The 50786-nt window shown below is 59.8% G+C and carries 78 protein-coding genes (1 of these 78 running past the window's edge); 32 read left to right on the forward strand and 46 right to left on the reverse strand.

The genetic code is table 11. The features are described from left to right. The first annotated feature begins 169 nt into the window (after nt 1–169). On the forward strand, nt 170–835 hold the full coding sequence (locus tag IWW33_RS00005) for a hypothetical protein (protein ID WP_196914117.1): 666 nt from the start codon (nt 170–172) through the stop codon (nt 833–835). Nucleotides 836–885: 50 nt separating this feature from the next. Here the strand turns inward: IWW33_RS00005 and IWW33_RS00010 are convergent, their stop codons facing one another. The 44 genes from IWW33_RS00010 to IWW33_RS00215 form a co-directional block, all read right to left on the reverse strand. Beyond that, nucleotides 886–1986: an acyltransferase gene (locus IWW33_RS00010; RefSeq protein ID WP_196914118.1), complete on the reverse strand. Its 1101-nt coding sequence runs from the start codon at nt 1984–1986 to the stop codon at nt 886–888. Between the two features lie 49 nt (nt 1987–2035). After that, entirely contained in the window at nt 2036–4513 is a 2478-nt protein-coding gene (locus IWW33_RS00015; RefSeq protein ID WP_196914119.1) for a hypothetical protein, read from the reverse strand. Nucleotides 4514–4577: 64 nt separating this feature from the next. Continuing rightward, complete coding sequence (locus IWW33_RS00020; protein ID WP_196914120.1) at nt 4578–7289, reverse strand: host specificity factor TipJ family phage tail protein; 2712 nt, start codon at nt 7287–7289, stop codon at nt 4578–4580. 401 nt (nt 7290–7690) lie between these two features. Further along, the gene (locus IWW33_RS00025; protein WP_196914121.1) at nt 7691–8197 is read right to left on the reverse strand and encodes a DUF1833 family protein; all 507 of its coding nucleotides are present in this window, start codon (nt 8195–8197) and stop codon (nt 7691–7693) included. After that, complete coding sequence (locus IWW33_RS00030; protein ID WP_196914122.1) at nt 8194–8709, reverse strand: transposase; 516 nt, start codon at nt 8707–8709, stop codon at nt 8194–8196. Before IWW33_RS00030 ends, IWW33_RS00025 begins: the two co-directional genes overlap by 4 nt. Further along, on the reverse strand, nt 8706–11744 hold the full coding sequence (locus IWW33_RS00035) for a phage tail length tape measure family protein (protein ID WP_196914123.1): 3039 nt from the start codon (nt 11742–11744) through the stop codon (nt 8706–8708). Before IWW33_RS00035 ends, IWW33_RS00030 begins: the two co-directional genes overlap by 4 nt. Nucleotides 11745–11801: 57 nt before the next feature. After that, complete coding sequence (locus tag IWW33_RS00040) at nt 11802–12101, reverse strand: hypothetical protein (RefSeq protein WP_196914124.1); 300 nt, start codon at nt 12099–12101, stop codon at nt 11802–11804. A 52-nt stretch (nt 12102–12153) separates the two neighbouring features. Beyond that, nucleotides 12154–12432, reverse strand: a complete 279-nt coding sequence (locus tag IWW33_RS00045; protein ID WP_348635149.1) for a hypothetical protein — start codon at nt 12430–12432, stop codon at nt 12154–12156. An 80-nt stretch (nt 12433–12512) separates the two neighbouring features. Continuing rightward, a complete protein-coding gene (locus IWW33_RS00050; RefSeq protein WP_196914125.1) occupies nt 12513–12956 on the reverse strand; it encodes a hypothetical protein in 444 nt (147 codons plus the stop codon). A gap of 57 nt (nt 12957–13013) precedes the next feature. Continuing rightward, nucleotides 13014–14183, reverse strand: coding sequence for a phage tail tube protein (locus IWW33_RS00055; RefSeq protein ID WP_196914126.1), 1170 nt, complete (start codon nt 14181–14183; stop codon nt 13014–13016). A gap of 65 nt (nt 14184–14248) precedes the next feature. Next, a complete protein-coding gene (locus tag IWW33_RS00060; protein WP_029886004.1) occupies nt 14249–14440 on the reverse strand; it encodes a hypothetical protein in 192 nt (63 codons plus the stop codon). After that, on the reverse strand, nt 14440–14847 hold the full coding sequence (locus IWW33_RS00065; protein WP_196914127.1) for a phage tail terminator-like protein: 408 nt from the start codon (nt 14845–14847) through the stop codon (nt 14440–14442). The genes IWW33_RS00060 and IWW33_RS00065 overlap by 1 nt, the downstream gene beginning before the upstream one ends. Continuing rightward, nucleotides 14844–15230 (reverse strand): HK97 gp10 family phage protein, encoded by a 387-nt coding sequence (locus IWW33_RS00070; protein WP_196914128.1) that lies wholly within the window; start codon nt 15228–15230, stop codon nt 14844–14846. Before IWW33_RS00070 ends, IWW33_RS00065 begins: the two co-directional genes overlap by 4 nt. Before the next feature lie 3 nt (nt 15231–15233). After that, entirely contained in the window at nt 15234–15617 is a 384-nt protein-coding gene (locus IWW33_RS00075; RefSeq protein ID WP_196914129.1) for a glutamate 5-kinase, read from the reverse strand. 1 nt (nt 15618) lies between these two features. After that, on the reverse strand, nt 15619–15990 hold the full coding sequence (locus tag IWW33_RS00080) for a hypothetical protein (protein WP_196914130.1): 372 nt from the start codon (nt 15988–15990) through the stop codon (nt 15619–15621). Next, a complete protein-coding gene (locus tag IWW33_RS00085) occupies nt 15990–16307 on the reverse strand; it encodes a hypothetical protein (RefSeq protein WP_196914131.1) in 318 nt (105 codons plus the stop codon). The genes IWW33_RS00080 and IWW33_RS00085 overlap by 1 nt, the downstream gene beginning before the upstream one ends. 42 nt (nt 16308–16349) lie before the next feature. Next, nucleotides 16350–17318 carry a major capsid protein gene (locus IWW33_RS00090; RefSeq protein ID WP_196914132.1) on the reverse strand — a complete coding sequence of 323 codons (969 nt, stop codon included), beginning with the start codon at nt 17316–17318 and terminating at the stop codon, nt 16350–16352. A 9-nt stretch (nt 17319–17327) separates the two neighbouring features. Further along, nucleotides 17328–18074 carry a DUF6651 domain-containing protein gene (locus tag IWW33_RS00095; RefSeq protein ID WP_031688038.1) on the reverse strand — a complete coding sequence of 249 codons (747 nt, stop codon included), beginning with the start codon at nt 18072–18074 and terminating at the stop codon, nt 17328–17330. A gap of 150 nt (nt 18075–18224) precedes the next feature. Beyond that, entirely contained in the window at nt 18225–19301 is a 1077-nt protein-coding gene (locus tag IWW33_RS00100) for a hypothetical protein (protein ID WP_196914133.1), read from the reverse strand. Continuing rightward, complete coding sequence (locus IWW33_RS00105) at nt 19301–20680, reverse strand: DUF4055 domain-containing protein (RefSeq protein ID WP_196914134.1); 1380 nt, start codon at nt 20678–20680, stop codon at nt 19301–19303. Before IWW33_RS00105 ends, IWW33_RS00100 begins: the two co-directional genes overlap by 1 nt. A 2-nt stretch (nt 20681–20682) precedes the next feature. Continuing rightward, complete coding sequence (locus IWW33_RS00110) at nt 20683–22002, reverse strand: terminase (protein ID WP_196914135.1); 1320 nt, start codon at nt 22000–22002, stop codon at nt 20683–20685. After that, nucleotides 21977–22453: a DUF2280 domain-containing protein gene (locus tag IWW33_RS00115; RefSeq protein ID WP_196914136.1), complete on the reverse strand. Its 477-nt coding sequence runs from the start codon at nt 22451–22453 to the stop codon at nt 21977–21979. Before IWW33_RS00115 ends, IWW33_RS00110 begins: the two co-directional genes overlap by 26 nt. A gap of 31 nt (nt 22454–22484) precedes the next feature. Beyond that, a complete protein-coding gene (locus IWW33_RS00120; RefSeq protein ID WP_196914137.1) occupies nt 22485–23093 on the reverse strand; it encodes a putative metallopeptidase in 609 nt (202 codons plus the stop codon). Next, a complete protein-coding gene (locus IWW33_RS00125; protein ID WP_196914138.1) occupies nt 23068–23484 on the reverse strand; it encodes a proteasome subunit beta in 417 nt (138 codons plus the stop codon). Before IWW33_RS00125 ends, IWW33_RS00120 begins: the two co-directional genes overlap by 26 nt. Beyond that, entirely contained in the window at nt 23481–23606 is a 126-nt protein-coding gene (locus tag IWW33_RS26825) for a hypothetical protein (RefSeq protein ID WP_264359317.1), read from the reverse strand. Before IWW33_RS26825 ends, IWW33_RS00125 begins: the two co-directional genes overlap by 4 nt. A gap of 54 nt (nt 23607–23660) precedes the next feature. After that, nucleotides 23661–23930: a hypothetical protein gene (locus IWW33_RS00130; RefSeq protein ID WP_046787142.1), complete on the reverse strand. Its 270-nt coding sequence runs from the start codon at nt 23928–23930 to the stop codon at nt 23661–23663. After that, complete coding sequence (locus tag IWW33_RS00135) at nt 23930–24241, reverse strand: hypothetical protein (protein WP_054881780.1); 312 nt, start codon at nt 24239–24241, stop codon at nt 23930–23932. Before IWW33_RS00135 ends, IWW33_RS00130 begins: the two co-directional genes overlap by 1 nt. Nucleotides 24242–24394: 153 nt before the next feature. Next, nucleotides 24395–24790 carry a GIY-YIG nuclease family protein gene (locus IWW33_RS00140; RefSeq protein WP_170977600.1) on the reverse strand — a complete coding sequence of 132 codons (396 nt, stop codon included), beginning with the start codon at nt 24788–24790 and terminating at the stop codon, nt 24395–24397. Nucleotides 24791–25011: 221 nt separating this feature from the next. Further along, nucleotides 25012–25557, reverse strand: a complete 546-nt coding sequence (locus tag IWW33_RS00145; RefSeq protein WP_196914139.1) for a hypothetical protein — start codon at nt 25555–25557, stop codon at nt 25012–25014. After that, complete coding sequence (locus IWW33_RS26830) at nt 25554–25676, reverse strand: hypothetical protein (protein WP_281072841.1); 123 nt, start codon at nt 25674–25676, stop codon at nt 25554–25556. The genes IWW33_RS00145 and IWW33_RS26830 overlap by 4 nt, the downstream gene beginning before the upstream one ends. Continuing rightward, complete coding sequence (locus IWW33_RS00150; protein ID WP_196914140.1) at nt 25673–25939, reverse strand: hypothetical protein; 267 nt, start codon at nt 25937–25939, stop codon at nt 25673–25675. The genes IWW33_RS26830 and IWW33_RS00150 overlap by 4 nt, the downstream gene beginning before the upstream one ends. Next, nucleotides 25936–26514, reverse strand: coding sequence for a recombination protein NinG (locus IWW33_RS00155; RefSeq protein WP_196914141.1), 579 nt, complete (start codon nt 26512–26514; stop codon nt 25936–25938). The genes IWW33_RS00150 and IWW33_RS00155 overlap by 4 nt, the downstream gene beginning before the upstream one ends. Beyond that, the gene (locus tag IWW33_RS00160; RefSeq protein WP_196914142.1) at nt 26511–26981 is read right to left on the reverse strand and encodes a hypothetical protein; all 471 of its coding nucleotides are present in this window, start codon (nt 26979–26981) and stop codon (nt 26511–26513) included. The genes IWW33_RS00155 and IWW33_RS00160 overlap by 4 nt, the downstream gene beginning before the upstream one ends. Continuing rightward, the gene (locus tag IWW33_RS00165) at nt 26978–27262 is read right to left on the reverse strand and encodes a hypothetical protein (RefSeq protein WP_196914143.1); all 285 of its coding nucleotides are present in this window, start codon (nt 27260–27262) and stop codon (nt 26978–26980) included. The genes IWW33_RS00160 and IWW33_RS00165 overlap by 4 nt, the downstream gene beginning before the upstream one ends. Next, nucleotides 27259–27468, reverse strand: coding sequence for a hypothetical protein (locus IWW33_RS00170; protein WP_196914144.1), 210 nt, complete (start codon nt 27466–27468; stop codon nt 27259–27261). Before IWW33_RS00170 ends, IWW33_RS00165 begins: the two co-directional genes overlap by 4 nt. Beyond that, nucleotides 27468–28229, reverse strand: coding sequence for a replication protein P (locus tag IWW33_RS00175; RefSeq protein WP_196914145.1), 762 nt, complete (start codon nt 28227–28229; stop codon nt 27468–27470). The genes IWW33_RS00170 and IWW33_RS00175 overlap by 1 nt, the downstream gene beginning before the upstream one ends. Beyond that, on the reverse strand, nt 28226–29005 hold the full coding sequence (locus IWW33_RS00180) for a helix-turn-helix domain-containing protein (protein WP_196914146.1): 780 nt from the start codon (nt 29003–29005) through the stop codon (nt 28226–28228). The genes IWW33_RS00175 and IWW33_RS00180 overlap by 4 nt, the downstream gene beginning before the upstream one ends. After that, nucleotides 29002–29478, reverse strand: coding sequence for a hypothetical protein (locus tag IWW33_RS26565; protein WP_231386133.1), 477 nt, complete (start codon nt 29476–29478; stop codon nt 29002–29004). Before IWW33_RS26565 ends, IWW33_RS00180 begins: the two co-directional genes overlap by 4 nt. Next, nucleotides 29475–30266 carry a Rha family transcriptional regulator gene (locus IWW33_RS00190; RefSeq protein WP_231386134.1) on the reverse strand — a complete coding sequence of 264 codons (792 nt, stop codon included), beginning with the start codon at nt 30264–30266 and terminating at the stop codon, nt 29475–29477. Before IWW33_RS00190 ends, IWW33_RS26565 begins: the two co-directional genes overlap by 4 nt. Before the next feature lie 127 nt (nt 30267–30393). Beyond that, entirely contained in the window at nt 30394–30606 is a 213-nt protein-coding gene (locus tag IWW33_RS00195; protein WP_196914148.1) for a hypothetical protein, read from the reverse strand. A gap of 20 nt (nt 30607–30626) precedes the next feature. Continuing rightward, nucleotides 30627–30833 (reverse strand): hypothetical protein, encoded by a 207-nt coding sequence (locus IWW33_RS00200; RefSeq protein ID WP_027907143.1) that lies wholly within the window; start codon nt 30831–30833, stop codon nt 30627–30629. A gap of 62 nt (nt 30834–30895) precedes the next feature. Then, entirely contained in the window at nt 30896–31075 is a 180-nt protein-coding gene (locus IWW33_RS00205; protein WP_196914149.1) for a hypothetical protein, read from the reverse strand. An 18-nt stretch (nt 31076–31093) separates the two neighbouring features. Next, complete coding sequence (locus IWW33_RS00210) at nt 31094–31282, reverse strand: hypothetical protein (RefSeq protein WP_004573832.1); 189 nt, start codon at nt 31280–31282, stop codon at nt 31094–31096. A gap of 30 nt (nt 31283–31312) precedes the next feature. Then, nucleotides 31313–31510 (reverse strand): Cro/CI family transcriptional regulator, encoded by a 198-nt coding sequence (locus IWW33_RS00215; protein ID WP_045195692.1) that lies wholly within the window; start codon nt 31508–31510, stop codon nt 31313–31315. Nucleotides 31511–31626: 116 nt separating this feature from the next. Here IWW33_RS00215 and IWW33_RS00220 point away from each other — a divergent pair, with 116 nt between their 5' ends. Then, nucleotides 31627–32430 carry a LexA family transcriptional regulator gene (locus tag IWW33_RS00220; protein ID WP_196914150.1) on the forward strand — a complete coding sequence of 268 codons (804 nt, stop codon included), beginning with the start codon at nt 31627–31629 and terminating at the stop codon, nt 32428–32430. Between the two features lie 72 nt (nt 32431–32502). Then, nucleotides 32503–32994, forward strand: a complete 492-nt coding sequence (locus IWW33_RS00225; protein WP_196914151.1) for a hypothetical protein — start codon at nt 32503–32505, stop codon at nt 32992–32994. Between the two features lie 53 nt (nt 32995–33047). Here the strand turns inward: IWW33_RS00225 and IWW33_RS00230 are convergent, their stop codons facing one another. Further along, on the reverse strand, nt 33048–33656 hold the full coding sequence (locus tag IWW33_RS00230; RefSeq protein ID WP_196914152.1) for a hypothetical protein: 609 nt from the start codon (nt 33654–33656) through the stop codon (nt 33048–33050). A 519-nt stretch (nt 33657–34175) separates the two neighbouring features. On the opposite strand from IWW33_RS00230, the gene IWW33_RS00235 reads away from it, so the two are divergent. The 29 genes from IWW33_RS00235 to IWW33_RS00375 all read left to right on the forward strand — a co-directional run bounded on the left by IWW33_RS00235 (nt 34176) and on the right by IWW33_RS00375 (nt 49286). Continuing rightward, a complete protein-coding gene (locus IWW33_RS00235; protein WP_196914153.1) occupies nt 34176–34640 on the forward strand; it encodes a hypothetical protein in 465 nt (154 codons plus the stop codon). A gap of 242 nt (nt 34641–34882) precedes the next feature. Continuing rightward, nucleotides 34883–35092 carry a hypothetical protein gene (locus IWW33_RS00240; RefSeq protein ID WP_071984530.1) on the forward strand — a complete coding sequence of 70 codons (210 nt, stop codon included), beginning with the start codon at nt 34883–34885 and terminating at the stop codon, nt 35090–35092. 754 nt (nt 35093–35846) lie between these two features. Then, a complete protein-coding gene (locus IWW33_RS00245) occupies nt 35847–36197 on the forward strand; it encodes a hypothetical protein (protein ID WP_231386135.1) in 351 nt (116 codons plus the stop codon). Further along, nucleotides 36194–36454 carry a hypothetical protein gene (locus IWW33_RS00250; RefSeq protein WP_196914154.1) on the forward strand — a complete coding sequence of 87 codons (261 nt, stop codon included), beginning with the start codon at nt 36194–36196 and terminating at the stop codon, nt 36452–36454. The genes IWW33_RS00245 and IWW33_RS00250 overlap by 4 nt, the downstream gene beginning before the upstream one ends. Nucleotides 36455–36574: 120 nt before the next feature. After that, nucleotides 36575–37102 carry a hypothetical protein gene (locus IWW33_RS00255; protein WP_196914155.1) on the forward strand — a complete coding sequence of 176 codons (528 nt, stop codon included), beginning with the start codon at nt 36575–36577 and terminating at the stop codon, nt 37100–37102. Next, on the forward strand, nt 37099–37347 hold the full coding sequence (locus tag IWW33_RS00260; RefSeq protein ID WP_196914156.1) for a hypothetical protein: 249 nt from the start codon (nt 37099–37101) through the stop codon (nt 37345–37347). Before IWW33_RS00255 ends, IWW33_RS00260 begins: the two co-directional genes overlap by 4 nt. Nucleotides 37348–37359: 12 nt before the next feature. Further along, a complete protein-coding gene (locus tag IWW33_RS00265; protein ID WP_196914157.1) occupies nt 37360–37776 on the forward strand; it encodes a hypothetical protein in 417 nt (138 codons plus the stop codon). Continuing rightward, nucleotides 37773–37964, forward strand: coding sequence for a hypothetical protein (locus IWW33_RS00270; protein WP_186703268.1), 192 nt, complete (start codon nt 37773–37775; stop codon nt 37962–37964). Before IWW33_RS00265 ends, IWW33_RS00270 begins: the two co-directional genes overlap by 4 nt. Then, the gene (locus IWW33_RS00275) at nt 37961–38176 is read left to right on the forward strand and encodes a hypothetical protein (RefSeq protein ID WP_070572859.1); all 216 of its coding nucleotides are present in this window, start codon (nt 37961–37963) and stop codon (nt 38174–38176) included. Before IWW33_RS00270 ends, IWW33_RS00275 begins: the two co-directional genes overlap by 4 nt. Continuing rightward, nucleotides 38173–38394: a hypothetical protein gene (locus IWW33_RS00280; RefSeq protein ID WP_196914158.1), complete on the forward strand. Its 222-nt coding sequence runs from the start codon at nt 38173–38175 to the stop codon at nt 38392–38394. The genes IWW33_RS00275 and IWW33_RS00280 overlap by 4 nt, the downstream gene beginning before the upstream one ends. Nucleotides 38395–38689: 295 nt before the next feature. Then, nucleotides 38690–39817, forward strand: coding sequence for a hypothetical protein (locus IWW33_RS00285; protein WP_196914159.1), 1128 nt, complete (start codon nt 38690–38692; stop codon nt 39815–39817). A gap of 10 nt (nt 39818–39827) precedes the next feature. After that, nucleotides 39828–40589 (forward strand): ERF family protein, encoded by a 762-nt coding sequence (locus IWW33_RS00290; RefSeq protein WP_196914160.1) that lies wholly within the window; start codon nt 39828–39830, stop codon nt 40587–40589. Next, nucleotides 40586–41353, forward strand: a complete 768-nt coding sequence (locus tag IWW33_RS00295) for a lambda exonuclease family protein (RefSeq protein ID WP_196914161.1) — start codon at nt 40586–40588, stop codon at nt 41351–41353. Before IWW33_RS00290 ends, IWW33_RS00295 begins: the two co-directional genes overlap by 4 nt. Beyond that, nucleotides 41350–41886, forward strand: a complete 537-nt coding sequence (gene ssb, locus IWW33_RS00300; RefSeq protein WP_196914162.1) for a single-stranded DNA-binding protein — start codon at nt 41350–41352, stop codon at nt 41884–41886. The genes IWW33_RS00295 and ssb overlap by 4 nt, the downstream gene beginning before the upstream one ends. Before the next feature lie 253 nt (nt 41887–42139). Continuing rightward, complete coding sequence (locus tag IWW33_RS00305) at nt 42140–42487, forward strand: hypothetical protein (protein WP_196914163.1); 348 nt, start codon at nt 42140–42142, stop codon at nt 42485–42487. Continuing rightward, on the forward strand, nt 42462–42797 hold the full coding sequence (locus IWW33_RS00310; protein ID WP_196914164.1) for a hypothetical protein: 336 nt from the start codon (nt 42462–42464) through the stop codon (nt 42795–42797). The genes IWW33_RS00305 and IWW33_RS00310 overlap by 26 nt, the downstream gene beginning before the upstream one ends. A gap of 74 nt (nt 42798–42871) precedes the next feature. Further along, complete coding sequence (locus IWW33_RS00315) at nt 42872–43390, forward strand: NUMOD4 domain-containing protein (protein WP_196914165.1); 519 nt, start codon at nt 42872–42874, stop codon at nt 43388–43390. Nucleotides 43391–43403: 13 nt separating this feature from the next. Then, nucleotides 43404–43955 (forward strand): hypothetical protein, encoded by a 552-nt coding sequence (locus tag IWW33_RS00320; protein WP_196914166.1) that lies wholly within the window; start codon nt 43404–43406, stop codon nt 43953–43955. A gap of 14 nt (nt 43956–43969) precedes the next feature. Further along, nucleotides 43970–44593, forward strand: a complete 624-nt coding sequence (locus IWW33_RS00325) for a hypothetical protein (RefSeq protein ID WP_196914167.1) — start codon at nt 43970–43972, stop codon at nt 44591–44593. 77 nt (nt 44594–44670) lie between these two features. Next, nucleotides 44671–44856 carry a hypothetical protein gene (locus tag IWW33_RS00330; protein WP_196914168.1) on the forward strand — a complete coding sequence of 62 codons (186 nt, stop codon included), beginning with the start codon at nt 44671–44673 and terminating at the stop codon, nt 44854–44856. Between the two features lie 4 nt (nt 44857–44860). Beyond that, the gene (locus tag IWW33_RS00335) at nt 44861–45037 is read left to right on the forward strand and encodes a hypothetical protein (RefSeq protein ID WP_196914169.1); all 177 of its coding nucleotides are present in this window, start codon (nt 44861–44863) and stop codon (nt 45035–45037) included. A gap of 14 nt (nt 45038–45051) precedes the next feature. After that, nucleotides 45052–45954 carry a hypothetical protein gene (locus IWW33_RS00340; RefSeq protein ID WP_196914458.1) on the forward strand — a complete coding sequence of 301 codons (903 nt, stop codon included), beginning with the start codon at nt 45052–45054 and terminating at the stop codon, nt 45952–45954. Nucleotides 45955–46034: 80 nt separating this feature from the next. Beyond that, entirely contained in the window at nt 46035–46475 is a 441-nt protein-coding gene (locus IWW33_RS00345) for a hypothetical protein (RefSeq protein WP_196914170.1), read from the forward strand. Beyond that, nucleotides 46472–46741, forward strand: a complete 270-nt coding sequence (locus tag IWW33_RS00350; RefSeq protein ID WP_196914171.1) for a hypothetical protein — start codon at nt 46472–46474, stop codon at nt 46739–46741. The genes IWW33_RS00345 and IWW33_RS00350 overlap by 4 nt, the downstream gene beginning before the upstream one ends. Then, the gene (locus tag IWW33_RS00355; protein WP_348635150.1) at nt 46738–47118 is read left to right on the forward strand and encodes a DUF4406 domain-containing protein; all 381 of its coding nucleotides are present in this window, start codon (nt 46738–46740) and stop codon (nt 47116–47118) included. The genes IWW33_RS00350 and IWW33_RS00355 overlap by 4 nt, the downstream gene beginning before the upstream one ends. A 46-nt stretch (nt 47119–47164) precedes the next feature. Further along, on the forward strand, nt 47165–47338 hold the full coding sequence (locus IWW33_RS00360) for a hypothetical protein (protein ID WP_196914172.1): 174 nt from the start codon (nt 47165–47167) through the stop codon (nt 47336–47338). 63 nt (nt 47339–47401) lie between these two features. Then, on the forward strand, nt 47402–47716 hold the full coding sequence (locus IWW33_RS00365; RefSeq protein WP_196914173.1) for a hypothetical protein: 315 nt from the start codon (nt 47402–47404) through the stop codon (nt 47714–47716). Between the two features lie 38 nt (nt 47717–47754). Next, nucleotides 47755–47931, forward strand: a complete 177-nt coding sequence (locus IWW33_RS00370) for a hypothetical protein (protein ID WP_196914174.1) — start codon at nt 47755–47757, stop codon at nt 47929–47931. A 170-nt stretch (nt 47932–48101) separates the two neighbouring features. Continuing rightward, nucleotides 48102–49286, forward strand: a complete 1185-nt coding sequence (locus IWW33_RS00375) for a DUF3596 domain-containing protein (RefSeq protein ID WP_196914175.1) — start codon at nt 48102–48104, stop codon at nt 49284–49286. Here the strand turns inward: IWW33_RS00375 and katG are convergent. After that, nucleotides 49281–50786, reverse strand: the 3' portion of a protein-coding gene (gene katG, locus IWW33_RS00380; protein WP_196914176.1) for a catalase/peroxidase HPI. 750 nt of this gene lie beyond the right edge of the window; 1506 of the gene's 2256 nt are visible here — the last part of the coding sequence; its start codon lies off the right edge, out of view; its stop codon occupies nt 49281–49283. The two genes, IWW33_RS00375 and katG, sit on opposite strands and share 6 nt — an antisense overlap.

A 50786-nucleotide genomic window follows, 5' to 3' on the forward strand; every position in this document is an offset into this window, starting at 1 on the left:
GATTGAAGTCGATGTTTCCTGGATTTCTATTGCGCACGCCTCGCGGTAAATGTTGACTCATTATTACCTCCAGAATGAAAATACTGTGATAGCCACTACAGGTGGTGCCTAACAAATAGACTTAATCATTTGAACTTGAACATTACAATCACAGACAAATAGGCAGGTTATGGATATAGATGATTTTCAAAAGTGCCTCTCATACCTGAGCACGAATAAAACAAAAAGCTTAGTGGATGAGCTAATACCATTAATTTATACGCTAGCGGGTGCAGCATTTGCCCACGGCATTTCTCTATATTCAAATGGCAAAAATGAAAAACGAACCATAAAAAACAAAGTAGAGTGTTGCTACGGTGAAGTTAATGAGATCGAAAAAAACATGAAGGAAATACTGTTAAATACAGTAAAGTTAATGCACGTATTACTCACGAAGGACGATAAGCTAGAGATATCACTACCAAGAAAAATTGGCTCCATGTACATCTCTGGGCTTTACAACGACATAGCTCACAAGTTCAGCGCACACCAAAGATCGGCGATACAGTCACTGATAAATAGGTCAAGCTACCTGAACGAATTTCTTACGCGAGGAGGTAATCCAAAAGACAATCAGTCCATGTACCGTTACAGCATTGACTTAGCCAACATGTATTATACCGCATCAGAGTCCATTCTTCTTTGCCAGAGCATAATCTCTGACAAATCTATTTCTGTCAGTATAGACAATGATTACATTAAATCATTAGGAGCAGATGAGGCTCATGCTGGTTCATGGGCACTCATAATGCACAACGCTAGCCACGGGAATAAAACACTCAATCTTCCAACATAGTTCAAATAACTGAAGCCAGCCATAAGCTGGCCTCAATATATCTAAGAAATTTATGCGACCTGTTTGCGTTTAATACGATCATTCAATTCGATTAGAGATATTCTTGAGCCTAGTTTTTGGCTTGGTTTCTCTACGTATCGATGAATAAGGTACGCTACGGCGCAGGTGATTCCAATTTGGATGACCAAAGCAAGGTAATTGTAAACGCCAGCATCTATCATTAATCGCATGGATACATATCCGAAGACGGCGTGCATCGCGTACATCGGGTAGCTGATATTAGCAAAGAAACCAACAAATCGGTTTTCCGTAAACGATTCCCTGGCCAGGTAGCATATTGAGAAAACAAGGAATGCCAGAACATAGCTTTCTCGAACAACAACAGGAGCTGCTAACACAAACAGAATCAAGGACAGCAATGTATATGCAAGCATTGCTTTCATGGAAATAATTTTTTTCATGACAAGATAGAACTGAGTCCCGATTGTCATGAACAAAATAAACTTAGCAGAATAAAGGAAGTTACTAGGCGGCATCCAGCCCTGAGGAAACTTAACTGCATAATACATTCCAGCCAAAGCAGCCGCCCCGGCCACAATAGCAACATAAGGCTTACCCTTCATGGTGAAAGATGCAAGAATAGCTGAGAGAATATAAAACTTAACCTCAACCTCAAGCGTCCAAACTATACCATCAAGAGAAAGGCCGCCAAACCAATCCCTAAAAAGAGTTACGTGCAAGAACAAATCTTTTGCAGTATAGCTATCCTGAATAGAGCTACCATCAAAAGATATCCACCGAAAAGCAATAGATATTGCAAAGCCGCACAAGTAAACAGGCCACAACCTGAAGAACCGCGCAATCATAAACCTGAACATCCCGAAGGAATGTTTCGAATATTTTTCCAACGAGAACGGAATTACGAAACCGCTAACAAGGAAAAAGAGAGCAACCCCGAATGTTCCGAATGCAAAATTCGATATCCCGAGATGCGCAAAAGGCATGAGCGCAGGAAAAACTGGCTCTGAAAGCTTCGTCATCCCGCCATATGCGCCCCGCAAACCATGAAAAACAAACACATAGTGGCCCAGCATGACCACCAGGCTGGCGATTCCTCGCAGCGAATTGGCGAATTCGATTCGTCCTGACACATTGATCTCCAGATAGATGCCGCCGTACGGGCGGCATCGTACCTGATTGTCACTGATTTGTGCTTGCAGCTTCCTCCAGCGCACGGATCCGCCGGTCGTACGCAGCCACCACGCCGGCCATCATGAACATTTTCAGTTCATCTACCCGGAACGAGTACAGGCTCCCCGCAGGCGTTACAACGCGACGAATCTCTGGAGTGATCAAGTCCCCCTGAATGACGTTACCTTGTTCGTCCTGAACCTCAGCGTAGACAGCAGGCGAAACCTCGACCTTCTCCTCCCACTCGTCATAGCAGATGAATCCATAGCTGAACGGATCCAGGCCGTGCGACTCCATGATCTCGATTGCTTTCTGGACGGTCATGCCGATGTGATCGCGGGCCTCAGCGCCTTTTTCCTCAACCGCATCGAGGAATTTGTAGGCACCAATCGCGCGGGACAGTTCATCACCGCACCGAAGCTCTTCATCAGTAAGGCCTCGCACCGGAGTCTTGTGGGTAGCATCTGACGTGCTGATGGTCCCCGTTCCGGCACGAACAACCTTCCACAGGTTTGTCACGCCGCCCAGGTCAGTAAGGTTGCTGTCGATAGGGCAGAAGACCTTACTTGCCCCGCCGCCGGTGTAAGCGAGGCTTACGCCCATGCGATTGCTCTCTGCCCCACCAAGCATGTCGCAAACAAACCATGTCGAGGATCCAATCAGCCGCTGAGTTCCGGTGTCGCTGATGCCATGAGAGAAGGATAAGCCAGACGTTACAAGTGACGGAGTGTACTGATACGAGTAGTTCGATATTTCTCGGACAGCCTCAAGAGTAGAACCAGCCTGCGAATAGTTGTGGTCATAGAGAGACCTATTGACCAGACCCTTTCTCAGCACTCGGTTTCCACCAACTTGCGTAACGTTGGTGTATGTGTTGTTTTCATCGCACACATAGCCGTTTCCTACTACCTCATAAGCCAGTGCCGCGTTTCGCATGCGATTTCCGCGACATATCACGACAGCATTATTGGAATAAACCAGCGCAGCCGTAAGTGAACTCGTCTCAAGGAAACAGCTCGCGATTACGATAGGTCCCATCTGGCGACCAGAAGTAGTAGCACCTTCACATCGAATCGTGTTTCCAGTGATCTGCTCGAAGTCAATGCCCGTGAGGTTAACGGGGCCGGAAGTGTTTCGTATAATTGCCCCTACCGCCACCTTCTCGATGAAGGTCCCAGAGCACGCAAGGCCGTTTATGTCACCATCGATTAGCAAACCTGCAATCGTCGGAGTTTTGTTATCGCCCCAGACCTTAGCGTGAGTCAGGTCAACCCCGTTACAGCCACTACCAAGCCATATGCCCCCTTCTCCCGGGCCAGTGATATAGCTGTGTACCTGGTTGCCCCAGCAGTAGAAGTACAGCCACACCCCCCATTTGGTGGCATCTCTGATCCTGCAGTTGATCTCGCAGTCGATATAGTTGTCGAGGAAAACACCAAATCCCGCGATCTCATCACAATCCAGCTCAATGCTCTTTTCAACAACGACACTGAATCGGCGCGAGCCGGAGACCGACTTAACCTTAAGTGCGTTGGTGGTGCCTGGAGTGTCAACAAAGTACAGCATAGGCGCAACTTCTAGCGTGCCGCCGCCATCAACATCGAAAACTACAGTGGAGAACGGCGCCTGCGCCCTGAGCACTGCCTTACCTTTCAAATGTAGGTTTTGGCACCCTCGGAGTGGCTTGTTGATTAGAAAAAAACCGCTCTTACCCAAGTCTACTGTGCCCGGCCCGCGCGCCCTCACCCAATCGAATGCAGCCTGGATGGCATCACTGCACTCCTGGCCTCGAATCGCACCCCATTGATACACATCGGAAGCTTCGAAATTTATCCGTATCCAGCGACCTGTGTCCTGTCCAGCTACCGCAAATGTGGTTGCGCCGTCGTCAGTTGCGGTGGAGGCTGCGTCCCAGTAAACGCCACCGCCGCCATATCCATTAAATGCAGCGTGATAGCCGACAAGTTGACATTGGTCCAAGTGATATCGGCCTGGGACCGTCCTTAGTTCCGCAACACTGTTGATTTGCCTTGTTGCCCGGCCAACCTCTGCTGCACCTTTCTCAGGATCAGTATGATTGCTCAGGTCTTGGCGAAGAATGTCATCAGAGTTGACTAGGCTGAAGTTACTTTGCTCGAGTGACCAGTTACCAGTGGTGGTGTACGGGAGTGTGGTCGTATTTGCTAGGCGATACGCATATCCATCCCGGACCGTGTACTGGCTACGACTGGTGAAGGTAAGGCCAGGCCCATAATCCCCAATCCAGATGAATGCCGATGACTCAAGAAACTCGTCAAACGCTGCTTCACGACCATCCTGGGCGTTCTGGAAGTCTTCATTCTGGCCGCTGATGGATAGGCGCTGTTTGCCAAGTCGATCAGTGACAAAAGGATCATCTCCGTTGACATATTTATCAAAAATAGGAGCATTGTCATACAGGTCGCGCGGGTCAGTAGAGCCAACCGGATTGCCGGTGTTATAAGCCATGTGTTTCTCCAAGGCACAAAAAAGCCCGCTCAGTGGCGGGCATGCTCGATAGGGTCCGGTCCGGTCAAGCCGGCGGGAAGTTGTCGTCGTCCAGGTAGACCCTGGCGTCGTAATTCACAGCGGTAACGTTGCAACTCACGGTGCCGCTCGGGTTGACCTCTTTGATGAGCGCGGGATAGCAGAACTTGGCCTTTGGCCCGAACTGGAGCACCGGTGCGTCCATGGCGCTATCCAGAACGGGTACAAAGTCCAGTTCAGGGATGGTCAAGCGGTAGTCATCGATGCGTGTCGCGACGTATGGGCCAGAAGCGCTGCCATCCCTGCGCCGGAGCGCAATCCAGTGCTCGCCGCCGGCCGACCAGTTGAATGGCTCAGACGACACCAGCATGTGGAGGCCGCCCAACTGCGCGTAGCCCTTGAGCATGGCGCTCTGGCCGTAGCCGGGCGTGGTGTCGCCCAGCAGCGCATAGTCCAGATACCCACTGTTCAGCGCGTCCAGTTCCGTGGAGAAGCTGTAGCGCTTGCGCTGGTAGACCTGCATACGGCGGCGGCGCATGCCGTATCGCCAGGCCCTGACTCTGTCGCTGATCCCTTCTACCTTGATCTTCTCTACCCGAAGGCCAAGGTCCCCATCAAGCCGGCAAGGCTCAGTCTCCACCTGCCAGGTGGTGCCATCCGTGTACTCAACATCGACGCCATCGAAATCATCCTCCGTGATGTGCTCTGCCTCTCGCTTGAGAGGCTTTGTCATCACCTGGGGGTTGTAGATGTGGTCGAAGTCGGGGCCGCGAGGCTCGTCACGCACCGGGCGGATAAGGCCCCGATCAATCGTCAGTTCGGCGAATCCAGCCTGAAGGGCCTCAATCATGCAGGCCTTCACGGTGCTCGCTGTGTCTATGGTCCGGTCGTAGTAATCGCCTCGGGCCGTCCAGATGGCCTGGAGGCGGTCCAGTTCATCCAGATCGATGTCTGAATCGCCATCCTCCACCGAATACCCCACGCTTTCAGCGATGTAGCCGATCCAGGCCGCGATATCGCGGGTTGCCTCAGGCGCAGTCCAGGCCCCGTCACGCCGAGTGCGCAGTTTGCGCGTGGCGATCACCGACACCTGGCTTTCCGACTGCGAGGCGATCCGGTTGCCGCCCTTGACTCGCAGGGCAAGCAGCGTGACTCCGGCATAGCTGGTCGGCGCTGGCAGGTTCGCCCGGAGGCCGTACCACTGGACGGTATTGGCGTCCTGGGTGCTGGTGGACTTCGCACCGATACGCCGCATCCGCACCTCTGGCCGGATGTCGCCGGGAATATCCATGTACTCAGTGAAACCCAGCTGGTCCAAGGTCATCTGGGTGTAGGTCTTCTTGAACGAGGTCCAGGCTCCGGCCAAGGTGATGTCTCGATACTGCATCTCGACGGTCACCGACAGGTTGTTCAGGTCGCCCTTCCCGCCAACATGCACGAGGCCCTGCGGGAAGAAGATGTCCCAAGCAATGCGGCTGGTGGTCGTGCCTGCCGGGCACGCCGGGAATGGCCCAGACCAGTCGCCCTCCTGGGTTGAACCGTCCAGCCTCAGAACAGCAGCAGAGGTGGTCAGAGCGTCATATCCGGGCCAGGTAGTGTCGTTCTCGCCATCCACATCCATCCGCTCAACCGAAATAGATGCAGTACTCGCGGCGGTGATCCGATAGCGCAGGCCACGGAAGCCAATGCCCATCACCAGGCCTGTTCCGAGAGCTAGGCCGGTTGCAGCTCCGCCATCTGCCCAGTCCAGGGTCATCTCGTCAGGTGCAGATCCTACGCCAGGCGTGTAGGTGGCCACGGTGTAGTTGCCGGCGTTTGCACCAACAATCTCGATTGGCATGCCAACGTAGGGCGCGATCTGGTCGAGATTTCCCCGAATGATGTCGCGTCCGGCTCCACCGTCGATGACGTCATATGGGTAACCGACCTCAATGCGCACGATCATCCCAGCAGCCCAGCCGGTGGGAAATTGTCCGGCGCCAGTGGGCACCGTGATGGTCTTGGCGGCGAACTGGTACGACTGAGCGGTGGGCACGGGAGTAACGGCATAGGTCGCCTTCAGCTCGATGCCTGCGGTCCCGGTCGAGGTGGCTCCGACCTCAGGCGCGGAATGCCACCACTTGGCAGCGGTCTCAGCGGAGAGGTTGGCGCCTGGCTCGTAAAGCGTGAAGTCTGCGTCATCGCCCAGTGAAATCACCGGTGTCTCGCCAATCAGGATGCTGTTGACCGGGATGTCGTAGCTGCCCTTCCCTACCACCAGCAGCATCTCGATCCACTGGGAGCGCGGGTCGTCGAAGTATCGGTTCGGCGGCAAGGCGTAATCTGGATATGGGCGCTGGCGTCCGGCGATCTCACGGATCACTGCGTTCAGCTTCACCTGGTTGCCCTTGACTGTGGCCAGGCCAAGGTCGTTTCCGCGCTTGGTGTTCCCGCCGCTGTTCAAGGAAGGCATCTTTGGCATCAGCGCGCCCAGCACCGCCTTGGCGCCAAACACCAGGGCCAGGGTGATCGAGAACGGATCGGTGCCCTTCGGTTCGCGGTATATCTCGACGCGATCTTCAGGGCCAAATTCGATGGTCGCCCACTGGGTCGGCAGGGCTCTGTCACCATTGACGAACACGCTCACCGGCAGCGCCGCTGGCTCGACCGACTCAGGCAGGCCATCGGATCGGAACCAGTCCAGCAGGCTCTGGCGCGATTCGACCGCCCGCACCTCTGCCGGCCCGGCAGCGAGCTTGTTTGGGTAGACTTCGATCATTCTCGGTCTCGGTAATAGATGACGGTGTTGTGGTCGCGCTCCCACTTGGCCAGCGGAATACACCGCGGCCCGCGCTTTGGGTTTATCTCCAGAACCTTAAGCCGACCGCCTGTATAGACCACTAAGGCGACATGGGCGCATATGTGCCCGTGCATGACTGCCGCAATAGCACCATGCTCCGGCCGGCACGACTCCATGTGCACGGCTTCGGCCCGATATGCCCGGGTGAACTCACGCGGATCGGTGTTTCGCACATGCCCCCAGCTTGGAAGCAACCGCTTGCCCAGGTGCACATGACGTGCCTCCCTGACTAGGCCCCAGCAATCGAACATTTCCGGACCGCGCGCGCCATCCTCATACCTGCAGGACAGGTACTTGTTGATCCATTCCATAGGGATGCCTCAGAGGTATTTCAGGCCCGGCACAAACCTGGTGGTGTAGAGGTCACGGGGCCACGCGGTGCCGATCAGGTCGAAGAACCCGCACTGCAGGGTGGCCTGGTTCTGCTCGAATGAATCGCTGTCGACCGACATGCGGTAGGGCTTCTCGCACGGGGCAGAGAGGTCGCTGGCGAGATAAACGCGGTAGGTCGCGGTTACCCTGGCATTGGCATCAAGAGCCTCGTCAGCACGCTGCATGACCTCGCCTGTGGTGTTGTCCACGCCGAATGCCAGCGCCTGGTTGCCTTTGTTGTTCTTCTGCGGGAGCGCGATGCCAATGTTGGCCGCGATGAAGGCCAGCAATCGACCATCTTCGGTCCCGCAGATCCTGTCCTTGAACCCGTTGCAGATCAGCACCGGCGCCGACCATGCCGGGCAGGTGATTTCCAGCGTTCGGACAAAGGCCTCCTTGCCTCCAGATGCCACCGCTTCCCGGTAGATCTGCTCAAGAATGGCGGAGTCGGTCATGGTTGAGGCCACTCCTGATTCACGCCGTAATCGAACGCATCCATGTGTATCTGGTACTGGCTAAGCGGCCACTCCCTGTTAACCGCCATATCGATGATGTTCATCATGAACCAGAACTGCGGGAAGTCCTCCCAGCCTGGCGGGATGAGGGAAGGCTCGCGCAGTTCAACGGTTGCAGAAAATTCCCAGCGGCTCACCTGCACCAGCTGAGTCTCTGCGGGCTTTCCGACAAATCGACACTCATAGTCCTTGAAGCCCTCTGGCAGCAGGAGCTTCATGACAAACCACTCGACCCCGTTATTCAGGGATCTTGCATACCATCCCCGAAAAAACGCAGCCTCATTCCTGCTGAAGTTCAGCTTGAAGCTGGGAAGTTCAGGTGTGAAATCGAAATTGACCCTCTGGCGAGCACGCCCTGATTCCATGGGAGTGCGCAACATAGGGTCAACCGGAGACCCGATGGTGTAGCTGTCCTGCAGTGGCAGCGGCAGTTCTTCTGGGTACCGAATCATGAGCCAACCCCTTGTAATGAGAATTTGCTACTCACGGCGTCATAAACCGGCCCATCACCCATGATGCTTGCCACAACAATCTGCACGATGTTCTGCCCATCTTCGCTGGTCGACTGGGACACCTTGCCGGCATTCGCCTTGTCCTCGATCAGGTTCACCGTGAGGCTCATGCCTGACTTTTGGGCCTGGGCGGTTTCGGTCCGATTACTGGCGTTGACCGAAAGGTTTTCACCCGAAAACGTAACGCGCTCGTTCGAGTTGATCGCCTCCAGCAGCTCCCGGTTGCGGGAGGTTGCCTTGGCGTTCACCACGAACTCGCCGTTACTCAGGCGTGCCGGAATGCTGTCAGAGGTGCCTGTCCCTGACCCGGAAACATAGCCACCGGTGGAGAAACCTTTGATCAGCGCGAAGGCAGCCAAAAGCGCCGTACCGCCGACCACTGCCGCCGCACCGAACGAGCCGATAGAGGCGACGAGCGCTGCCGGCAGCCATGCACTGGCGGTGGTGGCAGCCGCTGCGGTTTGAGCCGCCGTGGTGGTTGCCGTTGCCGCCAGGCTGGATGCCGTTGCGACACCATCCGCTGCGACCTTGGCCGTGGCCACGGCAGCCGCTCCGGTGGTTTCCGCCGCAGTAACCGCCCCCACCTGGGCGATCTGCTGGGCCGCCAGAGCTGCAGAGGTTTGCCCGAAAGCAACCTGAATGCCCTGGTTGATAAGCCATTGCGCGGCCATCTGGCCCAGGCCGTTGATTACGCCCCCGACCAAGCTTCGGGTGATGGTCGTTACCGACTCCCCGAAGGTCTGCCCATCCAAGGTCATCTTCTCGAAGGCGCTACCAACGCCGGTCGTGATGTTGCTGAACGCTCCGGTGAACAGCGATTGTGCCTGGCCTGCGACGTTGGTGGCTGTCACCTGGAAGTTCTGCAGTGCGGCCGTCCACCCGTTGATCGGGTTGAGCATGGCCTGATCCATCTGGGCCCAACCGGCCTGCTGTGCAGCAAGCTGTTTAGGCAGGAACTCATTGGTCAGGTCGATCTGCGCCTGCAAGTCCTGCCGCTGCTTCTCCGTCGTGGCGTTCGCCAGTTCGGTGCGCAGCTGCAGGATGCGGTCGTTGGTCTGCTGCTCAAGCTGTACGCGCTGCTGCAGTCGTTGCGTCTGCTGGTCGCCCATGCCGACACCGGCTGCTGCGATGCTGTACTCGCTCTGCTGGCCGGCTAGTTGCCGCTCAAGCTGCGCCCGGTACTGCTCGGCCTGGGTGAGGCCTTGGGCGCCCTTGATGGCGGCGGCGTAGTTGATCGATGCCTGGGCCAGTGCCTTGCCGTATTCTTCCTGGCTGATCTTGCCCTTGCTCAGCGCTAGGTCGAGCTGTCCCTGCTCCTTGGTCAGCGTGCGTGCTGCTTGGGCTGCAGGGTCGTACTGGTTGTACAGGCGGGCGAAGGTGGTCTCTGCCTCCGACACGCTCTTGTTTGCCCCCCTCGGCGTGCTCTTCTTGGCCTCGCGCTCCTTGATGTCGGCAATTTCTTTCTCAATGTTCTTGCGCGACTGGGCGTACTTCGCTTCCTCGGCGGCGGTGAAGACCCCGGCAGCTACGGCCTTTTCCCGAGCCTTATCGAGATCGGTGAGCTCTTTGTTCAGCCGCTGGGTTTGCGTCAGGGCGCTCTTGTAGCTCGAGTCCAGATCCTGAAGACCTTTCCGGCCCTCCTCCTGAATCCGTCGACGTTTTTCCTCTTCCTCAATGGTGGCTGCATTGGTCTTCTGGATGTCCTGGCGCTGCTTAAGCTCGGCCTGCAGGCTAGCAATGCGATCGCGCGCATCATTGTCCTCATAGGCCGTGTCCAGCGTGCTTTGCAGATAGGCAATCTTCTGCTGCAACTGAGTGATGGCCTTGCCTTCGCTCTCCACGCTCCTTCGCCCGATGCTGGCAAAGGCGTCAAGCACCTCGTTGGTGGCGTCCTTGATGTTCAGCCAGCCGCGCTCGATCAGCCCAAGATTCTCACGGATCTTCGACGTTCGCTGGCCCATGGCCTCGGCATAGGTGCGTTCTGCGAGGTCGGCTGCTGCTACCGCGTTGCCTTGATCTGACAGCGCCTTGATTTGGGCGTAGACCGAAGCGGTCAGGAAGCGATACTTCTCATCCAGCTCAACGATGCCGGCGACTGGGTCCTTGCCCAGCTTGATGAACTCGGCAACGGTATCTTCTACAGCCTTTCCGGTGACCCGCTGCATCTCTACGGCGGTCGTGGTGATCAACTTCAGGTTGCCGCTGGTGTTCGCCCCCGCAGAGGTGAGTTGCGCAAGCGCACCAGCTGCCTGGCCAAATGTCCCGGTCACCTGGTCAGCAGAGTCAGCCAGCGCAATCAGCTGAGCCTCAGATGCCTTTGAGAAGTTGCCGGTAAGGATGAGACTGTTGCGCAACGCATCCGTCTGCTCTGAGCCCTTGTAGTAGGCAAGGGCCAGCGCACCGGCGGCAGCCGCTGCAACAGTGAATGGGTTGACCAGGCCAAGGATGTACCCACCCAGCGCCTGCGCTGCTGGCCCGATTCCGCCAAACATATCCTTAAGCTGGCCGCCCTGCTGAAGAAGAACGGTCAGAGGGGCCTGGCCACCTTGCAGGCTGACTGCAATGTCAGTGAACTGGGCTGGAACGCCTCGCAGCGCAGCCTGATAGGCCTTTGCCGACATCCCGGCCTTGTTCATCGTCGCAGAGGATTCGCCGAGCGCATCACGCATGACATTGATGCGATCCGTGTACTCGACGAAGGTGTCGCTTTCGACGATTCCGGCCTTCTTCAGCTTGGCCAGCTTCTCCTGCATGTCGTCCAGGCGACCGAGGGCGGCAACGGTCGGATTGATCTGGCCGAGCAGCTGCGAAAGCTCTTTGCGCTGATCGTCCAAGCTGGAGGATACGCCATCAGCTGAAGCCGCCGCCGCATCCCCTGCGCGCGTCATATCCTGAAGCGACCCAGTCAGGTCGTCCGCATTGCGCTTGGCGCCCCGCGAGTCGATCGTTACCGCCAGGCGGGATTCCTGCGCCATGTCATTCTCCAGGCATAAAAAAACCCGCTCTAGGCGGGCTCTTTATCGATTCGTTGTTCAGTTGTGAGCGTCGTAGCACTCTCGGTACGCGGCGTTCTGGAATTCGGAGATGGCTGTGGCTCGTTCCTTCTGGTCATCGAACACTCGGACCTGGTAGGCCTTCATCACCATCTCCTCAGAAAACCTGCTGCCGTCGCCCACCGATCTGGTGGCATCCTTCAGTAGGTCGCCATCCTGACGCGCCTTCATGGCCTCGGCGGCCAGGTCTGAAATCTTCTCGCACTGATCCGGAGCCTTGGCGAATGATGCGCCGGCGGGCAGCAGGAAAAGAGCGGCAATCAGCAACATTCGGGTCATGACTTCCTCCAGAGGATTTGCCTGAATCTAACACAACCCTAATCTGGCAACCTCACCGCTTTTTCGGCTTGTTCTTGGCATCTGCGGCCTGTGCTTTCTCGTTCTGTTCGTCCCAGTGCTTGCGGAACTGGTCATCGAGGGCAAAGACGGCTGCGTCGAACTCTTCGCGGCATATCGCTGATGGGTAGCGGTCGAGGTATTCGGTGATGGCCGAAGGAGAGATTGGCGCCGGGGCTCCGACCATGCCGACGTACTGCCGTGACCGGCTGATGTATGCGTATGCCTCAAGGATCTCGGCGGTGACGCCGTCAATCTCGGGGGCATCAGGCACTCCAGAACCCAATCGCTCATGCTTCCAGCGTTTCTTCTCGTTGGCATCACCGGCCCAATCACGCCCCCACAGGTATGCCGCTACTGCTTTTCCACGGTGGACTGGGTCTTCTCCTCTACGCGGCGGGCGATGTCGTTGCCAGTGCGCAGGGCAAGGAAATAGACGCTGTTCATCTGCTTGATCAGCTGGACGCACAGTTCTGGGCTGTACGGGGCTGGCTCGCCCGGCTTTTCCTCGATGTCGACCCCCCTCCAGTCCTTGATCAGGTGCTTGGCCGCCAGCTCGATGAACAGGTCGTCATCGGTCTCAAGCTCGACATCTGGGATATCGGAAAGGCTGAATTCTGCGGTACCGACGCGTGCCTGCTGGTTGATCAGCGCCAGGTGGCGGTTGATCAGCGCCTGGTGGGATTTGTAGAGCGGGTTGGCGATCGAGCCGACGAGGATTTCGGCGCCCGGGGCGAACTCGACCCAGCGCTGACCGTTGATATCCAGTTCCGGCTTCTTTGCAATGGTGATGCCCATGGTATTCCTCTGCGGTAAAAGGCCCGACGCACACCGCAGGGCGCGCCGGGCAAATGGTTAAACGGTGACGGTCACATCGCAGGTGTCGGTCTTGGTGCCGTCTGCTGCGCTGGTCGCGGTGATGGTTGCGGTGCCGGCGGTCAGGCCGGTGACCAGGCCGGTCGGGCTAACGCTGGCGATGGCCGGCGCCGAGGTGGACCAGGTTACGAGCTGGCTCGCACCTACCGGGGTGACCACGGCTTCGATGTCGGCGGCTTCATCGACTGCAAGGCTCAGGGTGGCAGGGGTTACCTCCACCGCTGCAATGGCGATTGGCGCAGGCAGGCGGGTGATGGTTGGCGGCACGCGGCGAGCGGTGTAGCTCAGCTCCACCTGGATAATGTCAGTGGCGCCGCCGTCCGGCCAATCGCCGCTGACTTCCATCTCAGGGATGAAGAAGGTGTAGCCCCCGTCTGCGTTGCTCAGGGTGAACTCGAAGCTCACTGCGTCACCGGTCTGCTGCGCCTTCCAGTACTCGTAGGCGGTCTTGGACCAGCTCATGGTGATCGAGCCGCCAGGCACGAAGGTGGTCTGAATGATGTTGCCGGCGAACGGGTTGCCGTTGCCGATGCATCGCTGGGTCTGCGAGTTGTTGGCGAACTGCAGGTTGAAGGTGTCAACGCACGCGTTGTCGTCACCCAGTTGCACGCCGTTGATCTTCAGCCCGGTCACGTCCTTGAAGCCGTAGCGCCGCTGGTTTGCCTCGGGCGCAGGGCTGACGATGAACGAGGTGTTGTCGGCCTTGTCCTGCCACGAGGTGGCCATGAACGTGGTGGTGACGCTGATCTCGTTGTCGTTCGGGACCTCGATGTTGATCGTGTCAACCTGAGCGCCCCGGGCAATGCCCGCGATACCTACGTCAGCGTCATAGGCAGCGATGGAGAACGAGATTCGCTCGTTACCCATGGTCAGGGTATTGCCGACCCAGTTCGCACCGAAGCAGGAGGCCAGGAACTCGTCCAAGGCACCGTAGCGGAACTTGGTTTCGATATCGCCGCCAACGTCCACAGTCGTCTGGGCAGTACCCTGCGACATGCGGGTTTCGCCGATTTCGTTGTTCTCTTCGGTGTTGTAGGTGGGTACCAGGCCGAAGCTGACGCGGGTCAGCACGTTCCATGGGCCTGGCGGGGTAATCCCCGGCGTCACTTCGCGAATCCACGCGGTTGAGCGTTTTGCACCGCTACTCATGGGGTGTTTCTCCTATCGATAGGCGTAAAAAAACCGCCATGTGGCGGTGCAGGGTTTGCTTGTGGTCAGGCGGGAATGGTGCGGACCACGATGATCGGCAGCGGGTCGTCGTCAGGCCTGAATACGACCTCGTTGTGCTCGAGCAGCGGCTCGGTGTACTCAACGATCGATCCGTCTTCCTGAATGGCCCTGGTGGTGTGCGCAACAGCGCGGTCTACCACTTCGCCATTGAAGCGGACCTTCATGGTCTGGCTCATCAGTAGGCCCTGTAAGGAAGCGAGATGTTGACCTGATACCAGCCGTTACCTTCGTCACCAACCACGCTTGGCGATGCAGCGAAGAAGTCCAGCGGCCCTTCTGGCGCGCTGTAGTACTCAAAGTGCTGCACCAGCGTGTCGGCGGCCTTGGTAATAGCCAGGGTGCCTTTGTTGCTCGGCACGAACAGCTGAACGATGACAATGCCGGTGCGCCGAACGCTTGGGCCGTTGCCGACCTCTGGCGTACTGGATAGGCCAGGAACATCCGCAAGCCTGGCCCAGATTGGCTTGCCTGCTGGGCTGAATGGCCCCTGTGGGTTGTTCGGGTAGTCGATGGCATCGGCTGGAATCCCCGCCCACTGCTGCATGCGGCCGATGATGACGCCGCGGATCTGTTCGAAGGTCATGAGCTGTACTTCTGCGCGATGCTATTGAATGAAACGCCGTAGATACCGGCGGGAGCCTGCTTCGAGTGCCCGTCCTCAAGCGGCACCGCGTACACCAGATTGTTCTGGATAAACACCTGGGTGTACGGCTCCAGGCCAGTCATGACTGATAAGCCTCGAGCAAAGGTTTCGTCGCTCTGAGGATCAGCCGCCGCTGAAGCTGTGTAGACCGGAGCCCCAATGCTCACTATGTTGTTGCCTCGGAAACGCCCGGTTTTGACCGGTGATGCCAGCAGGATGAGCTGGAGTACCTCGACGGAGATCGTCCTGACCCTGATGGCAAGCTGTTCCTCGACCACGCCCGCGAACAGGCTCGGCGGCGTGCTCCAGCCTCGTCTGGCCATGGGTCACTTCCTCAGTTGCACGCGATAGGTGGCCGAGGCTGGGTCAGCCCGCACCGATTTGACCAGGTAGACCACCTGCTTGGTGCGGTCCATCAGGTCGGGGGCCGTAATTTTGTGCCCGACATCCGGGGTATCGGTGACCTCGTTGGCCAGCGCGGTGAGGCGCAGATCACCCACGAGGATGTTGATGTTGTCGATCCGGGTGTCTTTGTAGCGCGAAAGCACGCCACGGCCTGAGTAGGTGACCGGCTGGGCTGTCGTGGTTTCGTTGACCGGATCCCACACGCCTGGCCCCATGTACTCGCCGGTGAAGGCCAGCACTGCGTCGGCCAGGTCCGTATTGAACGCCTGGGCCAGGTCGGCCTGCAGCTCATCGCGAAGTCCCATATCAGCCCCTCACGATCTTGGTCTGGCCGCTGTTTTTCAGGTAGGGCGCCAGCAGCGCCAGGGCGAACGACTCACCAGCGCTGATGGTGCGGGACGACTCGGCGTAGGTCTTGCTGCTGGATACGCCGTCAGCATCCACCGACTTGCTCAGCACGCCGGTTTCCTTGCTGCCGTAGATGTTGCCCGCCGCAGCCTCTCGGGCAATCTCTGCGCCGGCCTGAATGACGTCATCCGGTACCGGATCGAACTCAGGCAGGCCGAGATTGGTAAGCCAGGTGTTGGCCATCAGCACCGCCCGGGCCTTCTGGTCGTCGGGCGCCCAGGTAGGCCCAAGCAGGGCGTCTACCTGCTCGACGGTGATGTAAGTGGTCATTACTTGGCCTCGTCCAGCAGCTTCTGCAGGTCTTCCAGGCTGGCGTCAGCGGGAAACTCGACGCCCTTACCTTTCAGCGCGACCTGCAGCTTTTCCTTGGCTTCAGCCTCTTTGGCTTTGGCCTCGGCTTCTTCGGCAGCCTTTTTGGCAGCTGCCGAATTTGCGCCCTTGCCGCCCTTGGCAGCCTTGATCGGCTCCGGGTGCTCGTAGTCAGCCGGCGCGAACTTGGCGTCAATGATCTTGTAGCCCTTCTGGCGCAGCTCGGCTTTGCGCTCGGCGCTGACCGGGTGTTGCTCGTAAACCACTTTCTCGCTCATGGCGATCTCCTGAGGAATGCGCCCCGAAGGGCGCTATGCCGATTACTGCGCGGCGTCACCGATGGTCATTACGCCAGCCGAGGCCTTGATGCTGTTGGCCACCAGATCCCAGTTGGTCCCGGTGGACAGCTCGGCGTTGGTCGGCGACTTGCCGCCGTTGGCGGTGTCCCAGGTGTAGCCCTTGAGGCCCAGGCCGAAGGTGTAGTCGGCCTGCATGGTGGTCTCGATCCGCTCCTTGCCGTTGGAGGTTTCGATGTTGGTGATCAGGTCGGAGCCGTCCATCACCACCGCTGCGCCATCGGCCAGGCTCAGCACCTTCTCCTTGTTCGGGGTGCCAGCCTCGTACAGCGCGGCAGCGTCAGTGACGATGACCGCCTTGCCGAGAATGTCGACCACCTGGACGCCCGAGAAGGTGAATAGGCGCTCAGCGTTGGCCAGGTTCTGCCCCATCAGCTTGTGATACATGGCACCGGTCATGACCTGAGCCACCAGGCGCTGGGACGCGTCACCGAACAGAGCGTGGGCGTTGTTGATGCCAACGTAGGTGATGCCGGCGGTGGCAGATACGTCGTTCACCGCTGCCGACTGGTTACCGATGGCCGCGACCAGGGCTGCGATGGCGGTGTTCAGCTGGTCCGACATGATCGACTCGGACAGGTTGCGGCTGATGACCTCCAGCGCCTCCTCCGGGTTCTTCTGCACCCAGGAAAGCTGTGCGGGCTCCCAGATGATCGGGCCGAAGCCACCGGCGATCTTCACCGCGTCATACTGCTTCTGAGCCAGCGGGGTCGAGGACTGGGCGCCGTTCGCGGCATAGCGGTCAACACGGCGCTGAGCGCTATGCAGGCCAGCCCAGAACGATTCCTGCAGGAAGTCACCGTCGATACCTTGGGTGGTAAGACGGATCGAGCCGGCAGACGCGGCGTTGAACTTCTCAACGTCCTGCTGCAGGGTCTCGATGGTGGTTTGCTTGAGGTATTCGTTGAATACCTTCATGTTCGAAAGTGCCATGTTGGCTCCTTAAGCGTCTGCGGTCATGGCCTTGATGGCTTCCAGGCGCGCTGCCTTGTCACCGCCGAGGCTTCCCTTGGTTTGGGGCTTTTGACCATTGGTCGTGTGGGCGCCTGTGCCTTGAGCACCGGTGCCCTTGAGGATGTGATCGCGGTGCGGGTACTGCGAGACGAGCGTTTCGAGCGCTTCGTTGAAGTCGGCCAGCTCACCTGGGCGGGAGCGACTGAAGACCTTCTGGCCTTGAGCGTCATAAGCGACGACCTTGCCTTCCTCGATCTTGAAGTTACTGCCGAAGGTGGCCTGCACCATGTCTGCCGGGACAGCCATTTTCTCGGCAATGAACTGCGAACGGGCGAAGCTGCCACCGATCTTCTCGGCGTACAGTTGCTGCTCGAAGGTCTGAGCCTTGGTGTTGGCTTCGTCCAGCTGGGTCTGGAAGGCCTTGCTGATTTCACCCTTCACCTTCTCGATCTCGCCGGCATCCACCAGCTTCTTGGCGTCGAGGTTGGCGACGATTTCCAGCGCCTTCTTGGCGGCGGCAGCATCTTCGATGCCTTCAAATGCCTTGGCCGTCTTCTCCAGGCCATCAGCGCGCTCTCGGTGCGACTTGGCTTCGGCGTTCAGCCGAGTGATTGTGCTGCGGGTGCCCACAGCATCGAAGGCGACCTCCTTGCCATCGTCCTCGACATAGACGGGCTTGCCGTCTTCGATCACTGCGTACTGCTTGCCATCCACTTCAACGGTTTTGAGTTTCATCTCGTCTCTCTGGGCCATCCGGCCTGCTGATGAGCCATCCGGCCCTATTGCGCCCCGTCCATCCGAACCGCAGGCAGAAAAAAGCCCCGCACTGGGCGAGGCCTGCATTGCGCGCCACAAAACGCGATGCTCGTATTTTGTGGCGCGGAATTACTTGAGTCGTTCGCGCAGCTGGTCGAGCGTCAGGAATTTCCCGCGCTCGTTGTAGAAGTCTTCCAGCTTCAGCTTGTCCTGGCGCAGCATCTTCCCGCGCTCAGGCCCGAGGATCTCGTCCTGGCGGGCTGCGGGCTGGCGAGCAAGCCATTGCGCGTAGGTGGTCTGCTGTGGAACTTGGCCATCCATGCTTGCCCGCGTAGCCGCGTCACTGATCCCCAGCGCCTGGGCGCTCTTGAGTATCGGGATCTTGGTGGACCGGCAGCAGAAGTGAATGCGCCCCGGGCCAGCCAGCCATGGGATCTTGTGCCCAATTGGCTGGTAGGTGCCCAGCGTGTACGGCAGGCGGTCACGGATTCGGCAGGTTGTCGATGTCCGGCTGTCCAGCGTACTCAGCCACTCAACATGGCTGATGATGTCGCTATTGGCCTCGAACGCCTTGTCGCTGGCAGTCTCTGCGGTGTGCGATACAGCGGACCTTACTACGGACTCCACTTCGCGGCGTGGCCGCTGCAAGAGGCCGTCCGCGTACTTCTCGGCCCTGGTGCCCATTATCGTTCGCACGATCTCAGCTGTGGTCTGTCCGTTTACCACGCCAGCGCGCACAGCGTTGCGTATGAGCGCCTTTCGGTCCGCCTCGATGCCGTCCATCCATTCGGAAAGCAATCGCCCCTGGAATGGCCTGGCTGCGGCCTGCGCCCTCACCTGGCTGAACTGTGCGACCTGGATTGGGAACCCGGCCTGCACCAGGGCTGGCACGATCGATTCGAACAGGTTCAGCTGGAACGCGATCTCGTAGGTGGCTACGCCATCAGTGAGCGCATTCATAGCCTGGCGAACCTGGGCGAAGGTGTCGCTGTTCAGCTGGTTGACCCGGAACAGCGCGGCATCCACGGCCGAAGCGCTCAGGTCTGTACCCAGCGCCTCGATGGCAGACACCAACGCCGCACGCAGCTCAGCGTCGTTACCGTTCAGGATCTTGATGATCGCGACGACTTGGGCATTGCTTAACCTGGACAGGTCGACCTCATGCCCAATCAGCTCGTCAATCAGCTGCTCGTTTGCTGTCTTCATCAGATCGCCCCGAGGGCTGGGCCTTGGGATTCAATCTTGGCCAGCTCTTTCTCCCAGTCGTATTCGTCGCTGATCACGCCACGGCGCTGCATCTCAGCGAACAGCGTCTCTTTCGATAGCATTCCGGCGTTGGCCATGGATACCAGAGTTGGAAGCGAAACCTCAGGCATGTAGTCAACGTCGAAGTTTCCGCGCATCTCGACGGTACCGCCCTCACCTTGGCCACGGTAATCAGCCATGAACTGGAGCAGCTGCCCCAGGCAATCACCGAACTGGTGAGCCATGCGGGCCAGCGGCGAAAGCTCCTGAGCAGCTTCTTCCTCGGCCTGTGTCGCGGTCTTGGTCGCAGACTTGTCCGGGGTCAGCAGCTTGGCACCTGCCATCCGCATCTCATCCAGCAAGTCCTGTAGCGCGGTGCGCCCGGCCTCTACAGCCTTGCCCGTGTGTTCCACATACTTGAGGTCGCCATCTTTCGGCAGATCGGTAAGTGATCCGGTGCCAACCTTGAACTCTGGCGGAATGAACTTCCCCTGGCTGTCGTACTGGGCCTGAATGCCGATACGCACCAGAATCGGCACGCGAATGACATGCAGGATGTTGTCCTGGTCGCTCTGGCTCTGCCAGTGCTTCACGTTCAGGTGGGCCAGCTCGAGCAGCGGTGGCTTGGCAGTCATGAAACCGGTGCGGCCGGTGTAGAACGTCACCCATGGGATGTACGTCAGGCTGGTGACGCCCTCGTCATGAACTGCCCAGGTGCCACCCTTGCTTGGGGCTCGGTAGATTCTCCACAGCCCTGGCTCAAGTACGCGGATCTGCAAGACGACATCAACGCCGAACTCGCCATCCTCTTCCTCGATCGCCTCAATGTAGCGAATGTGGGTCAGCACCCCGCCCTTTGCCTTCCACCCGAGAACCTGCTCAGGCTTGACCATGACAGCATATGGGCGGACGCCCGCGGCTTTCTCTTCCGCCATGGTGCGGCCGGCTTCGGAGGCTGGATGATCAACGAACGCGTGGCACAGGCCGTGGCTCAAGCCATTCCGGAAGAACTCCACCGACCAGTTGTTCAGGTCGTTTCCGGCCAGGTCTATGTCCGTTGCCATCTCCGCAATCTCGGCCGGAACGTCGTCGCCCAGCTGCAGCGGCTCCGCAAACACCCGAGAGGTCATGTTGCCGACCGTCTCAGAGTACGCGGGCAGCAAGGTGGACTGGGCAAGGCGAGACTTGTAGATCTCATCATCTTCTGCTGGGTATTTCGGCAGCAGCGCCTGGCCAGCAGCGCGCATGGCCATGGTCCCGCCCATGAGCGGAGAGATCACCGCCCAGTATCGGCGCATCTCGTCGACAGCTGGCAGGGTGAAGCTCGGGTTATCGCTCATGTTCACATTCTCAGGGGTTGGCTGGTGGTCATGTCCACGTTGATCGGGTAGCGCTTGGCGATGAAGTAGCCGGCGGCGTCGTTCATGTGGTCATGGCCCTTTTTCGGGTCCTTGTCGGGCTCGCCATGCTTGTCGTAGGTCTGCCGCTCCAGGCACAACGTCAGCTGTGGGCACTGGTCCATGTTGACCTTAAGCCGGCGCTCGCCGTAGCTGTTCAGCAGCATGGCGTTGACCGAGTTCACCCGGTCTTTGACGCTCGGGTTATGGGTATCCACGATCACCGTGAATCCAGCCTTGCGCAGCAAGGAAAGGTCGGATTCGCTGGCGTTCTTGCTGCTTGTGTTCTGGCCACTGGCGTCGGGATAGACCGCTATGCCGTGGCCGGGGAACCTGGCCTTGATCTTCTCGATCATCTCCGGCGTATCTCGCACCGAGTGGAACTCATCCAGGGCCAGGGGCAGACCATCGCGGACGACATAGACCACCGCAGCCATCTTCATGACGTTGAAGTCCATACCGATGTGCAGGGCCTCGCCCGGCTTGATTCGCTCGCTGGTGCGGCTCTCGCTGCGGCTGAAGGTGTAGTAAACGACCCCGGCATAGTTCTCGAAGCTGGCTTCGTACTCTTGCCGGAACGTGCGCGGGTCCATCTTCCGCCGCGCGGCATCCAGCTCCTCAGCCGGGACGTTGCCGCCCTGCAGCGAGGTGTAGAGCCAGCTCTTGTGGTCAGGCTCGCCGTCTGGCCGCCCATCGCGGTACGTGTCGAAACAGTGGTTGAAGCCCTTCGGGGTGCCGATCCGCAGCGCATGGCCGCCCTTGCACTTGCCGACACCAGGTATCACGTACTCGCACGTCGAAAGCATCGGGCGCAGGACTTCTTCCCAGGCCGCCCACTTGCAGTCCGCCCATTCATCCACCAGAACGAAGAACAGGCCGGAGCCGCGCAGGTCGTCGTAGTTCTCCAGGCCCACGCAGCGGATCAGGTGACCGCTCTTAAGCGTGATCAGCATGTCTGACTCGTTCGGCTTGCAGTCCCGCCACTCTCGGGGGATAGCCTGCTTCAGTCGGCGCCAGAACACCCGGCGGGCCTGCTTCTGTGTGGGAGCGGCGTACCAGATCTCATCCTCTACGCTCACGCCCCACTCAGCAGCCAGCCTGGCCGCACGGCGCATCTCAGCCTTGCCGAGGAAGGTCTTGCCGAACCGGCGACCGCACACCGCGTCACGGAAGCGTGCGTTACGCTGGAAGCCCCACACGTAGATGTTCGCCTGCTTGGGCGTCAGCTTGACCGGCGCCTCATAGGTACGGGGTAGCGGGGACATTCTCATCAGGCTCCAGCTTGTACTCAGCAACGGCGTGCTGCTGGTCCGCCTGGGAGCCCAGGGGCTTTTCGGGTTCGAGTTTGCGGTTCACATACACATCACCGACCTCTTTGGCCGCCTGCTCCAGCAACTGGGCGGTCAGGGCCATGTTCTTCATGGACTCGGCTTTCTCGGCCATCCTGCCTAGCGCACGGAGACGGTAGGCACGATGCGCAATGGGGATGTCGGCCGTCTCGGCTGTGAACCGCTCCCGACATGCATGGAACATGTCCGCCCAACGCTTGGCCAAGCCGCGCCCGGCGTACTTGGTTGGGTCATGCCCCTCGCACACCTGGCGACTGACATCTACCCCAAATTCTTTCTTGACGGCCTCCACCACCTGGGACGGTGTATCGAAGCAGGCCAGAGCCTGAACAATGAAGGCTTTGACCTCGCTTCGTAGTGCTGCCATGTGAATGTCATCCGTCAGGACCTGTCAGGATTCAGGCCGACTTGAGCAGGCAGGTTCCACAGGCCCTCGAAATGTTGATCTTGGCCACCTCAGGCGGCCGGCTTGCAGCGTCGATCAGCTGCTGTACGTCTTCGCTGGCACCGTAGCGCCTGACCACCCCAACGAACTCTTCTACGTCATGTCCGCGCAGGTAGAGCTTCGGTAGCCCTTCCTGGGTGAACTTCGGTGCACCGTGCTCGTCCTCGGATTGGCCGATGTGGTACAGCTCATGCTCGACCAAGGCGCAGAACTCAGCCTCGCTGCACTGAGCGCAGTAGTCACCGGCCAGGGTGATGAGGAACTCAGGCTCCTCGCCGAACCAGGCGCGCATCTGCTGCTCTTGGCGCGCCTTCTGCCATCCTCCAGCACGGATCATCAGCTGTTCGGCTTGACCCAGCACTGAGCGCCCCTTCTTGTTGAAGGAAGACGATGCCCACAGCACGCCGACACTCGCATCGATGAGGTGCGCATGCTCGGGGTTATGGATGCTGCCGGTGTCCGCCAGAATCTCACTCTGTATCCACTCCCAGACTTCAGGTGCCGGGCCCAAGATCAGGAATGGCGAATCAAGCAGATCAGCTGGAGGTAGTGGCCTGGCCATGCTGATCAATCCTCAGGGTTCTGATTGTCCCGCCAGTGCTTGTATCGCGCCTTGCCGCCATCTCGACGGCCTTCTCGGCAGATGCGCCCATGTCCATCGCAGCGAATGCGTATGGCGTTCCGCTTCCGATGGCATACGGTCGGTCACGCAAAACTGGTGACTTCCACAGCCCCGTGGCGTCATCAACGGCGACCATCATCAGGCTTTCGCCATCAAGGACGAGCGCCGTTGCGTCGATGTTTCCATCTGGCTTGGCGCCGAAGTACGTATCAACCAGGCGCTGGAAGTCGGGCACGGCGCCCGAACAGAAGAACTTTACGCCGCCCTGCTCGATGCACTTCTCATAGTCGTCGTAGGCGATTACGCCGTCCTTGTAGGCGATGGTGGTCATGCCAGCACCACGCGGAAATGCGAGAAGACCCAGATCAGGCCTTCAATGAATGCCCAGCCGGCTACGGCACAAATCAGGCCCAGCATGATGAAAGCGCCGGTCATGTCAGGAAGCTGGCCCATCTGGGAATCTCCATGGTGGCGCCACGAAACGGCGCATCTAGATTTTGTGGCGCCCTACCCCGGCTGAAACACATGGCCGCGCCGGGCTACCGCATACAGGACAATGCCCAGCTTGAGGATCACGCCGTACAGGGTGGGAACATGGCCGCTCATGGCAAGGACGAACGATCCAAACGCGCCGATGGCCACCAGGTAGAACGCGACAGCCAGCAATGGGTAATCCATGGGTCGTATCCGGCGCAGGTAGTCGCACGCAGCGATTACCACCAACACGCTCAGGAAGGCATTGGCGCCGATCAGGGTTGAAATCAGGGTCGAGCTCATCAGGTAGCTCCTTTGGCTCCGAACGACCCCACGAGCGACTTCAGCACCGGGATGATGTTCATTGCCAGAAGGCCTATCAGAAAGGCCACGCCGTATTGGGCTTCTCCGCCTGCCTCAAGCTTGAAGTAAGTGATGGCGAGCGGGGTGCAAAAGATCGCTGAAGCGAAGCCGGTGAAGAAGGCCGCGACTGCCTGGCCCCTGGTGAGACCTCGCAGGAAGGTCAGCGAGAGGATCGCTCCTGCGAAGCCGCCAATGATCACGCCGTACTTCACCAGCAGGACGCCGGCAGTCGTGCTTGCTGGTTCGGCCATGAATGGTTCCTAGAAGAAGGCCCGGCAAGACCCTATTGAGGGACCGGGCAAACGTGCGGAGCAGCACATAACGAAATTGGAGCAGATACGGGAAATCGAACCCCGATCGTCAGCTTGGAGGGCTGTCTAGCGACCTGCGCTACCCGCGATTTACTACGCAGCGCTTCTGCACTTGCGCTTGATCTTGATATTCGGGGTCAGGTCAGGCTTATTCGGACTCGGCTGCTTGACTGACGCGTGATACTTGTCGAGAAAGGCCATCGCTTGGTTTGGCCCAGACCGAAGCGCCTCAATCATCTCCTTGATGATTGGATGCCTCCCTGGGTACCACTCATTTCCTGGAATGCCGATCCGAATCCTCAGCATTGCCGCTGCCATTGCAGCGTGGAGCGCCTGCTCCTGGCGCAAGGTGCCATCCACGCAAAAAACCGGATTGATCTGATGAGGGTTTCCAGTCTGGAGCTGCGAAATCCTAACGCTCACATCGTCATTTGCCGAATACCCGATCTTGATGAATCGGAAATTCTCCACCTCTACCAAGTAGATCAAATTCCCCTCTCCATACTTTTGCAGGCAGGCCGTGCCATGAGGCCTGCCCTGGCTGCAGTTGCGTTTCTTGCTGGAACAAAAATCCCGGCGCTTGACCGGGACTCTTGAGGCCCTCATGGGGCCAATAAAAAACCCGGCACTTGGCCGGGCTCTTTGGTGTCACTCCTAAACGCGCAGGAATGACAGGATGGGCGCATATTGGCTCATTGGCTCACTCGCCGTCAAGCGACACTTGCCACCAAAAGGCCTTCATGGTCGAGAATGTGCTGGGCCTCGACCAGGGCGGCGTCTACCTCGCGCTCCAGAGCCTTGCGGATATCGCGCCTCCAGCGCTCCTGAGTCTTGATCGGGTGCGGCTCATTGCTCCAGTTGTCCATCTCGTACCAGGCGGCTGGCAGGACGCTGGTACTGCGCTTACCGTCCACACCTGGCAGCTTAGGCATAGCCCAAGTCAGGATCGCGCAGTGGCGGAAACGCTCTGGCGCCGGCGAGCGATGAGAACGAGTGATTTCCTCGATCGCTGCATGCTTCCTGTCGACGTGTGTCGAGTACTTCGCCACCAGGTGCCGCCAGTGCTCCGCTGTGAGGTTTTTGTGCAGTCTGCTGAACACCATGCAATCGAAGAGGAAAGCCGCCTCCTTGCCCACGATGGCGCCCTTCTGCTTGGCCGCTTGAACCTTCGGCTCGAAGTCACAGCCGCCCGCGCTGTTAATTGTCTCAGCCGCCAGGGCGCGAACCACAGCTGATACCACGTTCTGATAGCTCATTCGCCCTTCTCCTTCTTCATCCGATCCGATACGCGCATGGCGCGCCAAACGCACAAGTTGCTTGCCACGATCAACGCCAGCACGAGGATGTGCGCTGCGTCATTCCAATCCCAGGTCATGCAGCACCCCTCCTCTCCATCTGCTGCTCGCAGCGCTTGCAGCGAACCCAGTTACCCGCCTCAAACATCGGCATCTTCTCGGTGCTGATTGCATCGAGCCCGCAGAGCGAGTGCCAGGAAGTGGCCACCCCTTGGCCATCCACGGCCGGCAGGTCGAATTCCTTTTCGAAGTAGTGCGCCATACCCGTGATCGGGAACATCGGTTTCAACCAGCCTTCTGGGGCCTGGGTTGGCGGCCCGCCAATCATTGCGACCTTGCTCATGCGGCCTCCTTTAGCTGCTTGACCTTGGCCCGATACAGAGCCTTGATGCCCTTGAGTTCGTCGATGGTGTAGCGCTGGGCCTTATGAGGGCCTTCCAGCCAGGCAACCTGCTCGGCGCCTATGCGCTGCACGAGGTTGATCCGGTAGTTCACGATGTCGCCCGACTTGTGCTGGTTACAGGGCACGCATTGCTTGTGGCAGTTGAGCGGCTCGAAGCGCAGCTCAGGGTTTCCGCCAACGGTGCGGTAGTGCCCTGCGTCGTACTTGCCCTGGTGGTGCCGGCCGCAGCTGATGCACGGCTGCGCTTCGTCGCGCAGACGGACCCACAGGTTGAACACCGCCTGGGCTTCACGTACGTAATCGGCTCGGCTCTTGAGCTTCTGCTTGCGCACTTGGATCTCGCGGCGTTCACGCTGGGCAATAGCCTTGCGAGCTACCTGCTGGTTCTCCGGCTTCTTCGCCAGCTCCAGTGCGCACTGCACGCCGCAGGCCTTCTGCGTCGACAGCGATGGCCGGAATTTCGTCCCGCAGGCCTTGCAGGTCTTCTGCTTCACTTCCTTGAGAACTGTCCTCACGCAGCGGCCTCCCCCAGTAGGTCCGCGAAGTGCACGCCGCGCGCGGCGAATTCCTCGACGATCCGGTCCGTGTACTGGCAGCCCTGAGCGCGGTCGAAAAGACGGGTCACCGGGAAGCCATCCGGCCCGAACATGGCGCAAGGGCCCATCAGGCGAAGCTTGACGTCGTAATCCAAGTGGATAAACGACTCAGCCCAGCCGGTGCGAAACTCGGCGCAGCCCGCGCGCATGATCGGCACCCCCAGGTGCAGCTTGCAGTAACGGCGAACGTCCTCGATGTCACCCATCTCGGTGCTCTTGGCGATTCGCTCGTACATGGCGAACCACAGGGCGTTCTGGTCCAGAGTGCGGTCCTTACCCGGGCGCATGCTCACGACCACGAACTTCTTGTCTCGGTACAGACGGGTCAGCATGGTGATGGCCTCGGATAGCTTGGCCTGGCTGTTGACGCTGATCTTCTCGGTCATGGCGCCACCTCGTTCACCAGCGATTCTGCTTTCTCGTCAGCGCGCATCACGTGCTTAGCGCGTGAACAGTCCAGATTGCCGTAGCCGCTGACGCTGTACCCGATCAGCTGCATGAGCTGGGAACGGTCATCCTTTTCGTAATCGCGCATGGCGATCTCATTCAGGCCGAATCCATGCTTCTGGCAAAGGTCGAGCATGTCGCTGATGATCTGATTTGCCTTGAAGCGGATAACGCCGTCGGCCGCAACCACGACAGGCTGCATGGGTTGTCTCTTGCTCATGGCTTCTCCTCGAGCTTGTTCATCAGCCAGGCGGTGGGGATGGCGGCCAGCAGGATCGACGGGCCTGCCATGATCGCCAGCTTCGCGGGCCACGACAGATCCAGTGACACGGCAAACCTGACCCACAGGGTGAAGGCCGCAGATGCAGCGATGATCACGGTCGGTACCAGCACGATCATCAGCACGGCTTTGAGGTAGGTACGCATCACACCCCCTCCCCGGCCGGCTGCCCGGCGCGCTTGATGTTCAACTTGGCCAGCAGGTGTGCACGGCACGCGGCGGCGCTGGTTGGGATCTGCTGGAGGTCCAGCAGACGGGCCTGGCGCTGGCTGGCGTACTCGTCGGCCAGCTCGCTCAGGCTCTTCTGGCTGTCGTGTCCGATGCCGGCGGCGATGTCGCCCAGGGGCTCGCCGGCGACCAGCATGCGAATGGTGATGTCGTAAGCCCGGGCGAACACCTTCTCGGCCCGCTCCACCTCCATTGACCCAAGGTTCTGGGCTTCACACTGCAGGGCCGCGTGGCGCACCGCTGCGTGCGTCCAAACGCGTGACCCTGCCCTGCTGGGGTGGAAATTCTCCAGCGCCTCCGCTAGGGCCCGTGCAAGCGGCGGAATGCCCATTTCTTCCGGGGTCGGCTGGCACAGCTTGATGAACTTGCCGCTGCTCGGGGCGAAGTCGGTACCCAGCACCCGGCACTTCTGGATGCCGAAGCGGATCTGCTCGAGTGTGTTGATGCCCGCGGCCACAAACGACTTGATCCAGCTGCGCTTGGCAGCCTTCAGCGCGTCATCGTCTGGCCAGGCCTGCTTCCACGCCGGGAAGATGGCCTGCAGCTCCTTGAACAGGGCGTTGACCACTTCGGTGGTGCCTGGGTCCAACTGCTTGGCCGGGGTGTGCGCCTCGGCGGGCAGGTTGCGGGCCGTGGCCATGATCTGCGTCACGCTGCGCAGTTTCGGTTGTGCGGTCATAAGGCCCCCAGGTCGTTTGCCCAAGTGGTGTCGCTGAAGTCGGGACCGTTTCGGCGCGGGCCCTGCTGAGCACCCGGTAGCACCTTCTCCGGGAACAAGCCGGTCCAGCCGTTGCTGATGGACTGGTTGATCACGGCGTCAGGTGCATGGTGCTTGGCCAGCTGGGCGGCCTGCCGCTCGCATGAGGTCTTGGTCAGTCGCTTTCCGATCTCCTTGCGGTGCTGGCACCAGTCGGCCCAAATGGAGTCGCTCACGTTGGCCGGTTTGCAGGTCAGCGGGTCAAACTTCGGAGCCTTCTTCGCGGCAGCTGGAGCGTCAGCGACAGAGGCCTTCGGTTCTTTGATGGTTAATTGATGGTTTATTGATGGATTGGGTGCAGCTCCTGCACCCCGTTCTGTCGTGGTTTGCACCCCGTTCTGTCGTGAGCTGCACCCCGTTGTGTCGCCATTTGCACCCCGTTCGGAACCGGGTGCAGCTGTTGCACCCCGTTCTACGCACAGGTCATAGACGGTTGGGCGGCGGTCGTGACGATCAATGTAGGCACCGGCAATGGCCTGATTCCCAAGGCGAATCACCCCGATCTCCAGCAGGTGGTCGAGCTTGTACTTCACCGTGCGGATGGAGAGGCCGGTGTCATCGCTGATACTGGCGGAGGACGGAAAAGCCCCTCGGCCGTTCTTGTCGGCATAGTTGGCCAGGACCAGCAGCACGTAGCGCGCAGTGGCGTCCACGATGTCGCGCTGCTCCAGGGCCCAGGACATGGATTGAACGCTCATTGGCCGCGCTCCTTGTCTTTCTCCGCGCGGCGCTTGTCGCGGTAGGCGTAAACCTCTTCCAGGCCTTCCTCGATCTTCACCACCTCACGGTCGAAGTAGGCCTGGGCCTGCGTTTCTTCTTCCGGAGGCAGCTCGCCTGGGCCGGCCAGGCCATTCCAGATCCACTGCATCGCGGCGTCGGCACCCTTGCCGTGCTGCCACTCGACAACAGAGGCGCGCATACCGAGCAGGTAGCGACCGAACATCAAGTCCAGTTCCTTGACCTGCATTCGCACGTCTTCCGCTTCGATCTCCTGCGTCTGTTCTCGGATCTTCAGGCGCCCAAGCTCTGCCACCATTGCCTGGATAAGCTCAGGCTTGCAGGCAGACTCGAAAGCTGCCCAGCGGTTGAGCATTTCAACGGTGGTGCCTTTCCCGTGGATCGCTGATGCCAGTTCGTCCAGACGCTTCAGTTGCTCGACGTCGATGCTCATGCTGCACCCCGCACGGCCTTGTCGTGGGTGTGCAGGCCGTCCCAGTTCTTCTTCATGGGCAGCTCACCAGCCAGGTACAGCTCGTACAGGCGCACGGCCCCCTTACGCAGCAGGATTGGCGTGTAGCTGATGAACGCCTCGCGCCCGTGCGGGGTGATCTCCTGCTGGTGCTCGGTCATGTACTTGTCGCGGGCGTAGGCGGCGACGCGGTACCTGGTACCGGACTTGCTCTCGTTGTAGAGCCAGTTGCGGCGCTCAAGGAAGTGCCCGACCTGCATCACGTTGACCCCATTGAGGCCCTTGCAGAACTGGACGTGGCTCATGCCTTCCTTGAACAGGTTCTCCAGGTGGTCGATCTTCTTGGCCTGGGCCTCGACCTGCACGGTGAGAAGGACGCGGGCTTTCTCCGACTCCAGGGCCATCTGGAGGATTTCCAGCTTGCTCAAGTCGGTGGGCGCCGGCGTGACCTGGGCTTCGAGTTCGCGCCAACGTTTAATGACGGCCATGCGCATAGCGGCGCTGTAGCCGGTAAGCAGGCAGTCGGTGTGCTCACGGTCCAGGCAATACTCGCGCCGAGCCCGGTTTTGCGAGTCGAAATAGATCTGTCCAAACTTGGACGCATCTTCTTTCAGGTCGCCAAGCATCTTCTCGATGTCGCGCTTGACGTGCTGATGCTGCTTTCCAGTCAGTTCAGCGATTTCGCGCGACGACATCGTGCGCGCCACGAAATCGTGGTTCGCATTTTGTGGCGCGGGCCGGTTGAGGGCCTGTACACTTTGGGTCTGCATATGCATAATTCCCTTCACAAGTTGTGTATTGCAGAGAGCCGGGCCGCAATCCCGGCTTTTTTGTCTCTGCGATTTGGCGTCCCTTTTGAGGGACTGGCGCCTGGGTCCCTAATTAGGGTTCGGACGGTTACCTTGGCGCCGCGAACGGCACCACGTTGTTGCTCTTGGGCTTTCCCCGCTGACCGAGGAAGTGCGCGGTCCTTTTCAGGATCTGCGCGGCCAGCTCATCGGTGCTCACACCGACCTCCTCCGCCCAGGCTTCCAGGTCCGCGAAGTCATTCCGGCGGAACCGGGCGATCTCCACGTCGTGCTGCTGTACTGCTTCGTTTGCAGGCGACATTCGTCCTCCCCTGGACCCATTCAGGCCCTGGCCTTCTTCTCGTTGATCAGCGGCAGGTGGCCGTGCTCTTTCTTGAACGCCAGCGCGGCCAGGATGATTTCCCGGGCCAGCACGCTGTGCTGAGCCTTGAGCTCCAGGGCATACCCCTTCAGCTCGTTGAAGTCCTCGTCATCCAAGCGAACCTTGACCTGGTGGTCGTGGCGGTGAGCTTTGTCGTCGTAGGCCATCGGGTGATCCCCTGCTCGCTGGGTGAGTCGTTCGGGCTTATCAGTTACGTGTTAGGGCCGGTTCAGGCCCTGCGATGGAATGGTGTTACGGTTCCCCGCGTGAAGCGGAGCTTGGTTCGGCTGGCCAGCTCTCGATCGATCATTTCTGCAGCGAGGGCTTCAGGGGTCATTCCCCGTCGTTCAGCTTCCCGCTCGAGCTTCTCCATCAAGTGCTGATCCAGACCGACCTCTTGGATCGGCATAGGGCCTCCTCGCGGCCTTCAGGCTGCGGTTTGATCGCCGGTATTCTCCGAAGCCAGGGCAGCTAGCTGCGCTTCCAGCAGTTCTCGGCACAGCACGGCACGCTGGGTGCGGTGATACGCGGCTAACGCCTGGATCAGGTTGAATGTGTCCTCGTCGACCCGGACCTTGATCTCGCGGTCGTGCAGGTGCTTGGGGTTGGCGTACATGCGGGGACGGCTCCTTGCTGTTGGGAATGGTTATGCGGCTGACTTTCGGGCTGGGATCGGGCGAATCTCGTTCGCCTCAATGTGGCCGTCGTCATAAATCGTGATTCGGATATCCCGCTTGGCGCGGAACATCTGGGATACGGCGCTTTGCTGGATCCCCAGGGCCTTGGCGAGGTCGCTCTGGGTTCCTTGCTCGGCCAGGTAATCCTCAAGGGATACAGTCTTCATCTGGTCTGCCTCATAGGGGTTTATCTGGATATTAGCACTGCTGTTTTACACTTTTCAAGGACAAAGAGTAGCAGTGCTGTTTGCTAAAGAAGCAGCGCTGCTACTAAATCACGCGCATGAAGAAACCGATCAGAACCCCTCTTTCTGCTGAACAGCTCGCGGATGCGAAGCGGCTGCACGACATCTACAAAAAGCGCGCGAAGGAATCCAGGGAAGATCCGTCAAAGCCGCCCCTCACCCAGACTGAGGTGGGCGAACGTTGCGAGTGGAGATCTCCCCAGAGCACAGTGAGCCAATACATGACTGGCAAGGTCGCACTCAATCTTGAGGCGCTGGTCAAGCTGTCGGAGGCTCTCGACTTCGAGCCCGCCGAGGTGAGCCCTACTCTTGCAGCAGGAATCCGGCGCGCATCTTCGTTTGTGCACCCCGATCATGAGGCGCCTGCGGCGAATTCCCCCCTGCCAGTGTCTGCCGATGTTCCTGAGTCGGAAGACGATCGCTATGCGTTCGTGCCTCAGTACGACGCCAAGGCGGCAGCAGGCCTGGGCAGCGAGAACCCTCATGTCGAGATCCGTTCGACTTTGGCCTTCAAGCGCGACTGGCTGAAGGTCAAAGGCGCCAAGGCTGATCAGCTGATCGTGATCTACGCCGAGGGGCAGAGCATGTGGCCGACCATCAATGACCGCGACGTGCTGCTGATTGATCGGTCCCGCGTTGAGCCGGTCGACCGCCAGGTGTTCGTCCTGGCCGGTGCGGACGGAACGATCGTGAAGCGCCTCGTGCAGGCGCCTTTCGGCAAGTGGATCCTTCGCAGCGACAACGATGACAAGGAACAGTACCCCGACCGGTACTTCTTCCGTTGCGAGGACAATGAGCACCGAATAATTGGGCAGGTAATCTGGCGCGGCGGCGACCTCTGACGATGCACTTGCGTGATGGCACGAAGCCACAATGGTAGGGTGGCGGCTCAACCAAAAAGGGCCTGTTTCACGATGAAGAAAGTATGGATACCTCTGGCGCTGTCTCTTGCTCTGTCTGCGTGCGCCATCCCTCAACAGCAAGCAGTGCCAAGGGTGCCATTCCCGGCATCAGAATACGATGCACTCCCCAAAACCGGGACAGGATCACTGACCGGGCAAGTCTTTATGCGCACAGTTGGCGGCGACGTTAAATTTGGCGCCGGCAGCGATGTCCATCTGCAACCGGTTACCTCGTACTCACAGCAGTGGTATGAAGTAAATTACCTAGGCGGCCAGCCTCTAGCGCCGGCCGACCCGCGCGCATCTCAAGGGCTGCTGACCACCCAGGCTGATGGCAACGGCAACTTCAGTTTCTCTAGCGTGCCACCGGGAAAATACTTCCTGAGCTCGACCGTCAGTTGGCAAGCTCCATCCCAGTATGGCCTGCTGCCGCAAGGCGGGGTGGTTGCCAAGATCATTACAATATCGAATGACTCGCAATCTCGAGAAATGCTCACAAAGTAGGCCGGCATTGAACTAGAAGCCCGCCCATCACGGCGGGCTTTTTGCTGTGTGCATCACAGGGACTCTGGATTGATTCCGATGGCCCTTAGCGATTCGGCCAGCGTAGGGTCGATTGCTGCCTCACCTGTTGTTGAAGCTGCCTGATTGATGCCAACCGTCCGGTACTTCAAGACCTGCCCGGCAAGCATCTGCTTCAGGATTTTCTTGGCCTTCTCACCACCAGTGACAGTGTATGGACTCATCAACTGAGTCATATTGAGCATTGCCTGATCCTGGGCCTGCTTGACCATAGCAGCCTGCTCGGTCGGCAGGTTTACAGCGTACTGGGGTGCCGAAGGCATCATGCTCACAGGGGTTTCCTGAGGCGTAATAGTCCAGGCCTCATTCTGGTCGATGCGCAGTTGGACTGTCCCAACTGGAATCTTGAACCGGCCTCCGGACATCAGTCCCACGTAGATCTCATCACCCTCCTTTCGCACAACTGGATAGAAGTGAAGCGACCTGGTCACGATTGAGCCCGAGGCCGGGAACTCGCTCGTGGTAACCATCATCGTGGTCTTATCCGTGAACTCGTCAGTAGTGCCAGTGGCCTGCCACGTTGGCCCCGCTGCGCATCCGCCGAGCGCAACAGCTGCCGCTAACACCGCGATGATCCCTTTCATTCCAGTCTCCACGTTTTTGGTCGGCGCATTGTAGCAGAGCGCCACCACCGCCCACGGTATTCAGGTAAGGGGCTTTTGTTGGCTCACATAAAAAATAACAGCACTGCTGTTGACTCACCAATAACAGCAGTGCTACTTTTGTTTCACGCAGTCACCGAACAGGGACTGCGGAGGCCCTCAAGCCGACCGCTCTTTACACATTGATGGGAACCTCGCGGATCGATCCCGGCAACGGCACAGCGCGAGCAATAAATTCGATCCCCATGCCAGCTCTGGAACTGGTGAATAGACCGCATTGCCTCTACCGGCGACCGGCGATCAGACAGCCCCGAAAGGCTGACCACGACAGGGAGAACCCTGTACGGCTGATCGAGAGCGAAAGGCTCGAACCGTTACGCCCAGTAGGCACGAAAGACCCGGCATGCAATGCGCCCCGCCACCCCGGCGGTAATGGGACAGAACGATTTACTGATGCCGGTTCACTGAGCCGGCATTGGAAATCAACTGGAGGAACGCAGCATGAAACTCGTAGATGCCGTGACCAGCGTCGAGCTGAGTTGGTACAACCGCCGCTGGAACATGCGGCTTCGCGGCGATCAGAAAGCCCGTGACGAGATTCAGGAAGGATTGGTTTACGAGCGATTCGGCCGGCTCTACCTGGCCCAAAGCGAAGGTCTTGTCGACTACTGCTCGGCAGGTAGCGGTGGAGCGTGTGGTGGAACCTTCAAGATGCGCGATGGCAGCGTAGAGGAGGTCACTGGAGCCTGGAGCAGCAACCCAGGCGATGTATTCAAAACTGCCGGGGTCGACACAGTCTCGACCAGCTTCAATGGCTTGGTCATTTCAATCTCGCTTGAGGCACTTCGCGAGCTTGCCCACCGCTTCAACTTCGTGATCGACGAGACCACGGACGCCTATCGGTACAACGTTTCGCCGGTACCTCAAGCGGAGAAGATCACACTTGAGCGGCGTTACTTAAACTGAGCAGACGATTGCCCGGTGCGCCTCAAGCGGGGCGCATCAGGGGGAATCCACTGGAGATAGCTATGCGAATAGTGAGAGTGAAGTTCAAGCCAGACACGAAAGAGGGTCGCGATATCTGCGACGCCATCAGCAAGGCCGAGGGTAGCGAGCTGCTTCAAGCGGCTCTGCGGAACCATCTGCAGTCTGCTATGCGCGAAGGCCTTCGGTGGCTGACCAGATAATCAACCGCCCTGGAGGGCAGCATGTACTGCACCGATGACGAGATGAAGATCACAAAGACCGGGCGCGTCACCATCACGAAAGACGGCATCAGCGTCGAAGGCTTCAACGTCAAGGGCGCGATGTGCCGAGACGTTGCAGTGATGGCCGCGGCGTGGGCGATTGGCGAGCTGCAACGCGAGATGCTGAAGACCATCGCCAAGCCAGGCGGCGGAAAGATCGGCGTCGACTGATCCCCTGACAGCCGGAAAGACGGCCCGATGCCCTGCTCTCCATCGCAGGCTGCATCGGAGTGTGATCTTCAATCCAGTGGGCGCGACCTGAAAAGGTGACAGCGGCTGGTAGCGCAGCCCAGTCAATAAAACGCAATGAGCGGGCCGGTGTAACTCCGGCCTACCGGACCAGTCGTGGATTGCTGGCCTGGGTGAAACCCGAAGTGGCGATTGACCACAAGATCACACCCCGATGCAGTTTTCATCGATTTAAAGCGCATCAACGTGAGCCTTATGCAGCTTAAGGCGCACCAAAGTAAACCTTAATCGACGTACACGCAGGCGAATCCGGGGCCTACCCGGCCAGACCAGATGCATGTGAGGTAGCGCTCACCGCCTGCACCTAAACACTGAGCTGATCAGTGAGGCTGCTCTCCCGAGCAACCTACCCCTCGACCCTAATCCCGGCGGGTATCAGCAACGGGAAACGCTCGATGTTGGTAGCTTCGAGCGCGGCACCCGCTGTTCCACCAGCGGATCTCAATCACCAGCCTGCAGTGAGCCAAAGGCAGGCCCGATGTTCCTTTAGCGGGGTTCATCGGAAAGCGCTTGGAATCGTCCGGATCAAATGTCGTTACCGGCCATGCGCTTTCCGATGCATCCCGCATCCCCTTCCCTTCACATACGACCGCATTGGCGGGTGCCAGGCTGGCTTTTCACGCCCAGTTTGGTCACTGCGCCTGGCATCCGGCCAATGCGGTCATGAGGACAACCCATGTACCAGCCACCAGAACCATCTGGCGTAGGCCGATGCCTGCACTGTGCAAGCTGCATCGAAGAATCCGAGCAGGTCGGCGGTATCTGCTTCGAGTGCCAACCAACAGAGGCCGGCGAGCAGCCAGCCTTCCCCGTGCAAGCCAGCGAGTACGGCGGGCACGGCACCTGCTTTGGGCTGACGACCCGCGATTACTTTGCGGCCAAGGCCATGAACGGCTATTTGGCCAACGCATGGCAGGCGAAAGAACTGGACGAAACCGGCGATAGCTCAGGCGAGCAAATGCGCATCGTCGCTGAAATCTCCTACGCCATGGCGGATGCAATGCTCGCCGCCCGGGTGAAGCCATGAGCGGCTGGATCAAATGCGCCGACGCCAAGCCGGCAGACGGCCAGGTCGTCGTGGTGTGGCGCAAGTGGCCGAACTGGAACTGCTTCGCTGCCGAGCTGGACTGCTGGCAGGCGGATTCGAGCGATACCGAAGGCGGCGCGTGGTACGAGGCCGAGGAATCCTGCCAGCACATTGAAACCTGTGCTGACGGTCCCGGCGAAGTCGCCCGACCGATCACCACTCACTGGCACCCTCTGCCAGCCGATCCCACCGAGTAACCCACCACCAACCGGACAGGCGAAGAAATGAGAACTCTAGTCCATGGCGTAGGAATCAATGACGGGGATTGGGGCGGCCATGGCTGCACTGACGATCAGCGTTACAGGACCTGGGGTCACATGCTTGAGCGCTGCTACTCGCCACGGTATCTCGCTCAGCATCCAACCTATCAAGGCTGCCCGGTTGATCCCGAATGGCTCAGGTTCTCCGGTTTCAAGAGCTGGATGGACTCCCAGCGTTGGGATGGGATGGTTCTCGATAAAGACCTGCTGGTCATCGGGAACAAGATCTACAGCCCTGAAACCTGCCTGTTCGTACCGCCATGGATCAACTCTCTACTAGCCAATCTCTCGACGAAAAACAGAAATCTTCCCATGGGGGTTCATATGCATGGGAAGAGCTTCAGGGCTAGGTACAAAAGCTTCGGGAAGACCACAAGTATCGGGATTTTTGACAGCGCGGAAGATGCGCATATCGCGTACCGAATCCACAGGCTTGGCGAGATCAAGACCCGCGTGGACCTCTATTGCGATAGCAGAGATGCCGACCCGGTGATATGCGCAGCTCTTTTGAGGCTGCATGAGCACGAAGCAAATCAGGTCGCCAAGTACCCACCAGTCAAAGCGCGACCACGGAGAAGGCCATGACCGTCACAGTCGAGACTGCTGCCGTCTTCCGTGGCGGCGGTCGCCGCTGGTTCACATTGCGCGCCGCATGCGCAGCTGAGGCGCGGGCGCTGCTCAAAAAGCACTGCGATTGCGACTACTGCGATCACGAAGGCTATGGCAGGGAGCATCTCTACTGCCGACTTCATCACCCCGACCGATACCCGCGAATCATGAAGCGCCTGACGAAAGGCCTCATGCGGCGCTATCGAGCATCCCAACCGTAACTGGAGGCGACCATGGGCGCACTTCGAGCAGCACAATGGCGGTATGACCATGCTGAGCCGGAAGACGACTCGGCGCATCAGGAAGCGGCGCAGCAGTGGATTGAGAACAACGCGGAAAGCCTTGTTGGCGGCTGCGACGTTTTGATCCCGCAGCGCTTTGGTGGCCCGGTTGGCGTCCGCCAAGACCAGTTCGTGGCCAAGGTGGCCGAGCACCTTCGCGCTCTGCAAGAGGCTGAGAAGGACGACCTCAACGCCTTGGCCCTCCTCCTGCTTCAGGCGCAGGCCGGTGGCACAGTGAAAAGCATGGTCCCTGACATCCTTGGCCCAAGCGACCACGTCAACGGCAAGCTCTACGAGATCGCTGAGTCAATGCTTGATGAATACGCCGAGCAGGGCCTGCAGTACGAGGCAGACGAGGCGCGCCTATGAGCCCCCACGTTCTGCTCGACAACGAACTAGAAGCGCTGGCCGACCCATCAACCCCGGTGAGTTGGTCCGTGATGATCCAGAAGCAACTAACCGAAATGATGGCCGACCAGCGCATCACCATCGAAGAGTTCAACCACTACTGCGGGCGCCTCAACAAGATCGTTGATGGGCGCAAGGAGGTTGCATGACTACGCCGATCTTTCCATCGATCATCGACGACCAGGTGGCCGAGGTCGCCCAGGCCGTGCCAGACGATCGAATCCTGTTGGTGTTCAAGGGCCTGACCATGGAGGACGCCATGAATCAGGCGCGCATGGCTCACATCGAGAACCCGGCGGCTTGGTCGGGCCGGGCCTACCTCTGCGGCATGTGCACCCTCGCCTATGAGGTGCGGGCATGAGCGAACGCTACTTCCACAGCAACCTTGACCTGATCAAGTTCAATGAGCGGCTGCGCCATTATCTGGGCGGTGGGTTCCGAGGGTCAATGCACAAAGAGTGCATTCTTGCCTCCATGCGTTCGATCGCGAAGAACCCGCAGTGCCACTGGTATGGCGTCTCAAAGCTCCAGCCAGTTCAAAACTTCAAGCGCATCCCTAAGCCAAGCCTTCCGGGGTGAAACCATGACCAGCTACCAGAAAGCCAAGCGCCTTTACATCCTGCGCGGCTCCTTCTCCATGCTCTTCGCCTGCACCTTCTTCATGCTCGCCAGCGCACTGGCCGGCAGCATCACTTCCTGAATACACACCCGGCGCACGGCGGGCCTTCGGGATAACCGTACCCCTTGCGGGAGCGTAAGCGGCGAGAGCGCGCAACCATCCACCGCAGCCAGGGCCTGGGCGGCACCTCCAATCTGGGTGACCTGGCATTCCCCTATTCCAACTGACGGCGCCGGCCTGGCGCGAGGTTTTCCAATGTCCGCAGAACAGAAACTGATCGCGATCGAAGAGATCAGCGAGGCGAACGCCCCGGCCATCTACGTGGCCGGCGGCCTGCAGCAATTCATCGACCTGGTGAAGGGCGAGATCGAAGGTGAGGTGCCCGATCTGACCACCCGCAAGGGCCGCGAACGCATCGCCAGCCTGGCCGCCAAGGTCAGCAAGTCGAAGACCGCTGTCGAGAAGCCGGGCCGCGACTACCTGCGCCGGCTGAAGGAAATGCCGAAGGTGGTCGAGGCTGAGCTTCGCGAGTTCGTGACCAAAATGGACGCGCTGCGCGACGAGGTTCGGCAGCCGCTCACTGATTGGCAGGCTGCGGAAGATGCCCGGGTCGACAAGCACAACTCGATGATCCGCCATATCGAAGACTGCGGACTTGGCCTGATCGGAGGCCAGCCACAGCCGTTCGTACTTCTCTTCAGAGAGCTCGAAGAGAAGATCATCGTCGACGAGAAATTCGAGGAGTTCGAGGCCGAAGCTCATCGCGCAAAAGCCACGGCGCTGGTCAAGCTACAAGCCTCCTTCGATGAGCATCAAAAACGCGAAGCTGAGCAAGCTGAGCTGGCCCGCCTTCGCCGCGCAGAGGAAGAGCGCGCCGAGCAAGACCGTATCCGGGCAGCGCAGGAAGCCGCTGTCGAGGCTGAGCGCCAGCGCGTGGCCCAGCAGCAGCAAGCGGAGCGCGAAGCGGCAGCCCGCCGTGAGCAGGAGCTGCTTGACCAGGCCGCTGCGCAAGAGCGCGAAGCCGAGAACCAGCGTCTCCAGCTCAAGCTGCAGGCGGAGCAAGCCGAACGTGCCCGGGTTCAGGCTGAAGCCGATCGCGTTGCCGCCGAGCAGCGGATGGAGCAGGAGCGTCAGGCGGCCGCACGCCGGCAAGAGGAAGCAGCAGAGCAGGCCCGCCAGGAAGAACGTCGCCGCGCTGATGCCGCTGCCGCCGAGATCCTCCGCCAGCAAGAGGCCCGCGAGCGCGACAAGGCGCACCGGGCCAGCATCAACCGCGCCGCCCTGGAGGCCTTCGTAGCTGGCGGCATGACCGAGGAATGCGCCAAGCAGGCAATCACCCTGATTGCCCAGCGCAAGATCCCCAACATCGCCATTACTTACTGAGGCACAGACCATGACCAGCGCAATCATTGTGCCGGAACAGCGCCGCCAGGCAGCGGCTGCGCCCGGCCCCGTCGACAACAGCATCATGGCGGTTATCAGCCGAGCAGCTGCCGATCCAGCCTGCGACATCGAGAAGATGGAGCGGCTTCTGGCCATGCATGAACGCATGCAGGCCAAGACAGCTGAGGCAGCCTTCAACGCAGGTATGGCCCAGATGCAGTGCGAGATCCCGACCGTGTTCGAAGCGGCGGTGAATCTGCACACCGGCAACGCCTACGCCACGCTCGACGACATCACCCGAGTCGTCAAGCCGATCATGCAGCGGCACGGGTTCGCGATCACCTTCAAGGTGGAGAACCAGGACAAGTCGATCAGCGTCACCGGCATCCTGATGCACCGCGACGGACACCGCGAGCAGACAACCATGACCTTGCCGGCCGACATCGGCAAAGGCCGGAACGATGTTCAAGCGGTCGGCTCGTCCACCACCTACGGCAAGCGCTACGTGATGTGCGCCTTGCTGAACATCACAACCGGCGACGTCAGGGACGACGACGCGCAATCCTCGGATGGCTCCAATACCGCAGAAGCGCGAGCCCAAGCGGTCACCGACATTCTTGCTCAGGTCGAAGCGGCTGCTAATCCCGACGAGCTCAAGGATGTCTGGCAAGCCTCGCTGAAGGTCCTGCAGGCCAGCGGCGACAAGGCAGGTTACGACACGGTGAAGATCGCCGTGACCAAACGGAAAACAGTACTGGAGGCCAACCCATGATTATCGTCAATTGCACCCAGGGCTCACCCGAGTGGCTGCAGGCCCGCGCCGGTGTGATCACCGCCAGCATGTTCAGCACCGCCCGCTCACGGGTTAACGGACTGAACGCCCAGCAGAAGAAGTACGTCGACGCCATGCTTGCCGGCCTTGGCGAAACCAAGGCGATGGAGCTGGCGGGCTACAAGGCCGGGCCAAAGGCCGAGGTTGTGCAGCGAGCCCTGGACGGCGAAACGGTAGGCGAACCATCGAATGCCGCACTCACCTACGCCTTCGAGCTTGCCGTCGAGCGCATCGGGGGCGCCCCGCTCGATGGAGGGTTCGAGACCTGGCAGATGCGCCGCGGTCATGAACTGGAGCCGGAGGCGCGGATGGAGCACGAAATCCAGACAGGCCTGATCGTCACGCAGGTCGGTCTGGTCAAAACAGACGACGGCTCGTTCGGCGCCAGCGCGGACGGCTTCATCGGTGAAGACGGCGGAAGCGAGTACAAGTGCTTCCTGGCGCCGGACAAGCTACGCGCCTTCCACATCGACAACGACGCGAGTGATGTCATTGACCAGGTGCAGGGCTGCATGTGGATCACCGGCCGCAAGTGGTGGCACATCGGGATGTACTGCCCCCTCCTCAAGCCCGTAGGTCGCCAGCTCTGGTGGCGCGAATTCAAGCGCGATGACGACTACATCGAACAGCTTGAGCAGGACCTATGGGAATTCAAGCTGTTGGTCGACGGCTTCGAAAAACAGCTTAGGAGTAAAGCGGCATGAGGGGCATCAACAAGGTAATCCTGGTCGGAACCTGCGGCCAGGACCCAGAGGTCCGCTACCTGCCCAACGGCAACGCGGTCACCAATCTGAGCCTGGCCACCAGTGAATCGTGGAACGACAGGCAGACCGGCCAGAAGGTCGAGAAGACCGAATGGCACCGGGTCGTGCTGTTCGGAAAAGTCGCAGAGATTGCCGGCGAGTACCTGCGCAAAGGCTCACAGTGCTACATCGAAGGCAAGCTCAAGACCCGCGAATGGGAGAAGGACGGCATCAAGCGGTACAGCACAGAGGTGCACGTCGATATCAACGGCACCATGCAGTTGCTGGGCGGCCGACAGGACAGCCAGGGCGGCGGCCAGCAGCAACAGCAGCGCCCGCCTCAACAGCAGCGGCAACAGCGTCAGCAGCCTCGCCAGCAGCACAGCTACAACCAGAATGACAACTACGGACAGCAGAGCCAGCAGGCCGCGCCGCCGGACAACTTCGACGACGATATCCCGTTCGCCCCGCTCCACCCTCTCGCAGGTGCATAGCCATGCCAAGAGTGAAGCCTGAAAAAATCCACCCACTCCCCTATTACCAAGGCCGGACCGCTCGTGCTTCCGGTCGCTGCCGGGCGTATCAGCCTCACCCCGAGATGTCGGTCGACAGCGCCTGGTGGCTCGGGGGCTGGCACGACTGCGACATGGAGTTATCGCATGAACCGAAGAATCACCCGATCGCTGCAGCTGCACAGGCGGCGTGAGCAGTTAAACCTACCGCCCAGTGGCCTACAGGAGGTCAACCATGGCGCAAGCAATTGTCTCCCCTCTTCGAAAGCCGGTACGCAAGCTGTACAACACCCGCAGCGGCGGCCAGTACCGGCCTGACGATGTGGCCCTGGCCTTTGCACTGAGCCTGCGCGAGCACGACAGCGCCGACCACCTGCGCAGGCTGGCCCGGCGCCTGGTCGACAAGGTCTGCCTGGAGCACCAGCCGAACATGAAGCGCCTGGCCCGCGAGCCGGACGACGCCAAGGTGTTCGACGCGGCGCTCAAGATCATCAACCGGGTGTGCGACCTGCTGGAGTACGCCCCGGGCACCCGCTTTGTGCGCAATGGAGGCGATGATGGCTCTGACGCAGCAGCAGCGTAATGACAACGCTGAGCGGAAGCGCATCAAGTTCGATGAGAAGGCTCTGAGGCATCGGGTACGCCCGGGCATCCATCAGGCGATGGACCGGATCTGCGAGCGATCCAAAGGCATGCAGATAAACGAGGTGCTTCAGATGGCGATCCTGAAGATGGACGCCATGAGCGACGATGAGCTGAGCAAATTCCTCATGGTGCGCCACGAAATCCTGCTTAGTGAAAACGTGGTGCAGGCATTCAACGATGCCAGCGTGCGGAAGATCATTTCAGATCCAGATCAGGACGCCGACGACGAAATCGATCGTCCTTCGTAATACCCCATCCCGAACCAAATTGCCACCATGCCGCATCCGGCCACGGAGGGCGGCGCATGCTTGGGAGATAATCCATGCATCCAGAATGGAGGCCGATTCTCGGCTTCGAGTCAGCCTACCTGGTCAGCTCCGAAGGCCAGGTCAAATCGGTAGCCCGGGGCGCAGGTCGAGTGCCTGAGCGTCTGCTGAAGCAGTTTGCCGACCGGGGCGGCTACATGAAGTTGGTGCTCTGCCACAACGGTCAGCGGACCAACGTCTATGCCCACCGCCTAGTGGCAGAGGCCTTCCTTCCAAATCCTGAGGGCCTAGCTCACGTGAATCACATTGACGGAGCCAAGGACAACAACTGCAGGGAAAACCTGGAGTGGGCCTCGTCTGCCGAGAACAACATCCATGCGTGCCGGGTACTGCTGAAACGCGTGCGCCCAGTGGTAGCAGAAAGCACCACAGGCCCGGTTTCGCTTTGGTACCCGAGCATTCGGCAGGCGCTGGAGGATGGCTTCCACCGCGGCTCAATTCAGCGTTGCATTGAAGGTCGGCGCCGCCGTCATGGTGGGTACCGCTGGCATGACTGCCTGCAATTGCAGGCCTGAACAAGGAAACACCATGAGCTATTTCTACAAGACCGAATCGCCAAAGGTCCTGGCCGCTGTGCGCGCCTGGGACGAGAAGAAAGCGGCCTGGAACGCTCAGCGCAAGAAGCTGGGCGAAGCCTTCGGCGCCGACGCCTCGCCGATGTACAGCGGCTCCCGCAACTACGTCGGCGGTATCAAGCTCAGCGCCAGCCGCGATCTGGATGTGCATTGGTGCCGCCCTGACGAATACGGCTACCGCTCGCTGCGCCGGGCGCCCAAGCATGCCAAGGGCACGGACAAAGAGGTGCGCGTGGCAGAGAAAGCTGAGCACCAGCGCCTGGAAGATCTCTGGAAAGCACATTGCCCGGACGATATCGACCGCGACGAAATGTGGGATGCCATCGGCGTCGAGCGCGGCGGCATCTGGCTCAGTGGCGGGGTGTGCTTCACCTATTGCGATACCGTGTACCTGAACCTGGGCAGCAAGGCGGCTGACGGCGATGTCGACGGTCTGGTTGAGATCGTCAGCAGCGACTACGAAACGGCCCGCCAGCGCGTGCTCAACCAGCGCAAAGCGGCCTGATCAAGGAGCGCCCAATGAGCCAGTTCTACCTTCAGGACAGCCGCAGCAACACCGGCGACGGCCTCATGTTCTGGGCCTTGGGTGGCGGCTACACCACCAGCCTCGACAAGGCCGAACTGTTCACCCAAGAACAAGCATGTGGCCATCGGGAAACAGACATTCCCTGGCCAAAAGATTACGTCGATGCCCGCGCACATCTCGGCGTCGACCACCAGTACATCAGCCTGGACGAAGCCCGCGATCAGCTGAGCCCGGGATGCACTGTTGTCCTGCAGATCCCTGGGCACTGGAACGGGAACGACATTGCCTTGGCCAGGTGGCCAATAGGCCACACGTACCGATTCGAGAAGGCACACCACCTCACGCTTGAGGTTGCCGAGGCGATCGGCAACACGCCAGAGGAAGCGGTGATCTGGCCCTTGTCTTACCTCGAGGCCAAGGCCCGGCGCCTGGTGCACAAGCGGGACGTGAATATCAAGGAGGCCCTGCGCGGTACCGGTATCGAAATGTCGGTACCGAGGAAGCAGCGCAAGCCCTGGGAGCGACCGCTCAATTGCCACGGCTGCGGCCGCTTCATCAGCTGGGACGGCCGATTCCTCAACGACTGCCAGAACTGCGGCGCGAACAACTGCCCCTGACCCTCCGGCGCTGCCCGCCAGCGCCTTCCCCTATTCAACGATAACGCACCAGGCCGCGCAGGCCAGGAGGCTTTCCCATGCAAGTCATCTATGCCGGCCTGCGAAACGGCCAGCGCGATCAGGAAATTCACGATGCCCTGCAATCAAAGCACGTCGCCCAGGTATCCGAAGAGTTCAGGCTTTCGCCAAACACTATACGTGCGGCCGCCAAGCGCATCGACAAGATCACAGTGTTCGATCTGCAACTTACAGGGGGGGGGTAAGCCGATGGTGATCGGAAAGGTCGCCTCAGACTGCTTCCGGAAAGCTGCTCTGGGCGCCTACCGAGCGTATCGCGGCACCTTCCAACACCTCGACCTGCCCTGCTGGGCAATCACCGATGGTGCGCAGCGAATCGAGGTCACCGAACTCCGGCTGATCGACACCGGCAAAGCCGAAATATGAACACGGACTATCCCATGCCCACAGAAAACCGATCCAGCAACACAGAGATGGTCAGCGTGCCGCGTAGCCTTATCCAGTCAGCATCCCGCGAGCCGAGCGGTGAAGTCATTAACGTATCCCGCCGTCACGCGCTCGAAACGCTGCGCGAACTTCTGTCCAAGCCAGCCCCGCAGCCCCCCGAGCCAATAGCCTGGATGGTTGGTACTGCCATCTGGTGGACCAAAGAAGAGGCAGAGAGGGATGCGGCGGCTACCGGCCTACCAGTAACGCCAGTCGGACCGATCACGGAAAGCAGCAAGCCAGTCGAGCAGCGCCAGGGCGCGCTGGCCATTCCTGAAGAATGCCCACATCTGATTGTGTTCGATGACACCCAGATTGATCAGTTGATGTTCGCCGGTTCCGGCGCTCGAGCCGCAGCCATGAAGAAGTGGGCGGCTATCAGCACATCATGGAATGCCCACCTCTTCGTTCGAGTGGCGCGCAACTCCCGCGATGATGGTCACCTGTGCGCCACCGTCGCCGATCCTGGCGAGGTTGAGCGGCTACGCGACGAAAACCGGCGGCTGCACGAAGCTGGCGAGTTTCTGGACAGCGTAAGCCAGGGCATCGAGGACAAGCTGCGCGCCCAGCTGGCCGAGGCGCAGGCTCTGCTGACAGGTTTCTGCAATCGACTCCGCCTCATAACCGGTGATTTGCTGCGCCTTGCCCGGGAGGACGATTTCGCCACGTCAGGACCCATAAGGGATAGGGCATATGAGGCTATGGATCATGCACAAAAGGTAAGCAAATTCCTATCCGCCAGCGCAGGACCAAGCTCGCCAACATGGTCGTGCCAAGCATGCCAGGCTGAGCAACCAACTGACCGCGCGTGCGATGCGTGTGGCGGCCAAACCGCGTTGATCGCCGCCGAATCCTGACAGGAGTACATCCGTACTCTTTCCGCTGTAACCCCTCTCCCCTCTATTCACTGCCGCGATATGGCGGCCAAGGAATCCTCGTGCCTGAAGAAACGCGTATCGACCTTGAAAGCCTTGAGCAGAAAGCCCGTGCAGCCAGTACAGGGCCATGGATTGTCCATGCGGATGGCATGGAGTTCGCCAGCTCAGATCGCTCCACAAACCCCGGAATCGACACCGCAGATGGCCAGGTGGTCTGCTGGTGGGGGACCGGTCTTTGCGGTATTCCCCAGAACCCCGACGCCGAATTCATCGCCAGCGCCAATCCTGAAACTGTGCTGACCCTAATTGCAGAGGTCCGCGCCCTCCGAGCAGACGCAGATCGGTACCGCTGGCTGCGCGATCCTGACGGCCAGGAAGATCTCACCAGCGAATACAACATGCCGCCCATCATCTGCGGCTACGCCGAGCATGAGGACATCCTTGCCAACGACGCGCTAGACCGCGCGATCGACCAGGGTATGGAGGCGCTCAAGTCATGACCCGCCTCGCCCTCTGCCTCCTGCTGCTGGCCACCGGCGCCAGCGCAAACGAACTGCCTTCAGGCGTCTGGACTTTCGAAGACAAGCCGCGGGGCGTCGTCTGCTACGTGATGGGGTCGCTTGGCAATGACTCGATCAGCTGCGTGAAGGTATGGCTCCCGCAAGTAGCGGAAAGCCAGCGCCAGCTCTCCCCGCACGAAACCCAACCCGAACCTACACCCGCTCTGGCGCCTGGGCGCTGGATTGATGAGAGGTATCAGCTGTGAGCCAAACGAACGTAACCAGCACGGAACGCGCCGTCCTTCTCACCGAGGACCGCGCCAACCGCGTCTATATCGCCGGCCCCATGACCGGGTTGCCTGAGTTCAACTTCCCGGCGTTCCACGCCATGGCGGCGGTGATGCGCGCTGAGGGATGGCACGTTGAAAACCCGGCCGAGCACGGCCACGTCGAAGGCGCCGAGTGGGCAGACTACCTTCGTTTTGATATCGGCCGGCTATCGACCTGCGAAGCCATGATGCTGCTGCCGGGCTGGTCGCGGTCGCGCGGCGCTCGCCTGGAGGTGCACATCGCCAAGGAGATCGGCATGCGCATGCTTCTTGCCGATGGTGCCGAGCCGGTCGGCATCCAGGAGGCAGCATGATCGCCCTCGCCTACATGGCCTATCTGATCTGCAGGGGACCGCGATCATGAAAGCGCGAATGACCTACTGGAACGGCTCCTGGTGGTGCCGACGTATGGGAGTGACCGGCCAGGGCACCACCATGAAGGAAGCCTGGGACGACATGTGGAAGCTTTACTTCGAAGCCGTCCGCCCTGCTCGCCCGCAGACGTTCCACTCCCCGCGCATCCGCTGCGGCTAAGCCGAAACTTCCCCCATCCCCAACGACTCAAGCCCGCCGACATGCGCGGGCATGGAGAGACTCATGCTCAATTTCTTGGCCCGCCTGTTCAAGCGCAAGAAGAAGCCGGCACAACGCGCCGCGCTCGGCCCGACCGGGTATGCCCGTGGCCACAGCCCGGCATCCGGCCGGCAAGACCCGATGCTCGACCCGCTCAACCCCATGAGCCCAATCAGCCCTATGCATCCCATACATCTGGCGGACAGCTACGAGCCGGCTCGCTCGAGCAGTTCGTGTGCCAGTCGGGACTACGGCAGCTACGACAGCGGCAGCAGCTACTCGTCGAGCGACAGCAGCAGTTCCAGCGATAGCGGCTCCAGCTCGAGCAGCTGCGACTGAGCGCCAACCTGCCGCCACCGGCGGCGTGGAGACCATCCATGAACCTGATCGACTGCTACGTCACGAAGATCCTCGGCGAGCCGTACCGCAAGTTCGGCGCCTGGTGGGTCGATGTCGAGTATGACGCTTGGGGCAGAACCAGCAAAACCCAGCTCATGTTCCGCACCGAGGAAGCCGCCCGCGCGGCGAAGGTCGGGCACCACTTCACGGCCTGAGGAGGCCCTAACATGGTCCGATACAAGACCGTAGAACAGTTCTCTCGCGAATCCGGCTACACACCCGACGCCATAAGGACCAAAATCCGTGACGGCAAATGGCCGAAGCACATGGTCTGGCGCAAAGCGCCGGATGGAAGAATCCTAATTGACGTTGAGGGGTATTACTCATGGGTAGAGATGGGGGAGGCGTCAGGCCCGCGTCTTCAAGTAGTATCGAAATCACATTCCAATACCAGGGCGTCCGGTGCCGGGAACGGGTCCAGCTCAAGCCCACCACCGCTAACCTGAAAAAGGCCGAGCAACACAAAGCTGCCATCGAGTACGCCATTTCAAACGGAACGTTCGACTACGCAGCTACATTCCCGCGATCAAAGCGCGCTGCCCAGTTCGCCAGGACCAGCTCGAACCAGAATATCGGTATCTACCTGGACGAATGGCTGGAGCGGAAGACGCAGAACTTCAAATCGAGCACCACAGCCCTGTACCGTTCGATCATCAGGTCGGTGCTCAAGCCAATGTTCGGGAGTCTCTCGCTCGGAGAGCTGAACAAGAAGGTGATCAAAGATCAGTTCTCCGGGTACAAAGTGTCGAACAAGAGGCTGACCACTGTTCAGACCTGCTTTCGGTCAGCTCTCAATGATGCGGTAGAGGACGAAATCATTGAGACAAATCCGCTTTCTGGATGGGCATATAAGAATCGGGAGGAGGTCAAAGAAGAGGACGATGTGGACCCGTTCACCCGCGAAGAGCAAGAAGCTCTGCTCAAGGCATCACGAGGAGAGACATGGGCGCAGCTTCAGTTCGCCTTTTGGACGGGGCTTCGTCCTAGCGAGCTGATTGCGCTGGAATGGGGGGATATCGATTGGATCGCTGGTGAGATCCGAATTGTCCGGGCCAAGACCAGGGCAGCCAAGGTTCCCGAGTCGACCAAAACCGCCTCAAGCCGGAGAACGGTTAAGCTACTTGGCCCTGCAAGGGAGGCACTGCTCAAGCAGAAGGAGCTGACCTTTCTGGCCGGAAAGCACGTATTCCTGAACACAATCACTGGCGAGCCATGGCGGCATGCAGGCTACATCTACCGAGTGATCTGGGTTCCTGCTATGAAAAAAGCAGGCGTACGGTGGAGGCGCCCTTACCAGAGCCGACACACGTACGCCTCGATGATGCTCAGCGCTGGCGAAAACCCAATGTGGGTTGCCCAGCAAATGGGCCACAAAGACTGGACCATGATCGCCAAGGTTTATGGTCGCTGGATGCCCTCCGCTGACGTCGGAGCCGGAGGGCGCGCAGAGGCACTTTTTGCGAGTAATGCCAGCGTTATGACAACATCACCCCTAGACCCCGCATTATAAGTCGAAACGATCCAGCTCCATCACCTTCACCCAAGCCGCAACGAAGTCCTTGACGAACTTGTCCTTGCCATCGCTGCTGCCATACACCTCGCTCAGCGCCCGCAACTGCGCATGCGAGCCGAACACCAAGTCCACACGGGTGCCTGTCCACTTCACCTGCCCGGTCTTGCGGTCGCGGCCTTCGAAGCTTTCGTTGTCGCCCGAGGTGGCCTTCCACTCCACACCCATGTCCAGCAGGTTGCGGAAGAAGTCATTGCTCAGGGTGCCAGGCTGGTCGGTGAACACGCCGTCCTTGCTGCCGCCATGGTTGGCACCGAGCACCCGCAGGCCGCCGATCAGCACGGTCAGTTCCGGCGCGGTCAGGGTCAGCAACTGGGCTTTATCCAGCAGCAGTTTCTCGGCCTTGACGCTGTAACGCGCCTTGGTGAAATTGCGGAAGCCGTCAGCCAGTGGCTCGAGCACAGCAAACGACTCGACATCGGTCTGTTCCTGGGAGGCGTCGACACGGCCCGGGCGGAATTGCACGTTGCCAGCGTAGCCGGCATCTTTGGCGGCCTTTTCCACAGCGGCGGTACCGGCCAGCACAATCAGGTCGGCCAGAGAGATGTGCTTGCCACCGTTGTTGAATTCACCCTGGATCTGCTCCAGTGCCGCCAGCACTTTGCCCGTGCCCTGGTTGGCTGGCCAGTCCTTCTGCGGCGCCAGGCGCAGGCGCGCACCGTTGGCGCCACCGCGCTTGTCGGAACCACGGAACGTCGAGGCGGCCGCCCAGGCGGTGAATACCAGCTCACCGACGCTCAATCCCGACGCCAGTATCTTGCTCTTGAGCGCGGCAATGTCCTGCTCACTGGGTAACGCTTGATCGGCCTTGGGCAGCGGGTCTTGCCAGAGCAGTTCCTCGTTGGGCATTTCCGGCCCGAGGTAACGTGCCAGCGGGCCCATGTCGCGGTGGATAAGCTTGTACCAGGCACGGGCGAAGGCGTCTGCCAGCTGGTCGGGGTTGTCCTTGAAGCGCCGGGCGATCTGCTCGTAGATCGGGTCGAAGCGCAGGGCCAGGTCAGAGGTGAGCATGGACGGTGCGTGGCGTTTGCCCGGGTCATGGGCATCCGGCACGGTGCCAGCGCCTTTGCCCTCCTTGGGCTGCCACTGGTGGGCACCGGCTGGGCTCTTGGTCAGTTCCCACTCGAAGTTGAACAGGTTGTTCAGGTACTCGTTGCTCCAACGCGTTGGCGTAGAGGTCCAGGTCACTTCCAGGCCGCTGGTGATGGTGTCGCCACCCTTGCCGGTGCCAAATTTGTTGGCCCAGCCCAGGCCTTGCAGTTCAAGGCCGGCGGCCTCCGGTTCGGGGCCGACGTTGTCGGCCGGCCCTGCACCGTGGGTTTTGCCGAAGGCGTGGCCGCCGGCGATCAGGGCCACGGTTTCTTCATCGTTCATGGCCATGCGGCCGAAGGTTTCGCGGATATCCTTGCCCGAAGCCACCGGGTCGGGGTTGCCTTCCGG

It is taken from the genome of Pseudomonas sp. M2, from assembly GCF_015751845.1.
Lineage (GTDB): Bacteria > Pseudomonadota > Gammaproteobacteria > Pseudomonadales > Pseudomonadaceae > Aquipseudomonas > Aquipseudomonas putida_E.

Coding starts and splice junctions, on each gene's coding strand:
- IWW33_RS00005 (WP_196914117.1), top strand. CDS start 170: ATGGATATAGATGATTTTCAAAAGTGCCTCTCATACCTGAGCACGAAT.
- IWW33_RS00015 (WP_196914119.1), bottom strand. CDS start 4,513: ATGGCTTATAACACCGGCAATCCGGTTGGCTCTACTGACCCGCGCGAC.
- IWW33_RS00020 (WP_196914120.1), bottom strand. CDS start 7,289: ATGATCGAAGTCTACCCAAACAAGCTCGCTGCCGGGCCGGCAGAGGTG.
- IWW33_RS00025 (WP_196914121.1), bottom strand. CDS start 8,197: ATGACCGACTCCGCCATTCTTGAGCAGATCTACCGGGAAGCGGTGGCA.
- IWW33_RS00030 (WP_196914122.1), bottom strand. CDS start 8,709: ATGATTCGGTACCCAGAAGAACTGCCGCTGCCACTGCAGGACAGCTAC.
- IWW33_RS00035 (WP_196914123.1), bottom strand. CDS start 11,744: ATGGCGCAGGAATCCCGCCTGGCGGTAACGATCGACTCGCGGGGCGCC.
- IWW33_RS00040 (WP_196914124.1), bottom strand. CDS start 12,101: ATGACCCGAATGTTGCTGATTGCCGCTCTTTTCCTGCTGCCCGCCGGC.
- IWW33_RS00050 (WP_196914125.1), bottom strand. CDS start 12,956: ATGGGCATCACCATTGCAAAGAAGCCGGAACTGGATATCAACGGTCAG.
- IWW33_RS00055 (WP_196914126.1), bottom strand. CDS start 14,183: ATGAGTAGCGGTGCAAAACGCTCAACCGCGTGGATTCGCGAAGTGACG.
- IWW33_RS00060 (WP_029886004.1), bottom strand. CDS start 14,440: ATGAGCCAGACCATGAAGGTCCGCTTCAATGGCGAAGTGGTAGACCGC.
- IWW33_RS00065 (WP_196914127.1), bottom strand. CDS start 14,847: ATGACCTTCGAACAGATCCGCGGCGTCATCATCGGCCGCATGCAGCAG.
- IWW33_RS00070 (WP_196914128.1), bottom strand. CDS start 15,230: ATGGCCAGACGAGGCTGGAGCACGCCGCCGAGCCTGTTCGCGGGCGTG.
- IWW33_RS00075 (WP_196914129.1), bottom strand. CDS start 15,617: ATGGGACTTCGCGATGAGCTGCAGGCCGACCTGGCCCAGGCGTTCAAT.
- IWW33_RS00080 (WP_196914130.1), bottom strand. CDS start 15,990: ATGACCACTTACATCACCGTCGAGCAGGTAGACGCCCTGCTTGGGCCT.
- IWW33_RS00085 (WP_196914131.1), bottom strand. CDS start 16,307: ATGAGCGAGAAAGTGGTTTACGAGCAACACCCGGTCAGCGCCGAGCGC.
- IWW33_RS00090 (WP_196914132.1), bottom strand. CDS start 17,318: ATGGCACTTTCGAACATGAAGGTATTCAACGAATACCTCAAGCAAACC.
- IWW33_RS00095 (WP_031688038.1), bottom strand. CDS start 18,074: ATGAAACTCAAAACCGTTGAAGTGGATGGCAAGCAGTACGCAGTGATC.
- IWW33_RS00100 (WP_196914133.1), bottom strand. CDS start 19,301: ATGAAGACAGCAAACGAGCAGCTGATTGACGAGCTGATTGGGCATGAG.
- IWW33_RS00105 (WP_196914134.1), bottom strand. CDS start 20,680: ATGAGCGATAACCCGAGCTTCACCCTGCCAGCTGTCGACGAGATGCGC.
- IWW33_RS00110 (WP_196914135.1), bottom strand. CDS start 22,002: ATGTCCCCGCTACCCCGTACCTATGAGGCGCCGGTCAAGCTGACGCCC.
- IWW33_RS00115 (WP_196914136.1), bottom strand. CDS start 22,453: ATGGCAGCACTACGAAGCGAGGTCAAAGCCTTCATTGTTCAGGCTCTG.
- IWW33_RS00120 (WP_196914137.1), bottom strand. CDS start 23,093: ATGGCCAGGCCACTACCTCCAGCTGATCTGCTTGATTCGCCATTCCTG.
- IWW33_RS00125 (WP_196914138.1), bottom strand. CDS start 23,484: ATGACCACCATCGCCTACAAGGACGGCGTAATCGCCTACGACGACTAT.
- IWW33_RS26825 (WP_264359317.1), bottom strand. CDS start 23,606: ATGGGCCAGCTTCCTGACATGACCGGCGCTTTCATCATGCTGGGCCTG.
- IWW33_RS00130 (WP_046787142.1), bottom strand. CDS start 23,930: ATGAGCTCGACCCTGATTTCAACCCTGATCGGCGCCAATGCCTTCCTG.
- IWW33_RS00135 (WP_054881780.1), bottom strand. CDS start 24,241: ATGGCCGAACCAGCAAGCACGACTGCCGGCGTCCTGCTGGTGAAGTAC.
- IWW33_RS00145 (WP_196914139.1), bottom strand. CDS start 25,557: ATGAGCTATCAGAACGTGGTATCAGCTGTGGTTCGCGCCCTGGCGGCT.
- IWW33_RS26830 (WP_281072841.1), bottom strand. CDS start 25,676: ATGACCTGGGATTGGAATGACGCAGCGCACATCCTCGTGCTGGCGTTG.
- IWW33_RS00150 (WP_196914140.1), bottom strand. CDS start 25,939: ATGAGCAAGGTCGCAATGATTGGCGGGCCGCCAACCCAGGCCCCAGAA.
- IWW33_RS00160 (WP_196914142.1), bottom strand. CDS start 26,981: ATGACCGAGAAGATCAGCGTCAACAGCCAGGCCAAGCTATCCGAGGCC.
- IWW33_RS00165 (WP_196914143.1), bottom strand. CDS start 27,262: ATGAGCAAGAGACAACCCATGCAGCCTGTCGTGGTTGCGGCCGACGGC.
- IWW33_RS00170 (WP_196914144.1), bottom strand. CDS start 27,468: ATGCGTACCTACCTCAAAGCCGTGCTGATGATCGTGCTGGTACCGACC.
- IWW33_RS00175 (WP_196914145.1), bottom strand. CDS start 28,229: ATGACCGCACAACCGAAACTGCGCAGCGTGACGCAGATCATGGCCACG.
- IWW33_RS00180 (WP_196914146.1), bottom strand. CDS start 29,005: ATGAGCGTTCAATCCATGTCCTGGGCCCTGGAGCAGCGCGACATCGTG.
- IWW33_RS26565 (WP_231386133.1), bottom strand. CDS start 29,478: ATGAGCATCGACGTCGAGCAACTGAAGCGTCTGGACGAACTGGCATCA.
- IWW33_RS00190 (WP_231386134.1), bottom strand. CDS start 30,266: ATGCAGACCCAAAGTGTACAGGCCCTCAACCGGCCCGCGCCACAAAAT.
- IWW33_RS00195 (WP_196914148.1), bottom strand. CDS start 30,606: ATGTCGCCTGCAAACGAAGCAGTACAGCAGCACGACGTGGAGATCGCC.
- IWW33_RS00200 (WP_027907143.1), bottom strand. CDS start 30,833: ATGGCCTACGACGACAAAGCTCACCGCCACGACCACCAGGTCAAGGTT.
- IWW33_RS00205 (WP_196914149.1), bottom strand. CDS start 31,075: ATGCCGATCCAAGAGGTCGGTCTGGATCAGCACTTGATGGAGAAGCTC.
- IWW33_RS00210 (WP_004573832.1), bottom strand. CDS start 31,282: ATGTACGCCAACCCCAAGCACCTGCACGACCGCGAGATCAAGGTCCGG.
- IWW33_RS00215 (WP_045195692.1), bottom strand. CDS start 31,510: ATGAAGACTGTATCCCTTGAGGATTACCTGGCCGAGCAAGGAACCCAG.
- IWW33_RS00220 (WP_196914150.1), top strand. CDS start 31,627: ATGAAGAAACCGATCAGAACCCCTCTTTCTGCTGAACAGCTCGCGGAT.
- IWW33_RS00225 (WP_196914151.1), top strand. CDS start 32,503: ATGAAGAAAGTATGGATACCTCTGGCGCTGTCTCTTGCTCTGTCTGCG.
- IWW33_RS00230 (WP_196914152.1), bottom strand. CDS start 33,656: ATGAAAGGGATCATCGCGGTGTTAGCGGCAGCTGTTGCGCTCGGCGGA.
- IWW33_RS00235 (WP_196914153.1), top strand. CDS start 34,176: ATGAAACTCGTAGATGCCGTGACCAGCGTCGAGCTGAGTTGGTACAAC.
- IWW33_RS00240 (WP_071984530.1), top strand. CDS start 34,883: ATGTACTGCACCGATGACGAGATGAAGATCACAAAGACCGGGCGCGTC.
- IWW33_RS00245 (WP_231386135.1), top strand. CDS start 35,847: ATGTACCAGCCACCAGAACCATCTGGCGTAGGCCGATGCCTGCACTGT.
- IWW33_RS00250 (WP_196914154.1), top strand. CDS start 36,194: ATGAGCGGCTGGATCAAATGCGCCGACGCCAAGCCGGCAGACGGCCAG.
- IWW33_RS00255 (WP_196914155.1), top strand. CDS start 36,575: ATGCTTGAGCGCTGCTACTCGCCACGGTATCTCGCTCAGCATCCAACC.
- IWW33_RS00260 (WP_196914156.1), top strand. CDS start 37,099: ATGACCGTCACAGTCGAGACTGCTGCCGTCTTCCGTGGCGGCGGTCGC.
- IWW33_RS00265 (WP_196914157.1), top strand. CDS start 37,360: ATGGGCGCACTTCGAGCAGCACAATGGCGGTATGACCATGCTGAGCCG.
- IWW33_RS00270 (WP_186703268.1), top strand. CDS start 37,773: ATGAGCCCCCACGTTCTGCTCGACAACGAACTAGAAGCGCTGGCCGAC.
- IWW33_RS00275 (WP_070572859.1), top strand. CDS start 37,961: ATGACTACGCCGATCTTTCCATCGATCATCGACGACCAGGTGGCCGAG.
- IWW33_RS00280 (WP_196914158.1), top strand. CDS start 38,173: ATGAGCGAACGCTACTTCCACAGCAACCTTGACCTGATCAAGTTCAAT.
- IWW33_RS00285 (WP_196914159.1), top strand. CDS start 38,690: ATGTCCGCAGAACAGAAACTGATCGCGATCGAAGAGATCAGCGAGGCG.
- IWW33_RS00290 (WP_196914160.1), top strand. CDS start 39,828: ATGACCAGCGCAATCATTGTGCCGGAACAGCGCCGCCAGGCAGCGGCT.
- IWW33_RS00295 (WP_196914161.1), top strand. CDS start 40,586: ATGATTATCGTCAATTGCACCCAGGGCTCACCCGAGTGGCTGCAGGCC.
- ssb (WP_196914162.1), top strand. CDS start 41,350: ATGAGGGGCATCAACAAGGTAATCCTGGTCGGAACCTGCGGCCAGGAC.
- IWW33_RS00305 (WP_196914163.1), top strand. CDS start 42,140: ATGGCGCAAGCAATTGTCTCCCCTCTTCGAAAGCCGGTACGCAAGCTG.
- IWW33_RS00310 (WP_196914164.1), top strand. CDS start 42,462: ATGGCTCTGACGCAGCAGCAGCGTAATGACAACGCTGAGCGGAAGCGC.
- IWW33_RS00315 (WP_196914165.1), top strand. CDS start 42,872: ATGCATCCAGAATGGAGGCCGATTCTCGGCTTCGAGTCAGCCTACCTG.
- IWW33_RS00320 (WP_196914166.1), top strand. CDS start 43,404: ATGAGCTATTTCTACAAGACCGAATCGCCAAAGGTCCTGGCCGCTGTG.
- IWW33_RS00325 (WP_196914167.1), top strand. CDS start 43,970: ATGAGCCAGTTCTACCTTCAGGACAGCCGCAGCAACACCGGCGACGGC.
- IWW33_RS00330 (WP_196914168.1), top strand. CDS start 44,671: ATGCAAGTCATCTATGCCGGCCTGCGAAACGGCCAGCGCGATCAGGAA.
- IWW33_RS00335 (WP_196914169.1), top strand. CDS start 44,861: ATGGTGATCGGAAAGGTCGCCTCAGACTGCTTCCGGAAAGCTGCTCTG.
- IWW33_RS00340 (WP_196914458.1), top strand. CDS start 45,052: ATGCCCACAGAAAACCGATCCAGCAACACAGAGATGGTCAGCGTGCCG.
- IWW33_RS00350 (WP_196914171.1), top strand. CDS start 46,472: ATGACCCGCCTCGCCCTCTGCCTCCTGCTGCTGGCCACCGGCGCCAGC.
- IWW33_RS00360 (WP_196914172.1), top strand. CDS start 47,165: ATGAAAGCGCGAATGACCTACTGGAACGGCTCCTGGTGGTGCCGACGT.
- IWW33_RS00365 (WP_196914173.1), top strand. CDS start 47,402: ATGCTCAATTTCTTGGCCCGCCTGTTCAAGCGCAAGAAGAAGCCGGCA.
- IWW33_RS00370 (WP_196914174.1), top strand. CDS start 47,755: ATGAACCTGATCGACTGCTACGTCACGAAGATCCTCGGCGAGCCGTAC.
- IWW33_RS00375 (WP_196914175.1), top strand. CDS start 48,102: ATGGGTAGAGATGGGGGAGGCGTCAGGCCCGCGTCTTCAAGTAGTATC.